This window comes from Amycolatopsis coloradensis, assembly GCF_001953865.1.
GTDB lineage: Bacteria > Actinomycetota > Actinomycetes > Mycobacteriales > Pseudonocardiaceae > Amycolatopsis > Amycolatopsis coloradensis.
Genome location: NZ_MQUQ01000006.1, coordinates 57,269 through 114,939, shown reverse-complemented (window position 1 = coordinate 114,939; position 57,671 = coordinate 57,269). Strand labels below are relative to the sequence as shown.

52 protein-coding genes and 1 pseudogene (2 of these 53 running past the window's edge) are annotated in these 57,671 nt (G+C 67.4%); 37 read left to right on the top strand and 16 right to left on the bottom strand.

What is annotated here, in order from left to right:
• Together mpaM and BS329_RS14080 are read left to right on the top strand one after the other, a co-directional pair.
• On the top strand, positions 1-17 hold the 3' end of the coding sequence (gene mpaM, locus BS329_RS14085; protein ID WP_076160553.1) for a daptide-type RiPP biosynthesis methyltransferase. 802 nt of this gene lie to the left of the window's left edge; the window shows 17 of its 819 coding nt (coding positions 803-819); its start codon lies beyond the left edge, outside the window; the stop codon is at positions 15-17.
• Positions 14-820, top strand: a complete 807-nt coding sequence (locus BS329_RS14080; protein WP_244197146.1) for a PIG-L deacetylase family protein — start codon at positions 14-16, stop codon at positions 818-820. Before mpaM ends, BS329_RS14080 begins: the two co-directional genes overlap by 4 nt.
• Before the next feature lie 48 nt (positions 821-868).
• Here the strand turns inward: BS329_RS14080 and BS329_RS14075 are convergent, their stop codons facing one another.
• Positions 869-2,155, bottom strand: coding sequence for an aminotransferase-like domain-containing protein (locus tag BS329_RS14075; protein WP_076160547.1), 1,287 nt, complete (start codon positions 2,153-2,155; stop codon positions 869-871).
• A gap of 219 nt (positions 2,156-2,374) precedes the next feature.
• Here BS329_RS14075 and BS329_RS14070 point away from each other — a divergent pair, with 219 nt between their 5' ends.
• The 15 genes from BS329_RS14070 (at position 2,375) to BS329_RS14000 (ending at position 19,691) form a co-directional block, all read left to right on the top strand.
• A complete protein-coding gene (locus BS329_RS14070) occupies positions 2,375-3,205 on the top strand; it encodes an alpha/beta fold hydrolase (RefSeq protein ID WP_076160545.1) in 831 nt (276 codons plus the stop codon).
• Positions 3,202-4,938 (top strand): amino acid adenylation domain-containing protein, encoded by a 1,737-nt coding sequence (locus BS329_RS14065; protein WP_076160542.1) that lies wholly within the window; start codon positions 3,202-3,204, stop codon positions 4,936-4,938. Before BS329_RS14070 ends, BS329_RS14065 begins: the two co-directional genes overlap by 4 nt.
• A 15-nt stretch (positions 4,939-4,953) precedes the next feature.
• The gene (locus tag BS329_RS14060; RefSeq protein WP_076160539.1) at positions 4,954-6,144 is read left to right on the top strand and encodes a cytochrome P450; all 1,191 of its coding nucleotides are present in this window, start codon (positions 4,954-4,956) and stop codon (positions 6,142-6,144) included.
• Positions 6,145-6,252: 108 nt separating this feature from the next.
• Positions 6,253-7,314 (top strand): 4-hydroxyphenylpyruvate dioxygenase, encoded by a 1,062-nt coding sequence (hppD, locus tag BS329_RS14055; RefSeq protein WP_076160537.1) that lies wholly within the window; start codon positions 6,253-6,255, stop codon positions 7,312-7,314.
• Positions 7,311-8,390, top strand: a complete 1,080-nt coding sequence (locus BS329_RS14050; protein ID WP_076160535.1) for an alpha-hydroxy acid oxidase — start codon at positions 7,311-7,313, stop codon at positions 8,388-8,390. The genes hppD and BS329_RS14050 overlap by 4 nt, the downstream gene beginning before the upstream one ends.
• A 189-nt stretch (positions 8,391-8,579) precedes the next feature.
• Positions 8,580-9,929: a cation:proton antiporter gene (locus tag BS329_RS14045; protein WP_076160532.1), complete on the top strand. Its 1,350-nt coding sequence runs from the start codon at positions 8,580-8,582 to the stop codon at positions 9,927-9,929.
• A 474-nt stretch (positions 9,930-10,403) separates the two neighbouring features.
• Complete coding sequence (locus tag BS329_RS14040; protein WP_425266366.1) at positions 10,404-11,714, top strand: NDP-hexose 2,3-dehydratase family protein; 1,311 nt, start codon at positions 10,404-10,406, stop codon at positions 11,712-11,714.
• 1 nt (position 11,715) lies between these two features.
• On the top strand, positions 11,716-12,693 hold the full coding sequence (locus BS329_RS14035) for an NAD-dependent epimerase/dehydratase family protein (protein WP_076160529.1): 978 nt from the start codon (positions 11,716-11,718) through the stop codon (positions 12,691-12,693).
• The gene (locus BS329_RS14030; protein ID WP_076160526.1) at positions 12,690-13,799 is read left to right on the top strand and encodes a DegT/DnrJ/EryC1/StrS family aminotransferase; all 1,110 of its coding nucleotides are present in this window, start codon (positions 12,690-12,692) and stop codon (positions 13,797-13,799) included. The genes BS329_RS14035 and BS329_RS14030 overlap by 4 nt, the downstream gene beginning before the upstream one ends.
• 23 nt (positions 13,800-13,822) lie before the next feature.
• Positions 13,823-14,440: a dTDP-4-dehydrorhamnose 3,5-epimerase family protein gene (locus tag BS329_RS14025; RefSeq protein WP_076160524.1), complete on the top strand. Its 618-nt coding sequence runs from the start codon at positions 13,823-13,825 to the stop codon at positions 14,438-14,440.
• A 213-nt stretch (positions 14,441-14,653) separates the two neighbouring features.
• The gene (gene dpgA, locus BS329_RS14020; RefSeq protein WP_076160522.1) at positions 14,654-15,754 is read left to right on the top strand and encodes a 3,5-dihydroxyphenylacetyl-CoA synthase DpgA; all 1,101 of its coding nucleotides are present in this window, start codon (positions 14,654-14,656) and stop codon (positions 15,752-15,754) included.
• Positions 15,755-15,765: 11 nt separating this feature from the next.
• On the top strand, positions 15,766-16,410 hold the full coding sequence (gene dpgB, locus BS329_RS14015) for an enoyl-CoA-hydratase DpgB (protein WP_244197145.1): 645 nt from the start codon (positions 15,766-15,768) through the stop codon (positions 16,408-16,410).
• Positions 16,407-17,705: a (3,5-dihydroxyphenyl)acetyl-CoA 1,2-dioxygenase DpgC gene (gene dpgC / locus BS329_RS14010; protein ID WP_076160519.1), complete on the top strand. Its 1,299-nt coding sequence runs from the start codon at positions 16,407-16,409 to the stop codon at positions 17,703-17,705. The genes dpgB and dpgC overlap by 4 nt, the downstream gene beginning before the upstream one ends.
• The gene (gene dpgD, locus BS329_RS14005) at positions 17,702-18,499 is read left to right on the top strand and encodes an enoyl-CoA-hydratase DpgD (protein WP_076160517.1); all 798 of its coding nucleotides are present in this window, start codon (positions 17,702-17,704) and stop codon (positions 18,497-18,499) included. The genes dpgC and dpgD overlap by 4 nt, the downstream gene beginning before the upstream one ends.
• 25 nt (positions 18,500-18,524) lie before the next feature.
• Entirely contained in the window at positions 18,525-19,691 is a 1,167-nt protein-coding gene (locus BS329_RS14000) for a glycosyltransferase (protein WP_076160516.1), read from the top strand.
• A gap of 4 nt (positions 19,692-19,695) precedes the next feature.
• Here BS329_RS14000 and BS329_RS44525 read toward each other — a convergent pair whose 3' ends face one another.
• The 4 genes from BS329_RS44525 to BS329_RS13980 all read right to left on the bottom strand — a co-directional run bounded on the left by BS329_RS44525 (position 19,696) and on the right by BS329_RS13980 (position 21,707).
• Positions 19,696-19,986 (bottom strand): winged helix-turn-helix transcriptional regulator, encoded by a 291-nt coding sequence (locus tag BS329_RS44525; RefSeq protein WP_244197144.1) that lies wholly within the window; start codon positions 19,984-19,986, stop codon positions 19,696-19,698.
• A 47-nt stretch (positions 19,987-20,033) separates the two neighbouring features.
• Complete coding sequence (locus tag BS329_RS13990) at positions 20,034-20,270, bottom strand: hypothetical protein (RefSeq protein WP_244197143.1); 237 nt, start codon at positions 20,268-20,270, stop codon at positions 20,034-20,036.
• A 202-nt stretch (positions 20,271-20,472) separates the two neighbouring features.
• The gene (locus tag BS329_RS13985; RefSeq protein ID WP_076160512.1) at positions 20,473-21,015 is read right to left on the bottom strand and encodes a GNAT family N-acetyltransferase; all 543 of its coding nucleotides are present in this window, start codon (positions 21,013-21,015) and stop codon (positions 20,473-20,475) included.
• A gap of 119 nt (positions 21,016-21,134) precedes the next feature.
• Positions 21,135-21,707, bottom strand: a complete 573-nt coding sequence (locus BS329_RS13980; protein WP_076160511.1) for a peptide deformylase — start codon at positions 21,705-21,707, stop codon at positions 21,135-21,137.
• Between the two features lie 45 nt (positions 21,708-21,752).
• Between BS329_RS13980 and BS329_RS13975 the strand changes: the two genes are divergently transcribed.
• A complete protein-coding gene (locus BS329_RS13975; protein WP_076160510.1) occupies positions 21,753-22,304 on the top strand; it encodes a PadR family transcriptional regulator in 552 nt (183 codons plus the stop codon).
• 608 nt (positions 22,305-22,912) lie between these two features.
• Here the strand turns inward: BS329_RS13975 and BS329_RS13970 are convergent.
• On the bottom strand, positions 22,913-23,527 hold the full coding sequence (locus BS329_RS13970; RefSeq protein ID WP_076160508.1) for a C39 family peptidase: 615 nt from the start codon (positions 23,525-23,527) through the stop codon (positions 22,913-22,915).
• Positions 23,528-23,952: 425 nt separating this feature from the next.
• Here BS329_RS13970 and BS329_RS13965 point away from each other — a divergent pair, with 425 nt between their 5' ends.
• Positions 23,953-24,903, top strand: a complete 951-nt coding sequence (locus BS329_RS13965; protein ID WP_158075782.1) for a phytanoyl-CoA dioxygenase family protein — start codon at positions 23,953-23,955, stop codon at positions 24,901-24,903.
• A gap of 10 nt (positions 24,904-24,913) precedes the next feature.
• Positions 24,914-25,852 (top strand): DMT family transporter, encoded by a 939-nt coding sequence (locus BS329_RS13960; protein WP_076160503.1) that lies wholly within the window; start codon positions 24,914-24,916, stop codon positions 25,850-25,852.
• A 34-nt stretch (positions 25,853-25,886) separates the two neighbouring features.
• On the opposite strand, the pseudogene BS329_RS13955 reads toward BS329_RS13960, so the two are convergent.
• Positions 25,887-26,156, bottom strand: a pseudogene (locus BS329_RS13955) (DUF7927 domain-containing protein); the annotation flags it as partial.
• A 57-nt stretch (positions 26,157-26,213) separates the two neighbouring features.
• The gene (locus tag BS329_RS13950) at positions 26,214-26,720 is read right to left on the bottom strand and encodes a hypothetical protein (RefSeq protein ID WP_076160500.1); all 507 of its coding nucleotides are present in this window, start codon (positions 26,718-26,720) and stop codon (positions 26,214-26,216) included.
• A gap of 521 nt (positions 26,721-27,241) precedes the next feature.
• On the opposite strand from BS329_RS13950, the gene BS329_RS13945 reads away from it, so the two are divergent.
• The 11 genes from BS329_RS13945 (at position 27,242) to BS329_RS13895 (ending at position 38,778) form a co-directional block, all read left to right on the top strand.
• Positions 27,242-27,832: a cysteine hydrolase family protein gene (locus BS329_RS13945; protein ID WP_076160497.1), complete on the top strand. Its 591-nt coding sequence runs from the start codon at positions 27,242-27,244 to the stop codon at positions 27,830-27,832.
• 51 nt (positions 27,833-27,883) lie between these two features.
• Positions 27,884-28,909 carry a hydrogenase expression/formation protein HypE gene (hypE, locus tag BS329_RS13940; protein WP_076160494.1) on the top strand — a complete coding sequence of 342 codons (1,026 nt, stop codon included), beginning with the start codon at positions 27,884-27,886 and terminating at the stop codon, positions 28,907-28,909.
• Between the two features lie 55 nt (positions 28,910-28,964).
• Positions 28,965-31,250, top strand: a complete 2,286-nt coding sequence (hypF, locus tag BS329_RS13935) for a carbamoyltransferase HypF (RefSeq protein WP_244197142.1) — start codon at positions 28,965-28,967, stop codon at positions 31,248-31,250.
• Positions 31,247-32,236, top strand: a complete 990-nt coding sequence (locus BS329_RS13930) for an NAD-dependent epimerase/dehydratase family protein (protein ID WP_076160488.1) — start codon at positions 31,247-31,249, stop codon at positions 32,234-32,236. The genes hypF and BS329_RS13930 overlap by 4 nt, the downstream gene beginning before the upstream one ends.
• Positions 32,237-32,267: 31 nt before the next feature.
• Entirely contained in the window at positions 32,268-33,404 is a 1,137-nt protein-coding gene (locus BS329_RS13925) for a DegT/DnrJ/EryC1/StrS family aminotransferase (protein ID WP_076160485.1), read from the top strand.
• Between the two features lie 20 nt (positions 33,405-33,424).
• Positions 33,425-33,883: an NUDIX hydrolase gene (locus BS329_RS13920; protein WP_076160482.1), complete on the top strand. Its 459-nt coding sequence runs from the start codon at positions 33,425-33,427 to the stop codon at positions 33,881-33,883.
• Positions 33,880-34,686 carry an inositol monophosphatase family protein gene (locus tag BS329_RS13915; protein ID WP_076160479.1) on the top strand — a complete coding sequence of 269 codons (807 nt, stop codon included), beginning with the start codon at positions 33,880-33,882 and terminating at the stop codon, positions 34,684-34,686. Before BS329_RS13920 ends, BS329_RS13915 begins: the two co-directional genes overlap by 4 nt.
• A gap of 23 nt (positions 34,687-34,709) precedes the next feature.
• Positions 34,710-35,969 (top strand): MFS transporter, encoded by a 1,260-nt coding sequence (locus BS329_RS13910; protein WP_158075781.1) that lies wholly within the window; start codon positions 34,710-34,712, stop codon positions 35,967-35,969.
• A complete protein-coding gene (locus tag BS329_RS13905) occupies positions 35,953-37,602 on the top strand; it encodes a carbamoyl phosphate synthase preATP-grasp domain-containing protein (RefSeq protein ID WP_076160474.1) in 1,650 nt (549 codons plus the stop codon). The genes BS329_RS13910 and BS329_RS13905 overlap by 17 nt, the downstream gene beginning before the upstream one ends.
• Positions 37,603-37,717: 115 nt before the next feature.
• Complete coding sequence (locus BS329_RS13900) at positions 37,718-38,128, top strand: hypothetical protein (protein WP_076160471.1); 411 nt, start codon at positions 37,718-37,720, stop codon at positions 38,126-38,128.
• 461 nt (positions 38,129-38,589) lie between these two features.
• Positions 38,590-38,778: an MDR/zinc-dependent alcohol dehydrogenase-like family protein gene (locus tag BS329_RS13895; protein WP_076160468.1), complete on the top strand. Its 189-nt coding sequence runs from the start codon at positions 38,590-38,592 to the stop codon at positions 38,776-38,778.
• On the opposite strand, the gene BS329_RS13890 is transcribed toward BS329_RS13895, so the two are convergent.
• Positions 38,768-39,772 (bottom strand): phage baseplate protein, encoded by a 1,005-nt coding sequence (locus BS329_RS13890; RefSeq protein ID WP_076160465.1) that lies wholly within the window; start codon positions 39,770-39,772, stop codon positions 38,768-38,770. The genes BS329_RS13895 and BS329_RS13890 overlap by 11 nt on opposite strands.
• A gap of 130 nt (positions 39,773-39,902) precedes the next feature.
• Here BS329_RS13890 and BS329_RS13885 point away from each other — a divergent pair, with 130 nt between their 5' ends.
• The 3 genes from BS329_RS13885 (at position 39,903) to BS329_RS13875 (ending at position 47,004) form a co-directional block, all read left to right on the top strand.
• The gene (locus BS329_RS13885) at positions 39,903-40,511 is read left to right on the top strand and encodes an acyl-CoA-like ligand-binding transcription factor (RefSeq protein ID WP_076160462.1); all 609 of its coding nucleotides are present in this window, start codon (positions 39,903-39,905) and stop codon (positions 40,509-40,511) included.
• Between the two features lie 26 nt (positions 40,512-40,537).
• On the top strand, positions 40,538-42,043 hold the full coding sequence (locus BS329_RS13880; RefSeq protein ID WP_076160459.1) for an FAD-dependent monooxygenase: 1,506 nt from the start codon (positions 40,538-40,540) through the stop codon (positions 42,041-42,043).
• A 155-nt stretch (positions 42,044-42,198) separates the two neighbouring features.
• The gene (locus BS329_RS13875; RefSeq protein WP_143253023.1) at positions 42,199-47,004 is read left to right on the top strand and encodes a DUF6531 domain-containing protein; all 4,806 of its coding nucleotides are present in this window, start codon (positions 42,199-42,201) and stop codon (positions 47,002-47,004) included.
• A 246-nt stretch (positions 47,005-47,250) separates the two neighbouring features.
• On the opposite strand, the gene BS329_RS13870 is transcribed toward BS329_RS13875, so the two are convergent.
• Entirely contained in the window at positions 47,251-47,568 is a 318-nt protein-coding gene (locus tag BS329_RS13870) for a hypothetical protein (RefSeq protein ID WP_076160453.1), read from the bottom strand.
• A 430-nt stretch (positions 47,569-47,998) separates the two neighbouring features.
• Here BS329_RS13870 and BS329_RS13865 point away from each other — a divergent pair, with 430 nt between their 5' ends.
• Positions 47,999-49,147, top strand: coding sequence for an oxygenase MpaB family protein (locus BS329_RS13865; protein ID WP_244197141.1), 1,149 nt, complete (start codon positions 47,999-48,001; stop codon positions 49,145-49,147).
• A 434-nt stretch (positions 49,148-49,581) separates the two neighbouring features.
• Positions 49,582-50,346 carry a dioxygenase family protein gene (locus BS329_RS13860; RefSeq protein WP_076160447.1) on the top strand — a complete coding sequence of 255 codons (765 nt, stop codon included), beginning with the start codon at positions 49,582-49,584 and terminating at the stop codon, positions 50,344-50,346.
• A gap of 238 nt (positions 50,347-50,584) precedes the next feature.
• Here the strand turns inward: BS329_RS13860 and BS329_RS13855 are convergent, their stop codons facing one another.
• On the bottom strand, positions 50,585-51,859 hold the full coding sequence (locus tag BS329_RS13855) for an amidase family protein (RefSeq protein ID WP_076160444.1): 1,275 nt from the start codon (positions 51,857-51,859) through the stop codon (positions 50,585-50,587).
• Between the two features lie 220 nt (positions 51,860-52,079).
• Here BS329_RS13855 and BS329_RS13850 point away from each other — a divergent pair, with 220 nt between their 5' ends.
• A complete protein-coding gene (locus BS329_RS13850; protein ID WP_076160441.1) occupies positions 52,080-52,376 on the top strand; it encodes a DUF1330 domain-containing protein in 297 nt (98 codons plus the stop codon).
• 85 nt (positions 52,377-52,461) lie between these two features.
• On the opposite strand, the gene BS329_RS13845 is transcribed toward BS329_RS13850, so the two are convergent.
• The 5 genes from BS329_RS13845 to BS329_RS13825 all read right to left on the bottom strand — a co-directional run.
• Positions 52,462-53,733, bottom strand: coding sequence for a cation:proton antiporter (locus tag BS329_RS13845; protein ID WP_143253022.1), 1,272 nt, complete (start codon positions 53,731-53,733; stop codon positions 52,462-52,464).
• Between the two features lie 97 nt (positions 53,734-53,830).
• Entirely contained in the window at positions 53,831-55,171 is a 1,341-nt protein-coding gene (locus BS329_RS13840; RefSeq protein ID WP_076160438.1) for an NAD(P)/FAD-dependent oxidoreductase, read from the bottom strand.
• A gap of 47 nt (positions 55,172-55,218) precedes the next feature.
• Positions 55,219-56,328: a beta-ketoacyl synthase N-terminal-like domain-containing protein gene (locus BS329_RS13835; protein WP_076160435.1), complete on the bottom strand. Its 1,110-nt coding sequence runs from the start codon at positions 56,326-56,328 to the stop codon at positions 55,219-55,221.
• Entirely contained in the window at positions 56,325-57,548 is a 1,224-nt protein-coding gene (locus tag BS329_RS13830) for a beta-ketoacyl-[acyl-carrier-protein] synthase family protein (RefSeq protein ID WP_076160433.1), read from the bottom strand. The genes BS329_RS13835 and BS329_RS13830 overlap by 4 nt, the downstream gene beginning before the upstream one ends.
• A protein-coding gene (locus tag BS329_RS13825; RefSeq protein WP_158075780.1) for an acyl carrier protein crosses the window boundary here: on the bottom strand, positions 57,541-57,671 show its end. It continues 145 nt past the right edge of the window; 131 of the gene's 276 nt are visible here — the last part of the coding sequence; its start codon lies beyond the right edge, outside the window; it ends in the stop codon at positions 57,541-57,543. Before BS329_RS13825 ends, BS329_RS13830 begins: the two co-directional genes overlap by 8 nt.

The window sequence follows — 57,671 nt, the reverse complement described above, 5'->3', positions numbered from 1 at the left end:
TGGAGGCATCGTTGTGACCCGGATTCTGGCGATCTCCCCTCATTTGGACGACGCTGTCCTGTCCTTCGGGGCAGGCTTGGCGCAGGCGGCGCAAAACGGCGCGAAGGTGACCGTCTACACGGTGTTCGCCGGTGTCGCGCGGCCTCCTTATTCGCCGGCGGCGGAGCGGATGCATTCGATCTGGGGAATTTCCCCGGACGAAGACGCGGTACTGCATCGCCAGAAGGAGGACATCGCCGCGCTCGGCCACCTGGGAGCGGAGCATGTGCACGGCGAGTTCCTCGACTCCATCTACCGCAAGGCGCCGGACGGCCGGTGGCTGACCGACCATGTGGAAGGCCGCCAGAAACTGAAGATCGAAAAGCAGGCGCCGGAGAGCAATCTCGCTCTCTTCAGCGAGGTCAAGGCCGCCATCGGATCGGTGGTCGGGGAATTCGCGCCGACGCTGATCGTCACGTGCGCGGCGCTCAGTGCTCACATCGACAACGAGATCACGCGGGACGCTTCACTGGCCGTCGCAAGCGAGCGAGGCATTCCGATCCGGCTGTGGGAAGACATCCCGCACGCGACCTTCGGATCGGGGAAGATCGAACTTCCGCGGGGCTTCCGGCTCGGAGACCCCGCTTTCGGCTCCGTCGAGTCCGAAGCGCGGACCCGGAAATTCCAAGCGCTGGAACTGTATCCGTCCCAGCTGGTGATGTTCGACGGGCCCGAAAAGAACTTCTTCGGTGCTCTTGACGAGCACGCCGGGAAGAATTCGCCGGACGGCGGATACGGTGAAGTCTCCTGGCCGGTCATTGTCCCCGAAAGCGACAGCTGAGAACGTGCCCGAGCGCCACGCCGAGGAAGGCGTGGCGCTCGCACGCGTTCAGGGCAGCCGCGAGGTGATCAGGTCGGCGAGCCGCGACACGCCCTCCTCGATCAGTTCCGGGGTGAGCAGGCTGATCGACAGCCGGAGCTGGTTGAACCCGCCCTTGCCGCCGTAGAAGTGATGCATCGGGGTGAACAACACGCCGTGGTCGCGCGCGGCGTGCGCCAGCAGTTCGTCGTCGACGACGAAAGGCACCGTGACGGTGACGAAGAATCCACCCGTCGGGGTGTTCCAGCCGACGCCATCGCACGCGCCGAGCCTGCGATCGAGTTCGCCGAGGGTGAGGCGAAGGTTGCGCTGGTAGATGCCGATCTCCCGCGCGTTGGCCTTGACCAGGCTGAAGCCGTTGAGAAGGAGCTTCCCGGCGATCACCGCCTGCGCGATGGGGGAGGTGTTCACCGTGAGCATGCCCTTGAGCTTCGAAAGCTGGTCGGCGAACAGGCCGCCGTCCGCCATCCGCTGATCCGCCACCGCGTAGCCGACCCGGGCGCCGGGCATGCCGGTCTTGGCGAAGGAACCGAGATAGACCACGGTGCCCGACCGATCGAGAGACTTCAGCGTGGGGAGCCGCTCGGCGCCGAAGAGCCCGTACGCGTTGTCCTCCAAGAGAAGGATGCCGTGCGCCTCGGCCACTTCGAGGAGGCGGCGGCGGGACGGCAGATCCATGCTGGTACCGGTGGGGTTGGCGAAGTTCGGTGTCACGTAACAGGCCCGGACCCGTTTGCCCTGTTCGTCGGCACGCTTCAACTGGATCACGAGGTCTTCGGGGTCGATGCCGTTTTCGGTGGACCGGACCGGCCAGACGGGGGTGTCGGTGAGCAGTGCCGCGCCGGTCAGGCCGACGTAGGTGGGGGCGGGCGCGAGCAGCACGTCCCGGTCGCTCGCCCGCAGCGTGCGGAGAACCAGGAACATGGCCTCCTGTGCGCCGACGGTGACGACGACGGACTCGGGGGCGACGTCGATTTCCTCGTCTTCGGCGAGATTCCGCGCGATGAGATCGGCGATGACACCCTTCGTGGTGCCGTATTGGAAGATGGTGCGGGTGACTCCCGCCTCGTCCATTTTCCGATCGGTGCGGAGATGGTCGCAATAGGCGTCGATGTACTCGTGAACGAGACGGATGTCGAAGAACTCTTCGTACGGCCGTCCTGCCGCCATGGAAATGGCCACAGGGTATTCGTCGATCAACTCGTTGAGCAGGTTCATCGACGAGATGGCCGGATCGGTGAGCGATCCGTGCAGCGTTTCCACGTTCAGCTGGGTGGACAGACCGTTTGAATCCATGAATACTAGAATTTCCATCGGCCGTTGAGGTGTCAAGAACGGACCGTGGACGTCCGGGACGATTTCCCCGGCGCGCTCCGGGGCGTCCATCGCCGAATACTCCGGACACTCGATCTCTGCAGGTACGGTCAGCTCCGTGCCGCAGCATCTGGGGAGAACAGAACCGTTGAGGGGAAACACTTTCGCGCTGCGCCCGAACCGCACTCCCGGAGGAGCCTCATGCTGATGACGACCGAGAACGGGATCCGGTTGTCCTACACCGACTGTGGCGACGGCCCACCGGTACTGCTGTTGACCGGCACCGGGGCGCCGAGTTCGGTGTGGGACCTGCACCAGGTACCCGCGCTCCGCGCCGCCGGATTCCGGGTGATCACCATGGACAATCGAGGAATCCCGCCGAGCGACGGCGGTGCCGGCGGATTCACCGTCGACGACCTCGTCGCGGACGTGGCCGCCCTGCTCGACTACCTCGACGCGACGCCGTGCCGGGTGATCGGCACGTCGATGGGCTCGTACATCGCGCAGGAACTGGCACTCGCCCATCCGGAGCTGCTGGATTCGGTCGTGTTGATGGCGGCCTGCGGCAAGAGCAGTCTCGTGCAGCGGGAACTCGCGGAGGGTGAGGCGAAGCTCATCGAGCAGGGCATCGAGCTGCCACCGGGTTTCCTCGCCGCCGTCCGCGCCATGCACAACCTGGGGCCCGCGACGCTCGCCGACGACGACCTCGCCGGTGACTGGCTCGACCTGTTCGCGGCGACGGGTTCCCGGGGGCCGGGTGTCCGGGCGCAGTTGCTGCTGAGCGCGTTGCCCGACCGGCTCGACGCGTACCGCGCGATCAAGGTGCCCAGCCACGTCGTCTCGTTCGAGCACGACCTCGTGGCGCCACCGGCGGCCGGAGAAGAACTGGCCGCCGCGATTCCCGGCGCGACGCACCGCACGATTCCCGGGTGCGGACATTTCGGCTACCTGGAGAACCCGGAACCGGTGAACCGCGAGCTGATCCGGTTCCTCCGCACCGAATCCCGCGAGACACTGGGGGAAACCGCATGACCGTCCTTCCGGCGGCCACGACACCTGCCCTGTTCGAAGCGACCGCGGCCGTGCTGCCGGATCGGCCCGCGGTGGCGATGGACACCACCACGCTCACCTACGCCGAGCTGAACGGTGAAGCCAACCGGCTCGCGCGAAGGCTCGTCGCGCACGGGGTCGGCCCGGAGCGGCTGGTCGCGCTGGCGATGCCGAGGTCGATCGAGTTCGTCATCGCGATCCTGGCCGTGCACAAGGCGGGCGCCGCGTACGTGCCCGTCGACCCGGACTATCCGGAGGAACGCAAGCGGCACATGCTGGACGACACGGCGGCGCACTGCCTGCTGTGCCTGCCGGGTCAGGACGTGGACGGCGCTTCCCTCGTCGTGAGGGTGGAACGGGAGCCGGGCCTTGCCGAGCCGGACCTGGCCGACCGGGACCGGATCGGCCCGCTGCTTCCCGACCATCCCGCGTACGTCATCTACACCTCGGGCTCGACAGGGAAGCCGAAGGGCGTGCTGGTCACGCACCGCGGGATCCCGAATCTGGCCGACGACTACGTGCGCCGCCAGAAACTGGGGCCGGAGAGCAGGTTGCTGGCCTTCGCGTCGCCCAGTTTCGACGCCGCGGTCGCCGAGTTCTGGCCGATCTGGCAGGCCGGTGGGTGCCTCGTGCTGGCTTCCGCGCCGGATCTGGTCCCCGGCGAGCCGCTCGGCAGGCTGGTGCGCGACCAGGGCATCACCCATGTCACGCTGCCGCCGTCCGCGCTGGCACCGCTGGAGGAGTCCGGCGGCCTGCCCCCGGGGCTGACCCTCCTGGTCGCGGGCGAGGCGTGCCCCGCACCGGTCGCGAAACGCTGGGCCATGGACCGCGTGATGATCAACGCGTACGGCCCCACCGAAGTCACTGTCGCGGTGACCGCGAGCGAGCCGCTGACCGGTGAGGACACCCCGCCGATCGGCAGGCCGATCACCGGTGTCCGCACCTACGTCCTGGACGAGCGGCTGCGGCCGGTCCCGGACGGCGACGTCGGCGAGCTGTACACGGTCGGCCCCGGCCTCGCCCGCGGTTACCTCCGAAGAGCGGCCGCGACCGCGGAGCGTTTCCTGCCGAATCCGTTCGGGGAGCCGGGTGGCCGCATGTACCGCACCGGTGACCGGGTGCGGACGCGTCCGGACGGCCAGTACGTCTTCGTCGGCCGCGCCGACGATCAGCTGAAAGTGCGTGGCCACCGGATCGAGCCGGGTGAGGTCGAGGCCGCGCTGCTCGCGGTGGACGGGGTGGCCCAGGCCGTGGTGACCATGCACGACAACCGCCTCGTCGCCTATGTGGTCGGCGCCGCGGGCGGGCGGGTGGCGGCCGAAGACCTCCTCCCGCCCTTGCGGGAACGGATGCCGTCGTACCTGGTACCCGACGTGGTCGTCGGCCTGCCGCGGCTGCCGACCTCGCCGAACGGCAAGGTCGACCGGACCGCCCTGCCCGATCCCGACGGGGAGAGCGCCGGACGGGTGGCCTCGGGACGGGCACCGGGCACACCGACGGAGATCCTGCTCGCGGAGCTGTTCGCCGAAGTGCTCGGCGTCGGCAGCGTCGGCGTCGACGACAGCTTCTTCGAGATCGGCGGCCATTCGCTGCTCGCGACCCGGCTGGTGAGCCGGATCCGTGAACGACTGAAGATCCGGCTGAGGGTGCAGGCCTTCTTCGACGCGCCGACCGTGGCCCGGCTCGCCAAGGTGCTCGACGGCGCCCTCACCTGATCTGGAGACCCTGTCATGCGGACGACGAACGCCGTCGATCTCGGCGACCCTGATCTGTACACGACCTTGGAGCGCCACGCCCGCTGGCGCCAGCTCGCGCTGGAAGACGCGATGGTGTGGAGCGAGCCGGGCAGTTCACCCACCGGTTTCTGGTCCGTGTTCTCGCACCAGGCGTGCGCCGCGGTCCTCGCGCCCTCCGCGCCGTTCACCTCCGAGTACGGGATGATGATCGGCTTCGACCGCGACAACCCGGACAAGTCGGGTGGCCGGATGATGGTGGTCTCCGAACAGGAGCAGCACCGCAAATTGCGCAAGCTGGTCGGCCCGCTGCTTTCGAGGGCGGCCGCGCGGAGACTCTCGGAGCGGGTGCGGACCGAGGTGCGCGGCGTGCTCGACCGAGTGCTCGACGGTGAGGTGTGCGACGTCGCCGCGGCGATCGGCCCGCGTATCCCCGCCGCCGTCGTCTGCGAAATCCTCGGTGTGCCCGCCGAGGACGAGGACATGCTCATCGACCTGACCAACCACGCGTTCGGCGGTGAGGACGAGCTGTTCGACGGGATGACGCCGCGGCAGGCGCACACCGAGATCCTCGTCTACTTCGACGAGCTGATCTCCGCGCGCCGCGCGAGCCCCGGCGACGATCTCGTCAGCACGCTCCTGACCGACGACGAGCTCACCGTCGACGACGTGGTGCTCAACTGCGACAACGTGCTGATCGGCGGCAACGAGACCACGCGGCACGCGATCACCGGTGCGGTGCACGCGTTCGCCACGGTGCCCGGCCTGCTCGAACACGTCCGGGAGGGGAGTGCCGACGTCGACACCGTCGTGGACGAGGTGCTGCGCTGGACCTCGCCCGCGATGCACGTGCTCCGCGTGTCGACCGGCGAGGTCACGGTCAACGGCCGTGACCTGCCGCCCGGCACGCCGGTGGTGGCGTGGCTGCCGGCCGCGAACCGGGATCCCGCCGTGTTCGACGACCCCGACACCTTCCGCCCAGGGCGGAAACCCAATCGGCACATCACCTTCGGGCACGGGATGCACCACTGCCTCGGGTCCGCGCTCGCGCGGATCGAGCTGGCCGTTGTGCTGCGAGAGGTGGCGGAGCGGGTGTCGAAGGTGGAACTGGTGAAGGAACCGGCCTGGTTGCGCGCGGTCGTCGTCCAGGGCTACCGGGAACTTCAGGTGCGGTTCACCCGCCGCTGACCTGTCTGTCCGATGTGGACGCCAACTGTCAACCGGACAACGTTGATGCGATATGGGGTTCGCGTCATCCTGTGAATGAGGATTACATCTATTCCACGGAGGAATGTCTTGTCTTCTCAAGAAACCACGCAGAATTTCGAGATCGACTATGTGGAAATGTATGTGGCCGACCTCGAGGTGGCCGCGTCCGGCTGGATGGACAAGTACGGCTTCTCCGTCGCCTCCACCGACCGCTCGGCCGACCACCGGAGCGTGACGCTGCGGCAGGGGCCGATCGCACTGGTCCTCACCGAACCGACGTCGGACCGCCACCCAGGGGCGACCTACCTGCAGACACACGGCGAAGGGGTGGCCGACATCGCGCTGCGCACCCCGGACGTGGCCGCCGCTTTCGCCGCCGCGGTGGCGGGGGGCGCCCAGCCCATCCTTGAGCCGGCCGAGCGCGCGGAGGCGGTCGTCACGGCCACCGTCAGCGGTTTCGGCGATGTCGTGCACACCCTGATCCAGCGCGACGGCGCGGGTGAAGCGCCGGAAGCCTTCCGCGGCAAGGGAGACCTGGCGCTGCTCGCGATCGATCACTTCGCGGTCTGCCTGAACGCGGGGGATCTCGGCCCCACGGTGGCGTTCTACGAACGCGCCCTCGGCTTCAAGCAGATCTTCGAGGAGCACATCGTCGTCGGTGCCCAGGCGATGAACTCCACCGTCGTGCAGAGCGCGTCGGGCGAGGTCACCCTCACCCTGATCGAGCCCGACAAGAACGCCGACCCCGGCCAGATCGACGACTTCATCAAGGAACACCACGGTGCGGGCGTCCAGCACATCGCCTTCACCAGCCCGGACGCGGTCCGTGCGGTCAAGGAGCTTTCCGCGCGCGGGGTGGAATTCCTGAAGACCCCGGACGCCTACTACGACCTGCTCGGCGAGCGGATCGAGCTGGAGACGCATTCGCTGGACGACCTGCGCGAGACGAAGCTGCTCGCCGACGAGGACCACGGCGGCCAGCTGTTCCAGATCTTCACCGCTTCCACGCATCCGCGTAAGACCATCTTCTTCGAGATCATCGAGAGGCAGGGCGCGGGTACTTTCGGCAGCTCCAACATCAAGGCCCTGTACGAGGCCGTGGAGCTGGAACGGACCGGGCAGAGCAAGCTCGGCCCCGCCCGTCGATGACACACCTCTGCCTCGACGACCTCGAACGTGCCGCACGGGACGTTCTCCCCGGCGAGATCTGGGACTTTCTCGCCGGGGGCAGCGGCACGGAGGCCTCTCTGGAGGCCAACCGCGCCGCGCTCGAGCGGATCTTCCTGGTACCGCGGATGCTGCGTGACCTGACCGGCGGCACCGTCGAGGCCGAGGTGCTCGGACGGCCCGCCGCACTGCCGATGGCGGTCGCACCGGTGGCGTACCAACGGTTGTTCCACCCCGACGGTGAACTCGCCGCGGCACGCGCGGCCAGGGACGCCGGCGTGCCGTACACCATCTGCACGCTGAGCAGTGTTCCGCTGGAGGAGATCGCGGCCGTCGGTGGACGGCCGTGGTTCCAGCTGTACTGGCTGCGTGACGAGAAGCGATCGCTGGAACTCGTGCGCCGCGCGGAAGACGCCGGCTGCGAGGCGATCGTGTTCACCGTCGACGTGCCGTGGATGGGGCGGCGGTTGCGGGACATGCGGAACGGCTTCGCGCTGCCGGAGCAGGTCACGGCGGCCAACTTCGACGCCGGAGCGGCCGCGCACCGTCGCACCCGGGGACACTCGGCGGTGGCGGACCACACCGCGCGTGAGTTCGCCCCGGCCACCTGGGAAGCCGTGGAAGCGGTCCGTGCGCATACGGACCTTCCGGTGGTGCTCAAGGGGATCCTCGCGGTCGAGGACGCGAGCCGTGCCGTCGACGCGGGTGTCGCCGGAATCGTGGTGTCCAACCACGGAGGCCGTCAGTTGGACACCGCCGTACCGGGAATCGAGATGCTGGGCGAGATCGCCGGGGTAGTCTCCGGAGGCTGCGAAGTGCTGCTGGACGGAGGGATCCGGAGCGGTGGCGACATTCTCAAGGCGCTCGCGCTGGGGGCGTCGGCCGTCCTGGTCGGGCGGCCCGTGATGTGGGGGCTCGCCGCGGGCGGCGAGGACGGCGCCCGGCAGCTGTTCGACCTGCTCGCCGTCGAATTCCGGAACGCGCTGGGTCTCGCGGGCTGTGACTCGGTGAGCGCGGCCCGGCGGCTGAGCACGAGAGTCCCTCACTACGGGTCTTGAGTGACAAGGAGGGTTATCGATGGGTGAGCCAAATGGGGCGTGACCTAGTCCCTCCGGGGTGCCCGTTCCCGCGCGGCCTGGCCCCGTGTGCATGTCGCGAAAGCCACTTTCGCGACGTCTGATGTCCCGAAAGTGGCTTTCGCGACACACCACAGTCGCTCTGCCCCTCGAAAACCCCGAAGGAGGAAAGTGCTTCTCTCGCTTCCCGCGCCGGTCGCCCCGATCGCCGCCCACAGTCTTCTGATCTTCTTGCTCCAGGCCGGTCTGCTGCTCCTGCTCGCCGTCGTCTTCGGACGGCTGACCGCCCGGTTCGGGATGCCCTCGGTGGTCGGCGAGCTGTTCGTCGGGGTGCTGCTCGGCCCGTCGTTACTGGCGTGGGCGGTACCGGGACTGCACGGCTGGCTGTTCCCCGCCTCCGCCGAGCAGTACCACCTTCTCGACGGCGTCGGTCAGATCGGGGTCCTGCTGCTGGTCGGCCTCACCGGTATGCAGATGGACATGCGCATGGTCCGGCGTCGCTTCGGCGCCGCCGCGGGAGTCGGCTTCGGTGGCCTCGTCCTCCCTCTCGGCCTCGGTATCGGCGCGGGCTTCGTCCTGCCGAAGATGCTGATCCCCGAAGGCACCGAAGTCACCGTCTTCGCGTTGTTCCTCGGCGTGGCGATGTGCGTCAGCGCCATCCCGGTCATCGCCAAAACCCTCATCGACATGAACCTGTTGCACCGCAACGTCGGACAGCTCACGCTCGCCGCGGGCATGATCGACGACGTGTTCGGCTGGCTGTTGCTGTCCGTCGTCAGCGCGATGGCGGTCAACGCCGTGACCTCCGGCACCGTGATCCTTTCCCTCGCCTACCTGATCGCCATCGTCGCCTTCGCGTTCACACTCGGCAGGCCGCTGGTGCGGGGCGCGCTGCGCGTCGCGGGCAAGTCCGACGGTCCCGGCGCCACCGTCGGCGTCGTCGTCGCCCTGCTTCTCCTCGCCTCGGCCGGTACCCACGCCCTCGGCCTGGAAGCCCTCTTCGGGGCTTTCGTCTGCGGCATCCTGATCGGCACCGCGGGCAAGGTGGACCCGGCCAAGCTCGCCCCTCTGCGCACGGTCGTCTTGGCCGTCTTCGCGCCGCTTTTCTTCGCCACGGCGGGGTTGCGCATGGATCTCACCGCACTGATCCGGCCTCAGGTCCTGCTCACCGGCCTGGCGGTGCTCGCCTTGGCCATCATCGGCAAGTTCGTCGGCGTGTACGCCGGCGCGCGGTTCAGTGGCCTGAACAAATGGGAAGGGCTGGCGCTCGGCGCCGGGCTGAACGCGCGAGGGGTCATCGGGATCATGGTGGCCACCGTCGGCCTGCGGCTGGGCATTCTCGGCGTGGAGATCTACACGATCGTCATCCTCGTCGCCATCGTCACTCCGTTGATGGCCCCGCCGATCCTGCGGTTCGCGGTGAAGAGGATCGAGCTGACCGCCGAGGAAGAAGTACGCGAGAACGAGCATCGGGCGTGGACGTCGCAACCGGCGGCGAACCAGCAGGAGCGGATTCTCTAGCGTCGCGGGTCAGGGTGTCGTGAGTGGCGATTCGGATTCTTTTGAGAGGCGGGTGCCGGTGACCGGACCGCGACCCTCACACCCCCTCAGCCGACGCCGCATGTAGGCACGACTTCCCACTTACGACCTATGCCTCACCCCTCAAAAGAACGGCGACCCGGATTTCGTCCGGTAGGGGAATTGGACGATCTGGACCGGTGAGATCGGCCGAAGCTACCTTTCACGGTGTTCTCCACTGCGCCCCGTGAAAGGTGGACACAAGGGAAGTTTTCAGTGCCGGCCAATGCCCACTCAACGACCTGGAGCAGTGCGATGACCACCTACGTCCGGGATCAGCTCGGCGAGTACGACGAGGAACGACAACGCGTCCTCGAGGGCGTCGGCGGCCTGCCCATTCCCGCGGTGCGTCCTCGCGACGACCGCGGCCACGCGGAGCGCATCGCCTTGTCGGCCGCGACGACCGACGGGGTGCACATGCGCACCGAGGACGTCCGCGCCTGGATCGCCGAACGCCGTGAGGCCAACGTCTTCCACGTCGAACGCATTCCCTTCGCGGATCTGGACCAGTGGGGATTCGAGGAGGCGACCGGCAATCTCGTGCACCGGAGCGGACGGTTCTTCACCATCGAGGGCCTGCACGTGGTCGAGGCCGACGGCCCCCACGGCGACGGCCCCTACCGCGAGTGGCAGCAACCGGTCATCAAACAGCCCGAAGTGGGCATCCTCGGCATCCTGGGCAAGGAGTTCGACGGGGTCCTGCACTTCCTGATGCAGGCCAAAATGGAACCGGGAAACCCCAACCTGGTGCAGTTGTCGCCGACCGTGCAGGCCACCCGCAGCAACTACACAAAGGCGCACGGCGGGACGAACGTCAAGCTGATCGAGTACTTCGCCCCACCCGATCCCGAACGGGTCATCGTCGACGTTCTCCAGGCGGAGCAAGGGTCGTGGTTCTTCCACAAGTCCAATCGCAACATGATCGTCGAGACCGTCGACGAAGTGCCGATGTGGGACGACTTCTGCTGGCTCACGCTCGGCCAGATCGCGGAACTGATGCACGAGGACGAGACGATCAACATGAACGCCAGGAGCGTGTTGTCGTGTCTTCCGTACCAGGACCTGGCTCCCGGCGCGCTGTTCTCCGACGTCCAGCTCCTCTCGTGGTTCACGAACGAGCGTTCGCGCCACGACGTGCGTGCCCGCCGCATCCCGCTCACGGACGTCCGCGGCTGGAAGCAGAACGTCGAAGTGATCGAGCACGAGGACGGCCGTTACTTCAAGGTCCTCGCGGTCGCCGTGAAAGGCAGTAACCGCGAGAAGATCAGCTGGACCCAGCCGTTGCTCGAATCCGTCGGTCTCGGCGTCGTCGCGTTCCTCGTCCGCGAGATCGACGGGGTGCCCCACGTTCTGGTGCACGCCCGCGCCGACGGCGGCTTCCTGGACACGGTCGAGTTGGCGCCGACCGTCCAGTGCACTCCCCACAACTACGCGCACCTGCCGCCGGAGAACCGGCCGCCCTTCCTCGACGCGGTCCTGGACGCTCCGCGGTCGAGGATCCGTTACGAGGCGATACATTCCGAAGAAGGCGGCCGTTTCCTCAACGTCAGGGCCCGCTATCTCGCGGTCGACGCGGACGAAACCGTCGATCCGCCGCCCGGCTACGCCTGGGTCACCCCGGCCCAGCTGACCGCGCTCACCCGGCACGGGCATTACGTCAACGTCGAGGCCCGCACGCTTCTCGCCTGCATCAACGCCGCGACCGCACAGCCTCAAGGAAGTGCATGAAATGAAGCAGATCACCGTCCTCGGCGCGTCGGGTTTCGTCGGCTCGGCTGTCACCCGCGCGCTGGCGCGGCAGCCGATCCGGCTGCGAGCGGTGGCGCGACGGCGCCTCACGCCCGCGCCCGGCCAAGCCGAAGTCACCGTCGTCGCCGCCGATCTCACCGACCGTGCCGCGCTCGCCGACGCGGTCGCGGGATCGGACGCGGTCGTGTATCTGCTCCTGGCGGACGGCGGCTGGCGCGCGGCCGAGACCGAGGAGGCCGAACGCGTCAACCTGGGGGTGATGCGGGACCTCGTCGACGTCATCGGCGGCACCGGTGCCACGCCGCCGCTGGTGGTGTACGGCGGTGCCGCTTCGCAGGTCGGTGTGCCGCCTCGGGAGCCGATCGACGGGAGCGAGCCCGACCACCCGGCGACTCCCTACGACAGACAGAAGCTGACCGCGGAGCGGCTTCTCAAGGACGCCACGGCCGACGGCCGGGTGCGCGGCATCAGCCTGCGGCTGCCCACGGTGTTCGGCGAGACCGCGGCACCGGACGCGAACCACGACCGCGGAGTCGTGTCCGCCATGGCGCGGCGAGCGCTCGAAGGCCAGGCACTCACCATCTGGGGTGATGGCACGGTGCGGCGCGACCTGGTCCACGTCGAGGACATCGCGGCGGCGTTCACGGCGGCACTGGCCACCCCGGATCCCCTGGTGGGCGGCCATTGGCTGCTCGGCGCCGGCCGGGGCGATCAGCTGGGCGAGGTGTTCCGGCTCGTGGCGAGGGAATTGTCCGAGCGCACCGGACGGGACCAGGTGGACGTGACCTGTGTGGAGCCACCGTCGCACGCGCCCGAGACGGATCTCCGGAGCGTCACCATCGATTCCACGCCGTTCCGGGCGATCACCGGATGGCGCCCGGAGATCTCGCTGTCCGAAGGAGTGCGTCGCACCGTCGCCGCATTGACGCCATCAGTTCAGGGAAAGGTTCGCACATGACCACGCGTGTTTGGGACTACCTGGTCGAATACGAGGCCGAGCGGCTCGACCTGCTGGACGCGGTCGAGACGGTCTTCAATTCGGGACAGCTCGTGCTCGGCGCGAGCCTGCGCGGCTTCGAGTCGGAATTCGCCGCGTACCACGGGATCGAGCATTGCGTCGGCGTCGACAACGGGACGAACGCGATCAAACTCGGTCTGCAAGCGCTGGGCATCGGGCCGGGCGACGAGGTGATCACGGTGTCGAACACCGCCGCCCCGACCGTGGTCGCCATCGACGGCACGGGTGCCACCCCGGTCTTCGTCGACGTCCGCGAGGACGACTTCCTGATGGACACCGGCCAGGTCGAGGCCGCGATCACCGAGCGCACCAAATGCCTGCTTCCCGTGCACCTGTACGGCCAGTGCGTGGACATGGCCCCGCTCAAAGAACTCGCCGCGAAGCACGGACTGTCCATTTTGGAGGATTGCGCGCAGGCGCACGGGGCCAGGCAGAACGGGAAGGTCGCGGGTTCGACCGGCGATGCGGCCGCGTTCTCGTTCTACCCCACCAAGGTGCTCGGCGCCTACGGCGACGGCGGCGCGGTCATCACCTCCGCCGAATCCGTGGACCGCCGGCTGCGGAGGCTGCGTTACTACGGCATGGACGAGCGTTACTACACGCTGGAAACGCCCGCCCACAACAGCAGACTGGACGAGGTCCAGGCCGAGATCCTGCGGCGCAAGCTCAAGCGGCTCGACACCTACACCGCCGGCCGCCGGGCCGTCGCCCAGCGCTATGTGGACGGTCTCGGCGACACCGGCCTGAAACTCCCGCGGACCGTCCCCGGCAACGAGCACGTGTACTACGTGTACGTCGTGCGGCACCCGCGGCGCGACGAGATCCTCGAGCGCCTCAAGGCGTACGACATCCAATTGAACATCAGCTATCCGTGGCCCGTGCACACCATGACCGGTTTCGCCCACCTCGGCTACGAGACCGGCTCGCTCCCGGTCACCGAGAAGCTGGCCACCGAGATCTTCTCGCTGCCGATGTATCCCGCGCTCACCGCGGACCTTCAGGACAAGGTCGTCCACGCGGTCCGCGAAGTGCTGTCCGCCCTCTGACCAGTCCGACCTCAGGAGCAGCTGTGCAAGCACGTAAACTCGCCGTCGAAGGCGCGATCGAGTTCACCCCTCGCGTCTTTCCCGACGACCGGGGCCTGTTCGTCTCGCCGTTCCAGGAAGAGGCCTTCGTCGCGGCCCACGGCGGCCCGCTTTTCCCGGTGGCGCAGACGAACCACAGCATGTCCAAACGCGGCGTGGTGCGGGGCATCCACTACACCGTGACGCCACCGGGTATCGCGAAGTACGTCTACTGCGCACGCGGCAAGGCCCTGGACATCGTGGTCGACATCCGGGTCGGGTCGCCGACGTTCGGCAAGTGGGACGCGGTCCTGATGGACCAGCAGGACTACCGGACGATGTACTTCCCGGTCGGCGTCGGCCACGCCTTCGTGGCACTCGAGGACGACACCGTCATGTCGTACATGCTGTCCGCGGGTTATGTGGCGCAGAACGAACTCGCCCTCTCGGCCCTGGATCCCGCACTGGGCCTGCCCATCGACGCCGGCGTCGAACCGATCCTGTCCGACCGGGACGGGGTGGCCATCACGCTCGCCGAGGCGGAACGGCAGGGCCTGCTGCCGGACTACGCCACCAGCCTGGAGCTGGAGCGGCGGCTGTCCGGAATTCCTCTGTCCGCCTGACGTACTCGCCCGGGTGCCGATCGGAGTGTCGCGAAAGCCACTTTCGGGACGTCTGATGTCCCGAAAGTGGCTTTCGCGACATGCCCGGTGCACACCTTTGTCTTACCTCTCGAGAGAAACGTCACTAGCGACCGGAAAGGTGAGATCAATGCCCGCTGCGAAGTTCAAGCAGCTGCTCCGAAGCAAGCTCAGAACATGGGGGTGGATGTATCGATGACTACCGTGGCCGAACCCGCTGAGGACCTTTCCGTCCTCACCGGACTCACCGAGATCACCAGGTTCGCCGGCGTCGGAACCGCGGTTTCCGAAACGTCCTACTCGCAATCCGAACTCCTCGAACTCCTCGACGTCGAGGATCCCAAGATCCGGTCGGTCTTCCTCAACAGCGCGATCGACCGGCGTTTCCTCACCCTGCCGCCGGAGGGTCCCGGCGGCGGACGCGTGGCGGAACCGCAGGGCGATCTCCTCGACAAACACAAGAAGATCGCCGTCGACATGGGATGCCGGGCCCTCGAAGCCTGCCTGAAGTCGGCGGGAGCGACGCTTTCGGACCTGCGGCACCTGTGCTGCGTCACCTCGACCGGTTTCCTGACCCCCGGCCTGAGCGCGCTGATCATCCGTGAACTGGGGATCGACCCGCATTGCAGCCGGTCGGACATCGTGGGCATGGGCTGCAACGCCGGCCTGAACGCGCTCAACGTGGTCTCGGGCTGGTCCGCGGCGCATCCGGGTGAACTCGGCGTCGTCCTGTGCAGCGAGGCCTGCTCCGCCGCTTACGCGCTGGACGGCACGATGCGGACAGCGGTGGTCAACAGTCTTTTCGGCGACGGCTCCGCCGCCCTCGCCGTCATCTCCGGCGACGGGCGGGTGCCCGGCCCCCGGGTCTTGAAATTCGCGAGCTACATCATCACCGACGCGGTCGACGCGATGCGCTACGACTGGGACCGTGACCAGGACCGGTTCAGTTTCTTCCTCGACCCGCAGATCCCTTACGTGGTGGGCGCGCACGCCGAGATCGTCATCGACCGGCTGCTGTCCGGGACGGGGCTGCGCCGCAGCGACATCGGCCATTGGCTGGTGCACTCCGGGGGCAAGAAGGTGGTCGACGCGGTCGTCGTCAACCTCGGCCTGAGCCGGTACGACGTCCGCCACACCACCGGTGTGCTCCGCGACTACGGGAACCTCTCCAGCGGCTCCTTCCTCTTCTCCTACGAGCGACTCGTCGACGAGGACGTCGCCCGGCCGGGGGAGTACGGCGTGCTCATGACCATGGGGCCCGGCTCCACAATCGAAATGGCGCTTGTCCAATGGTGAGGAAGAACGAAGTGAACGGCGGACTGGTGCTGCGGATCGACGGCTCGCGCCCGCTTTCGGCCGCGTCGGTCGAGGAGATCGACGGCCTCTGCGATCGCGCCGAGGATGATCGGGGAGCGGGCCCGGTCACCGTCCACGTGACGGGTGTCCCGGCCGACGACTGGGCGCGGGGGCTGACCGTCGGCCTGGTGTCCAAATGGGAACGAGCGGTGCGCCGGTTCGAACGGCTGGGCAGGCTCACGGTCGCGGTGGCGTCGGGTGACTGCGCCGGAACGGCCTTGGACCTCCTGCTCGCCGCTGATCTCCGGATCATCGATCCGGGGACCCGGTTGCTGCTCGCTTCGGCGGGCGGCGGTTCCTGGCCGGGGATGACCCTGTACCGGCTCACCCAGCAGGCCGGTTCGGCGGGGATCCGGCGGGCCGTCCTGCTCGGAACCCCGATCGACGCCGACCGCGCGTTCGCGCTCAACTTGGTCGATGAGGTGTCCGAGGATCCGGCGAAAACACTTGCCGGGCTCGCCGATGTCACCGACGGTGCCGAGACGGCGATCCGGCGGCAGCTGATCTTCGAAGCGGGTTCGACCACCTTCGAGGAAGCGCTCGGTTCCCATCTGGCCGCGGCGGACCGGGCCCTGCGACGGGAAGCCAAGCCGTGACAACGGATTCCACGACTCTCTCGCCAGGGCTCGACCTTCGAGCCCTGGCGGGGGCGGCCCGCCGAGCCGACGACCTGCTCGCCGGACTGCCGTCACCTCCCGCCCGCGACGCCGAACAGCGCGCGGCCGCGTCCTCGGCGCTGGACGGGATCCGGACGATGCGCGCGGCCTTCATGGAGGCGCACGCGGAGGAGATCTACGACGAACTCACCGACGGCCGGACCCGGCACCCGCGTATCGGCGAACTCGTCCGTGCCGCCGCTCTCGCCCATCCCGGCCTGGTGCCGTCGGAAGAGCAGATGGCGGCCGAGCTTTCGTTGCCACAGGCGGAAAAGGAAGGGCGCGAGATCGACCAGGGCATCTTCCTGCGCGGGATCCTGCGTGCCCCGGAAGCCGGACCGCACCTGCTCGACGCCATGCTCCGGCCCACCGAAAGGGCGTTGCGGCTGCTCCCCGAGTTCGTGGAGACCGGCGTCATGCGGATGGAGGCCGTCCGGCTGGAGCGTCGTGACGGCGTCGCGCAGCTGACCCTGTGCCGGGACGACTGCCTGAACGCCGAAGACGCCCAGCAGGTCGATGACATGGAGACCGCGGTCGATCTGGTGCTGCTCGATCCGTCCGTCCGGGTGGCACTGCTGCGCGGTGGCGTGATGAGCCATCGGCGGTATCAGGGGCGCCGGGTGTTCTGCGCGGGGATCAACCTCAAGAAGCTGAGCTCCGGCGACATCCCTCTCGTCGATTTCCTGTTGCGGCGCGAACTGGGCTATATCCACAAAATCGTGCGCGGCCTGCGCACGGACGGTTCGTGGCATTCGCGATTTGTCGACAAGCCGTGGATGGCGGCCGTCGATTCCTTCGCCATCGGCGGAGGAGCCCAGCTCCTGCTGGTCTTCGATCACGTCCTGGCGGCGTCCGACTCCTACCTCAGCCTGCCCGCGGCCACCGAGGGGATCATCCCCGGCGCGGCGAACTTCCGGCTTTCCCGGATCACCGGGCCGAGGCTGGCCCGGCAGGTGATCCTGGGCGGTCGCCGGATCCAGGCGGACGAGCCCGCCGCGCGACTGATCGTCGACGAGGTCGTCCCGCCGGAAGAGATGGACGCGGCGATCGACGCCGCGCTGGCCAGGCTCGACGGGGACGCCGTGCTGGCCAACCGGCGCATGATGAACCTCGCCGAGGAACCACCGGAGGAGTTTCGCCGGTACATGGCGGAGTTCGCGTTACAACAGGCTTTGCGCATCTACGGTGCGGACGTGCTCGGCAAGGTCGGCGGGTTCGCGGTGGGAGCGCGATGAGCGAAAGCCGGGTGCGGTACGAAAAGAAGGATCACGTCGCCCACGTGACGATGGACCGGCCCGGAGTGCTGAACGCGATGGACCGGCGGATGCACACGGAGCTCGCCGCCGTCTGGGACGACGTCGAGGCCGACGACGACATCAGGGCGGTGGTCCTGACCGGCGCGGGAGACCGTGCCTTCTCCGTCGGCCAGGACCTCAAGGAACGCGCGCGGCTGACCGAAACCGGGGTGGAGGCCTCGACGTTCGGCAGCGCGGGGCAGCCGGGTCATCCCCGGCTGACCGACCGGTTCACCTTGTCCAAACCGGTGGTCGCCAGGGTGCACGGCTACGCGCTGGGCGGCGGTTTCGAGCTGGTGCTCGCCTGTGACATCGTCATCGCTTCCGAGGAGGCGGTGTTCGCCCTTCCGGAGGTCCAGCTCGGCCTGATCGCGGGGGCCGGAGGTGTGTTCCGGCTGCCGCGGCAGCTGCCGCAGAAGGTGGCGATGGGCTACCTGCTGACCGGACGCCGGATGGACGCGGCGACCGCGCTGCGTCACGGACTGGTGAACGAGGTCGTTCCGGCGGCCGAGCTGGATCACTGCGTCGCCGGATGGACCGACAGCCTCGTACGCGCCGCTCCGCTTTCGGTTCGCGCGATCAAGGAGGCCGCACTTCGGTCGCTCGACCTCCCGCTCGAAGAAGCGTTCAAGGCTTCGTATCACTGGGAAGAGTGCCGTCGCCGGAGCACGGACGCGAATGAGGGTCCCCGTGCCTTCGCCGAGAAACGGGCTCCGATCTGGACAGGGCATTAGTACATTTCCCGGATATTGTTGAGGTATGCGGATCATTTTCACGGCCCTCGGGGGCTACGGACACGCTTTTCCGCTCATCCCGCTCGCCGTCGCCGCACGCGACGCCGGGCACGATGTCAGTTTCGCGACCGCCGCGTCCTTCCTGCCGAACATCGAAAGAGCGGGTATCACCGGCCTCCGGGCCGGAATCACCCCGCAGGAAGCGTTCATGGAGGAGCTGAACCAGGTCGAAGGGGACCCGAGAGGGCTTCCGCCGGACGCGCTGCACCAGATCACCGGGCGGGTGTTCGGCGAGATCCTGCCACGGGCCGTCGTCGCCGACCTCGAGCAGGTCTTGGCCGGGCGACCGGATCTGGTGATCTACGAGATGATGAACGCCGGTGGCGCGTTCGCGGCCAAGCTCGCCGGGATCCCGTCCGCCGGCCACAACTTCGGCCGGGTGGCGGAGTACGACGCGGGCAAAGAGATCCGCGAGCGGGTTCGGGCGACTGCCGCCGAGTTCGGGGTCGAGGGCGAACTGGAGACCGCGTTCGGTGCCCCAGTCTTCGACATCTGCCCGGAGTCGGTGCAGTCGCGGGAATTCCTCGCCACGGCGAAGCGGATCCCGCTGAGGCCGACCGGCTGGAGCACCCCGGGTGACCTGCCCGTCGGAATCGCCGGACGCGACCGGAGCCGTCCGCTCGCGTACCTGACCCTGGGCACCCAATACGGGAACACCACCGTGCTGACCGAGGCGATCACCGGCCTGGCCGCGCTCGACCTCGACGTACTGGTCGCCACCGGCCCGACCGTCGAGGTCGAGTTGCTGGGCGACGTGCCGGACAACGTGCGGCTCGAGAGATGGGTGCCGCAGAGCGAACTGCTGCCGCATCTGGACCTCGTCGTGCACCACGGCGGGAGCGGGACGACGATGGGCGCGTTCGGCGCCGGGCTGCCGCAGCTGTTCCTGCCGCAGGGAGCCGACCAGCTCGCCAACGCCGAGGCGTCGGTCAAAGCAGGCGTCGCCGCTCAACTCGTCGATGACGAGCTGACGGCCGAAGCCGTCACGGAGAAAGCCCGCGCCCTGCTCACGGACACGGCGGTCCGCGACGCCACTCGCGCCCTCGCCAAGGAGGTCGCCGCCATGCCGATGCCCGCGGAGGTCGTCACCACCCTGCCCGGCTACTTCCAGCAGGGATCAAGAGTCCGTTGAGGACTTACCCGATCGCGTCGGCGCAGCCCATCGTCGAGTCCGGCGCGGTCTCACCGGGAGTGCGCCGGTAGATGACGCGCGCCGGGACCGGACCGGTCACCACCCGTTCGGCGAGTTCGTCGGCCTCGAGTTCGCGCGGTTGTTCGGTCGGCACCTTGGGCGTGACCGGCGTGCCGTTGGCGAGCCAGTACGGTTTCTCATTTTCTGCCAGGGTTCGGACGAGGCGCGCTTCGAGCAGGCGTTCTCGGCCGACGGCGGAAAGGCCTGGGAAACGAACTGGGTCGCGGTGGAACACCGGATTCGCCGCTGAAAAGGTCTTTCGTCCACCGTGGACGCGCCGGGTCACCGGGACGAATCGGGGGAGTCTTCCCTGGTTTCGACGACCTCGGTCGCGCCTCGTTTGCTGAAAGCCGCCCAGAGGTTGAAGCCGATGATGCCGACCCCGGCCGCCACCCAAAGCCAGAGAAAACCATTGTTCCGGCCGATTCCGCTGAAGATGCCGAAAAGAAGAAGCGCCACACCGAATACGGCACCGAAAATCGCGACAGGCTTCGATGGCTTCACGTTGTAAGAGGACACTCGCTGAATCTCCGATCGCATCGAACCCGAACGAGAGCGAAATGCCCGCGAAGTTGTCACCGTAAACGCGGACCGCGGTCCTGACAGCCATATTGCGCCGAGTGTCGCAACAGGGCATAGGCCAAATGGCCTAACGAATGAACGGCGAGGCTCGGTCAATGAGCCTTTTCCGACCTCACTGTGAACAGGTTGGGAGGAGCGCTCATGGCGTTCCGGGACAATGCTCTGAGCGGAGCAGCCCGTAGACGAGCACATCGACATACTCGCCGTGTTGGAAGGACCTGCCGCGCATGACCCCTTCCCGGCGGAACCCCAGGCGTTCGAGGGCTTTCTGCTCGCCGAGGTTACCGCCATTGGTGAGGGCCTCGATCCTGTTCGCCGTCGTGCGGCCGAACAGGTAGTCCACGAGCAGCCTCTGTGCCACCGTGCCCACCCCCTGGCTGCGATGCTCGGGTAGCACCCCCACGCCGATCTCGTAGGTGACACCCGAGGGGAAGCCGCGGGGCTTCCAGCTGGTGATGCCGTTAACCGTGTCGTCGGCCCGCGCGATCGCCACCGCGGCGGACTCGGCGGAGACATACCCGTCGATCTCCCATCGCTTGCGGCGCGCCCTCGGATCACCGAATCCGGGCCACTCGAACTCGCCGAGCGCATCCGGATCCGTGCAGAGACGGTCGAGAAAGGCGAGGTCGGCCTCGGTGAACGCCCTCAAGTGGACTTTGTCTGGGCGGTTCGCTGGAGTCATAAAGGCCAGTATCGCGCCCGGAACATCACCTGTCAGGCAGTGGGCACTTCCCAACCTTGTTGCGACAGGCAGGAGTTGCCGGTCCCCAGGTGCTGAATGTGGCGAAGCTCCGGTAGGGCTCAATGGCCGAACGGGTCGGGGACGTCACCGGGCAGCCAGGTGTGTCCAGGTCCAGTCCAGCCTTTCCTCTTGAGCATGCGCTTCGCACCCCGGGCGTGCCTGCCGACGAGGCGCTCCAGGTAGAGCTTCCCGGCCAGGTGGTCCGTCTCGTGCTGAAGGCAGCGTGCGAAGTATCCGGTGCCCTCGACGGTAATCGGCCGTCCGTGTCCATCGAAGCCGTCGATGGCCGCCCATCGCGCGCGGCCGGTGGGGAAGACCTCACCGGGGACCGAAAGGCAACCCTCGAGATCGTCGTCCGGGTCGGGCATGGTCTCGGGGATTTCGGACGTCCGCAGGACCGGATTGACGATGTGGCCACGGTAGCGGGTCCCGGTGTCGTCCGGACAGTCGTAGACGAAGACGCTCCGGCCGTCCCCGATCTGGTTGGCCGCCAGACCGGCCCCGTTGGCGGCGGTGTTGGTCTCGTGGAGATCCGCGATGAGCCGGCGGAGGTCGTCGTCGAACTCGATGACGGGGACCGCCACCCTGGCCAGCGCCGGCTCGCCGCGGATGAGGATGGGGCGAATGGTCATGCGACGAGAGTACTCAAAAGCGAGTACTCGTGTTGTACTAGGGAGGTGAACCCGACAAGACTGTTCATCCTCGGCGCACTGGCCAAACGCGGCCCGATGCACGGCCACCAGCTCCGCCGCGAGGCGCGGATGGACCGCACCGAGCTGTGGTCGCAGGTCAAACCGGGTTCGCTCTACGGCGCGTTGCACCGGCTCGAAGGCGAGAAACTGATCGAACCCGTCCGGACCGAGCAGCTCGGCGCGCTGCCCGCGCGAACCGTCTACTCCATCACCGGCGAAGGCCACCGCGAGCTTCGCGCGTTGCGAGACGAGGCCTTCGCGGAAGTGGGCCTCAAGCCCGACCCCGTCGACCTCGCGCTGGTCGTCAGCGGAGATCTCGATCGCGAGATGGTGCGGGGCTACCTCGAAGACCGACTCGCCGCGCTCACCGCCCAGGCGACCCAGTTCGGCCACCTTGGCGAGCGCCGGTGGCCCGATCAGTCCGTCGCCGACGACCTGGTCCTGGAACACGCACGCCTGAGGATCGAAGCCGAGCTGAAGTGGCACGAGCTGGTGCTCGCCCGACTGGACAAACTGTCCGAAATGGACAAACCCTGACCCCCGTGCTCCCGTCTTACGCCCCCAATCACGCGTGTTCGCTCCCCAATCACGCGTGTCCGCCCTCCAGTCACGGGTGATCGCCTTGCAATCACGGGTGTCCGCTCCCTAGTCACGGGTGTCCGCTCTCCAATCTCGGGTGTTCGCTCCCCAGTCACGGGTGTTTGCCCTCTAGTCACGGGTGTTCGCCGCGCAATCACGGGTGTTCGCTCCCCGGTCACGGGTGTTCGCCCTCCAAGCACGCGAGATCGGCTTCCGACGCCGGAGTCTTCGGCCTCGGCGCGCGCACCACCGGCGCCGGTTGCCGAGTCCCGCTTCCAAGTGGCGAACTCGGCTTGGTCTGATGCGGCGAGACAGTACCGAATCCGTGGTTTTCGGCACCGATGAACCGTTCAAGTTCGCCAAGGAACCCTGATTCGCTGGTGTTTCCGGATTTTGAAGACCCGCTTTGTCGACACTTCGACATAGTCGGCGCGCTGCTCCCCTGAAGAATGGCTGGTGAAGGCTGCCGCGGGCTGTGGCAGAAGTTTTCGGGGCTTTTCGTGCTGCCCGAAACCGCCGTGCTCCTCGGCGGCAATCACCGCACAATGGCGGTTCGCCCGGCAAGCTCAGTCGGTGCGGTCGAAGACCATGGCGCGCATGGCGTAGAACCGCTCGAAATCCTCGTCCTCCACGCGGGCGCCGAGCTGGCTGCCGGAGCTTAACCCCGACGGATTGTCGAGGTACAGCCCCGATTCGTCCACGGCGGTGACCAGGACCAGATGTCCGCCCCTGGTCGGCGGGCTGCTCTCCGGCTCCCTGATCGTTTGATGCACCGACGCGATCACCGGGTGCCCCTGCGCGACAAGGTCCCGTAGCGCGGGTACGCCGAAATCGACCCGCACCTCACCGGTGAGCCCGAACCGGTCCGCGACCCAGCTCAGAAAGGGCGCGTAGATCAGCCCGTGCACACCGTTCTCATGCCGCACGTACCCACCGAAGCGTTCGCACTCCTTGGCCAGCTCGACACTCGGTGGCACCACCTGCCCCCGGTGGGCCAGCAACATGCGAAGGCACGCCATCCCGCAGCTCCGCCACGACCAGAACTCGTACTCCTGCGCGGAAACGGCCCCGGACTCGGGCCATCGCGGATCGTCGGCGGCGGACATCGCACCGGTGACGATCGCTTTGACCAGGTCGGGGGATTCCCATTGAGAGAAATACGGAACGGGCGGCGCGGACATGAGCGCAGTATTCCACACGAAGATCCACGGCCGAGAGTGTCGCCGAGGGGCCGGGTGACCTGCCGCGCGCCGGGGTAGGCACGCGTTTCACCTGCGCGGCGCGTTTCGTACGTGATCGGTCGCGCGAATACGAAAGGTGTCGCGATAATGCTGATCGACACCGAATGTTTTAGCGACAGCGCCGGGTGGGTAAATCGCGGCACCCGCTTAACGTCGCCGCGAAGCATGAATAAACATTCGAGAACAACCTTCGATACAGCGACGTGCTGTCACTCATCCGGCGGATGGTGCTGCGCAATCGTCCACGACACCCTGGGTGCCAGACGAGACTGGGGATTCAATCGGCATGGAGCAGATCGGCGCATGCCGTCGTCGATTCAAGGGAATTCATGGAAATGGCGCGATCCGAAAGAGTGTCCGACCCGGTGAGAACTGACTGGGCGGGGGATGACCAGCAGTGGTGGGACTGGTACATGACGCTGGCATCCCAGACTCCGGTCGAGTCCGCGGATGTGGTATCGGACCCTGAGCGTTCCGTCGAAATCGAGGCACCCGAATACGAGGTGCATGCCAGCCTGACCGCGCCGTACGCGCTGGCCGAGGAAAGCGTCTCCTTTTTCCGGCGGAATGGTTATGTGAGACTCCGGAACATGGTGCCTCCCTCGGTGGTCGCGGCGCTGTCCCGGCGAGTCGACGAACTTCTGGACGCGATGCACGGGACCGGGAATGACGGCCGGTTCCTGGCGGTGGAGCAGGTCTGGCTGACCGACCCGTTGGTGCGTGGCGTGACCTTGTCGCGCCGGCTCGGCGACGTCGCCGCGCAGCTCATGGGCGTCGACGGCGTGCGTCTGTATCACGACAACATCCTCTCGAAAGAGCCTGGCTGTGGCCGGACGCCGTGGCACCGCGACAACGACCACTATCCGCTGGCTTCTCCCGCGGTCTGTACGTCGTGGTTTCCCCTCCAGCGCATCCCCGCGGCCATGGGCACCTTGACCTGCCTTCCGCGCACCTCGGTCCCCGGATCGGTGCTGAAGATCCCGGTCTCCGTGGAAAACAGCTCCTACGACGAGCGAGTGGAAGCCGAACTGCGGGCGAGTGGGGTGGTCCCAGATTCGAGTCCGTTCGAGCTGGGCGAAGTCTCCTTCCATGCCGCGGATTGCTTCCACACGGCAGGGCCCAACCGGACCGGCGTCCCTCGCCGCGTCCTGTCGTCCACCTATTACGCCGATGGGACCAACGTCATCGACAGCCCCACTGTGCTGAGCGGTAAATGGAGAGACTTCCTGCCGGGCGTCGCGCCGGGGACCCCGGCCGTATCCAGCTTGAATCCCTTGGTCGGCTCGACGGCCGCCTTGACCTCCGTCCGCCGATAGCGCGCGGGTCATGGCAAGCGCGGCAAGAATCGGACTGCTCGCCCTACTGTGGGGATCGACCTTCCTGTGGATCAAGATCTCGCTGAGAGGCTTCACCGCCGTCCAGGTCACCTTCCTGAGGATGATCATCGGCGCCGCCTTCCTGCTGGTGGTGCTGTGGATCCTCCGCCGACGGCGGATGGCGCCGAGGTCCTTTCCCTGGAGACATATCCTGGTGTCCGCCGCACTGGCGAACGCGATTCCGTATCTGCTGTTCACCATGGCGGAAAAGGAGATCGGCTCCTCATCGGCGGGAGTCATCAACGCCTCGACCCCCATGTGGACTTTCCTCGCCGCGTGGGCCTTCGACCGAGGGCAGCGCGATCACCACGTTCGGCAGACGCCTGGTCTGGTTGTCGGATTCCTGGGCTGCGTGCTCATCTTCAGCCCGTGGAAAGAAGATTCCGACTTGATGAGCTGGGGCGGGCTCGAGTGCTTGATCGGGGCCATGTTCCTCGGAGTCAGCTACGTTTACATGTCGCGCTTCCTGACGAACAGGGGAATTTCGCCATTGATCCTGTCGGCCGGACAGCTCTCGGCCGCAAGCGTGCTGCTCGCGCCCGCTCTCGCCGTCGAAGGGGCACCTATCCTCGAACCGCGAGCAGATGCCTTGGTCGCCTTGGCGATTCTCGGTCTCTTCGGTACCGGAGCGGCGTACATTCTCAATTACCGCATCATCTCCGATGACGGCACCGTGAAGGCCTCGGCGGTGACGTACCTGCTCCCGGTCGTCTCCATAATCCTGGGCGCGGCGGTGCTCGACGAGCAGCCCACCCCGACGATGCTGATGGGTGTGGTGACCGTCCTCGCCGGCGTGGCGCTGACCCGCCGGAAAGGTGACAGGACCGGTCGGCACCTCGGAAAAGAAGTCGGTTCCGCCGAGATGGCTCTGCGACGTCCGGGAAAGTGACCTGTTCGGGCCCGAGGGCAGGGCCCCTGCCGGATCAGGTGCGGATGATCCTCCGTGCATACGTGATCGTCACCGCCGAGCGGGGCGCGATGTCACCTGTCCAGGTCAATCGCTCGCTGTCCGCCGCATACCGGGGTGCCGCCGGCTCGGCACCGCCGGAACCGGCGTTCGCGTCGTCGTTGTAGGCAGCGTCGTCGGCCGCACCGGACAGATCGTCGGTGACGACTGTGTCCGGCGACGGCGCCGTTCCTTCATGGGCGACGGTGACGGTGTAGGTGACCTTGGCACCCGGCTTGGCGCTGGTCTTGTCGGCCTTCTGGACGGCGAGGGGTCACCGTCGTCGCCACGACCGCTGGTGGTCTCACCGCCGGGAGATCATCGCCTCCAGTACGCCGGGCCGGGTGTTGTGCGAGGTTCCCGCCGTGACGTAGACGGTTTGTCGTGCGGTAGTCCGTCGAAGACGGCCGGGCAGTTTCCGTCGGCGGGCAGGACCCCCTCCGGGCGCACCGGCAGCCGGGCGGGGGTGGTCCCACGTGACCCCTCGCGGCCGTAACGCCTCCGACCAGATGTTCAGGTACGGGACGGTGCCGTGATCGGGAAACGGGTCGAGGCCGAAGCGCCGCACGATCGGGTCGAGCGCTCGCCAGCCGCCCACCATGATCGCGTCCGGCATCTCGTCCACCCTCGGTCCGGGGCCGGTTTCGGCCATCACGGTGACCACATACGCCCGCTTTTCGTCCGGCGACATCGCGGCGAGTACCGGGAGGCGGGCGAGTAGTTCTCCAAGCCTGACGGGCGCGGCCTCGGCCAAGGGCAGCAGCGGAACGACATGGCTGTAACCCGCACCGGCGGAGAAGAACAGACGCATCGCCGAAGGTTGCCGACGTTCGCGGCAGGGCGTCCTCCAGGGACAAAAGTAGTGAGCCATTTGTTGTAAGAAACCGATTTCCGGGGTGGGCGAAGTGACCCGATGACTGATGGCGCAGGTATCTCGACGGGCTTGATCCTTTTATCGCACTACGGATTTCGCAGCTTCTGCGGGCCCGGCATGGCCGCCTTCGGCGCGGGTATCCGTATCTGACGGAACCGGATCCTGTGGAATTCACAGAAGGCGGGATAATTGATCTTTCGAGGGCGAATCCGGGTCTTGACACGGTGACATTCGCTGGGTAGACAAAGGTGTGTCAGTGGTCTCGACCATTAGACGGCTGGGGCGATTATCTGAAAATAAAGGGGGACGGGGGAGCACGTCTTTCCGACGGGATTCGTTTTGCGGCCGTAGGTCGTCTCCGGCGACTTCTTTGCTCGATCCTGCTGGATCATTTCCGTTGCTTTCCGTGTCTCATGAGTGTTTTCGCTATCCGTCATTCCTCTTGACAAGGAGCTGTCATGGGCAAAATCGCCGTCATCACCAATGATCTTCAGGGTGACGTGGTCTATCTGACCCCCGAGCGCACAGCGGTGATGACCGACGCGCAGCCCCACTACATCGGCTTCCTCGACGAGATGCGGCGCCGGGGCCACACGGTCTACCACCTGCAGCTGATCAACCTTCCCGACGACCCGAACGCCAACCGCAGGGCGGACGGAACCCTGCCGTTGCAACGCGAAACCGAGGGCGCGGCGATTCTTCCCGCGTTCCTCGGCGAGGGTGACGTCGTCGTGGAGAAGAACAAGGACAGCGGTTTCTACGAGACGAAATTGCATGATCTGCTTCAGGCGGAGGGTGTCGAGACCGTCGTGGTCACCGGATTGCAGACCCAGATCTGTGTCCAGACCACCGCCGCCGACGCGTTCTTCCGCGGCTACAACGTCTGGGTGCCCGCCGAATGCGTCGTTTCCGACAAGACGGAAGATCGCGATCGCTCTCTCGCCTGGCTGGCCGGGTACTGCGCCACGGTCGCGAGTTCGAAAGAGATCTTGGAAACCCTCGACGTCAAGGGTGAACTGCCCCGAATGGTCGTCAAGACCCTTCCTTGAGCCCGTCCGAAAGGGCTTTCGGCCCTCGCTCGAAGAAAGGTAGGACGCCCGATGGCGAACTCGGTGACCGGCCTCGACGAGGTCGTCCTCGATCACGGAAGTGGAGCCAAGCTCAGCGGTGAGTTGATCTCCTTCGTCGTCGAGACGCTCGGGGAGGTGTACATCGGCGAGATGGAGGACAGCGCGATGCTCTCCATTCCCGCCGGGAAGATCGCGATGACCACGGATTCGTTCGTGGCCGATCCGCCGTTCTTCGGCAATGGGGACATCGGCAAGATCTCGGTCTGTGGCACGGTGAACGACCTCGCCGTTGTCGGTGCGCGGCCGCTCTACCTGACCCTCGGGATGATCCTGGAGACGGGGTTGCCGATGGCCCGCCTCCATCAGGTGTGCACCTCGATCCGGGAGACGGCGCTCGAAGCAGGCGTCCAGATCGTCTGCGGTGACACCAAAGTGGTCCGTAAGGGCGAGGTCGACCAGATCTACCTCAACACCGCGGGCATCGGTGTCTTCGAGCGCGCGCCGCTGCGGATGCGTGACGTCCGGCCCGGCGACCGGGTGATCCTCAGTGGACCGATCGGCAATCACACGGTGCATCTGCTGTCGATCCGCGAGGGCCTCGGGTTCGAGCAGCGGGTGCTGAGTGATTGCGCGCCGCTCAACGGGCTCATGGACGCGCTGCTGACGACGGTCGGCGAGGGCGCGGTGCGTTCGGTCCGGGACGTCACGCGCGGCGGGCTGGCCGCCGTCCTGCACGAGTACGCCAGGGCGTCCGGGCACGCCGTCCGGTTCGAGCAGGATCGGCTGCCCATTCAGTTCGAGACCGTGATGGCCGCGGACATGTTGGGAATCAACGCGATCCACGCCGCGAACGAGGGTTGTCTGTGCCTGTTCGTCGATCCCGCGGCGGAGCAGGACGTGCTGGCCGTGCTCCGTTCGCACAAGTACGGCGCCGAGGCGACGACGATCGGCGAGGTGACCGGGGACGCGGATCCGATCGTGCTGAGGCGCGACGCGGACGGGCGGGATTCCGTGGTCGAGGAACTTCAGGGTGCCGAGCTGCCGCGTCTGTGCTGAGCGGAGAGGTGACGAGATGCCGAGTAGCGATTCGAGTGTCCGGCGAAGTATTCGCGTGGCAGGCGTGGTCCAGGGCGTGGGGTACCGGCCCTTCGTCTACAAGCTCGCGTTGAACTGCGACCTGACCGGCTGGGTGCTCAACGACCCGGAGGGGGTGCTGATCGAGGTCACCGGCAGGCCTGAGGAGGTGGACCGTTTCACCGACGGCCTCAGCACGCAGGCGCCGCCCCAGGCCCGGGTCACGGGGGTTCAGGTGAACGACCTGCCCGAGGCCGGGGAGCGGCCGGAAGGGTTCACCATCCGGGAAAGCAGGCACACCGGCCGCCGGACCACGGTCGTGCCCACCGATTCCTACGTCTGCGCCGACTGCCGTGCCGAGCTGCGTGATCCGGCCGACCGCCGGTACCGGTATCCGTTCATCAACTGCACCAACTGCGGCCCGCGGTATTCGATCATCCGCGAGCTGCCCTACGACCGGGCCGTCACCACGATGGCGGGCTTCACCATGTGCCATCCGTGTGCCACCGAGTACGGGGACCCGCTGGACCGTCGCTATCACGCCCAGCCCAACGCCTGCCCCGACTGCGGTCCCCGGCTGTTGCTGGCGGGTTCCGGTGGCGAGACGGCTTCGGGGGAGGAAGCGCTGGCCGCGGCCACGGCGGCGCTCACCGGAGGCGGGATCGTCGCGGTCAAGAGTGTCGGCGGGTTCCATCTCGCGGTCGACGCCCGTGACGGCGAGGCGGTCGCCCGGCTCCGGACCCGCAAACGGCGCGATTCCAAGCCGTTCGCGGTGATGGCGCGCGATCTGGGCACGGTCGAGGGGTTCGCCGAGGTCCGTCCGGCCGAGGCCGAACTGCTGCTCTCGCCCGCCCGGCCGATCGTGTTGCTGCGTAAGCGATCCCCGGGCTTGCCGGGGCAGATCGCCCCGCGCAATCCCAATCTCGGCGTCATGCTCCCGTCCGCGCCGGTGCACCACCTCCTGCTCGACCACGCCGGACTGGACACCCTGGTCATGACCAGCGGCAACATTTCCGGCTACCCGATCGTGCACCGCGATGAGGACGCGCTGGCGCAGCTCTTCGCCGTCGCCGACCTGATCCTTTACAACGACCGTGCCATCGAGGTCCGGGTCGACGACTCGATCGTCCGTTACTCCGAGCATCCCGGACTCGGCGAGCCACTGGTCGGGTTCATCCGCCGGTCCCGCGGCTACGCGCCGTATCCCGTGGAGGTCGGCAGGCAGCTGGCGCCGCTGGTGGCCTACGGCGCCGAGCTGAAGACGACCGTCGCGTTGAGCAGTGGTTCCCGTGTCCATGTCAGCCAGCACATCGGTGACATCAAGAACGACGAGACGTTCGGGGCGCATCGCGAGGCGGTCCGGCATCTCGCCGATCTCCACGAGCTGCGCCCGCGGCACGCCGCCGTGGACCTGCATCCGCAGTTCCGCGCGACCCGGTACGCCTTTCAAGAGCAGGGCGAAACCTTCGAGCAGGTCGTCCCGGTCCAGCACCATCACGCGCATATGGCTTCCTGTATGGCGGAGAACCGGCTCGGCGGCGAGACCATCGGTGTCATCTTCGACGGCACCGGATACGGCGACGACGGCACCATCTGGGGTGGCGAATTCCTCGTCGGCGGCTATCGCGACGCCCGCCGCGTCGCGCATCTGCGGACCGTGCCGCTCTTGGGCGGCGACAAGGCGGTCACCGAACCGATCAGGACGGGTTTCGCGCTGGCGCTGGACGCTTTCGGCGAGACTTCCGCCGCGGTCAGCGCCTTCCCGGTGCTGGAGAGCCTCGACGAACAGCAGCGGCACGTCTTCGCCACCATGGCGCGGCGCGGGATCAACGCTCCACCCGCGTCCAGTATGGGCCGGTTGTTCGACGGCGTCGCCGCGTTGCTGGCCATCACCATGCACGCCGAATACGAGGCGCAGGGCCCGATCGAGCTGGAGGGCCTGCTCGAACGCGACTTCACCATGGCCGAGCGGTACCGATTCGGTGTGAACGACCGGGAGATCGACCCCCGGCCGGTGATCCGGGCGCTCGCCGCGGACCGGGCGGCGGGGCTGGACTCCGCCACGTTGAGCCGTCGTTTCCATTCGGCCGTGGTCGACATGGTCGTCGACCGATGCCAGGCGCTGAGTGAGTCCGGAACGCGCCGGGTGGTGCTCTCCGGCGGGGTCTTCCTGAACGAGTTCCTGCTGGTCAACTGCATGGTGGAGCTGCGGAAGGCGGGATTCGACCCGTACTGCCACCAGCAGGTGCCGACCAACGACGGCGGCATTTCGCTCGGTCAGATCGTGGTGGCCGACGCCAGGCTGGGAGACGACGCGCGATGAAGAAGTACCTGATCACCGGCGGACGGGGCTATATCGGATCGGTGCTGACCAGGAGACTCCGCCAAGCCGGGGCGGAGGTCGTGGTCGTCGACAACGGCCTGGTCGGCGGTCCGGAACTCGAACTGCCCGGGGTCACCTACATCGACGGCGACGTCCTCGACACGGGTTCCTGGGGCAAGGCCCTCGACGGCGTCGACGCGGTGGTGCACCTGGCGGCGATCGTGGGCGACCCGGCCTGTGGTGTCGACACGGACACCGCGTGGGACGTCAACTATCTCGGCACCATCCGGGTCGCCGAGGCGTGCCGGCGGGCCGGGATCCGGTCGCTGGTCTTCGCTTCCACGTGCAGCAACTACGGCTTCACCGCGGACGCGGAGGTGGGCGTCCTGTCACCCATGTCGCCCCAGTCGGTCTATGCCGAATCCAAGGTGCTGTCCGAGCACTATCTGCTCTCCCTGCCCCGTGACGAACTTTCCCCTCGTCTGCTGCGGTTCGCCACCATCCACGGCCTGTCCCCGCGGATGCGGTTCGATCTCGCCGTCAACATCATGACGGCGAACGCCGTGGAACACGGCAGGGTCACCGTGCACGGCGGGACCCAGTGGCGGCCCTTCCTGCACGTCGAGGACGCGGCCGCGGCGGTACACCTGGTCCTGCGGGACGACCGGCGTGCCGCCCCGAGCATCTACAACTGCGGCTTCGGCGAAGAGAACTACCGCATGGACTCCATCGGCAAGCTGATCGCCGAGGAGATCGACGGCGTCCGTATGGAGATCCTCGAAGAGCACACCGATCCACGGAACTACCGGGTGAACTTCGACCCCATCCGGCGGGAGCTGGGCTTCACCCCGAGCCGCCGGGTCGTCGACACGGCGCGGGAAATCCGGGACGCCATGCGCGAAGGGAAGTACCCGGACTTCGCTTCCGCTCGCTACAGCAACTACCTGACCGCGGTGGCCCAGCGCGTGGACCCGGTCTCGGCGTGAGTTTCCGTCCTCCACCCTCAGGAGCCCGACCATGACCGACCTCAGCCCGAGACGTTTCCCCGAACTCGTTCCCATGGCCCGCCCGACCGTGGAGGCCGATGCCGAGATGGAGCTGGCCGTCAAGGAGATCCTCCAGTCGGGGATGCTCACCAACGGGCGGTACGTAAGGGAATTCGAGGAAGCCGCGGGCGCGTACCTGGACGTCGGCCACGTGGTCGCGGTCAGCAGCTGCACCACCGGGTTGATGCTCGTGCTCCGCTGCCTGGAGCTGACCGGTGACGTCATCGTCCCGAGCTTCACCTTCATGGCTTCCGGCCACGCCATCGACTGGGCGGGGCACGGGATCCGGTTCGCCGACTCGAATCCCCGCACCTGGACCCTCGACCCCGACGCCGTGGCCCCGCTCCTGCCGGGCGCGGCCGCCGTGCTGGGGGTGCACACGTTCGGGGTCCCGTGCGACACCGGCCCGCTGCGTGAATTGTGCGATTCCCACGGGATTCCGCTGATCTTCGACGCCGCGCACGGCTTCGGCAGCCGTTATCGCGACGGGACCATGGTCGGCGGCAAAGGGGTGGCCGAGGTGTTCAGCCTCAGCCCGACCAAAACCCTCAGCACCGGTGAGGGCGGGCTGATCACGACGAACGACGCCGCCCTCGCCGCCAAGCTGAGGATGGCGCGCGAATACGGCAACCCCGGCGACTACGACAGCCGCTTCGCCGGGCTCAACGGCCGGATGACCGAGGTCTCCGGGTTCATGGGCGTGCACGCGCTCAAACGGTTCTCCCACTGGATCGGCGTCCGGCGTTCACTGGCGGACCGCTATCGCTCCGGATTGGACGGACTGCCCGGCCTGGAATTCCAGGCGATTCCGGCGGGAGCCGCGAGTTCGTACAAGGATCTGGGGATCCGTGTCGACGCCGCCCACTTCGGGATGAGCCGCGACGCGCTGGCCGAGCGGCTGGGGCGGGAGAACGTCAGCACTCGCAAATACTTCAGCCCGGCCATGCACCAGCAAACCGCCTACCGGGACGTTCCCGCCGTCGCGGAGCTGCCCGTGACCGAGGAACTGGCATCGAGCATGATCACGCTGCCGCTCTACTCTCATATGCCCGCGCGGGTCGTCGGCGAGATCTGCGACCTCATCCGCGAAATACACGCGACAGCATAGAAAGCAGGCGGTAGAGCATCGTGAACGACTACGTGGCGGAACTGCGGAAACTGGTCGGGACCCGGCCGCTGATCCTTCCAGGGACCTCGGTCGTGATCACCGATCCGGCCGACCGCGTCCTGCTGCTGGAGCGGGTCGACACCGGCGGCTGGGGGCTGCCGGGCGGCTTGATGGAGCCGGGGGAGTCGTTCGAGGAGACCGGGAGGCGGGAGGTCAAGGAGGAGATCGGGCTGGACATCGGCGAGCTGAACCTGCTGGGGCTCTTTTCCGGGGCGGGGTACTACTACCGCTATCCGAACGGCGACGAGATCCACAACATCACCGCCGCGTATGTGGCCCGCCTGCCGGAAGACGCCACCATCGTCCTGGACACCGCGGAGAACAGCACGTGGCGGTTCTTCGGGCTGGACGAGATCCCGGACACCGTGATCACCCCGGAGCAGCCCATCATCGCGGAATACGCCAAGGTCGCGTCATGACCGGTTTCGCGGAGTTCATCGAGACCTGTCTTCGCGAAGCGTCCAAAGTGGCCGTGGGAATGCGGGGCACCGGCGAAGCGACGGTCAAACCGTCGGACGTGAACCAGATCGTGACCGACACGGACCTCGCCGTCGGCGCGCTGCTGACCGGTCGGATCAGGGAACGGTACCCGCGGCACGCGATCCTGGAAGAGGAGAGCGGGGCGACGCCCGGCGACGACGAGGTCACCTGGATCGTGGACCCGTTGGACGGCACGAGCAATTACGCCGCGGGCAGCCCGCTCTACGGCGTGATGATGGCTGCGGTCGGCGCCGGGGGAGTCCTCGCGGGCGGACTCGCGCTGCCGGCGTTCGACACCGTTTACGCCGCCGAATCCGGCAAAGGGGCCACGCGCGACGGCCGTCCGCTCAGGCCGCTCCCGGCCACCGGCCCGGAGAAGTCGTTGGTGGCTTTCGGAATGGACAAGGGTCCGCCCGCCATGATGGCCGCCGAAGGCAGGATCGCCGCGGCACTCGGGACCGCGTGTCTCGGCGTCCGCATGAGCAACAGCGTCTTCGACATCTGCATGGTGGCCGACGGCGCCTACGGGGCGTTCGTGCATCGCGGCTGCCGGATCTGGGACGTGGCGGCCGCGCTGTGCGTACTGGGGGAGTGCGGCGGGGTGTGCACCGATCTCGACGGGCGGCCACTGGATCTCACCGATCCGCTGACGAAGGCGGATCAGGTCTTCGAAGTCTGCTTGGCCTCGGCCAGCGTGCATCCCGCCGTGATGACCGCGCTGAAAGCGGCGGGCCCCGCGTGAGGGGCCGTACGCCGGACACCAAGGTGAGTGTCTTCGCCCTGATCCTGGGGTTGACCTGCGGATACGACGCCACCGCGATGGCGGGCGCGCTGCTGCTGGTCACCGACCATTTCGAACTCACGACGACCCAGCAGGGTTCGCTGTACGCCGCCACGGCCGCGGGCTGGATCGCCGGCGCCCTCCTGGGCAGCAGGCTCGTCAACGCACTCGGCCGTCGCAAGACCCTGCTCGGCTTGACATTCCTGTACCTGGTGGCCACCGGTCTCGCCGTCACGGCGGCGGATCCGCTGTGGCTGGGCGTGGGCCGGTTCGGGCAGGGCACCGCGATCGGCATCGCCATCGTGACGACCCCGATCTTCATCGCCGAATCGGCGACGACGCGTGCTCGCGGCCGCATCGCGGTCCTCTACCAGGTGGCGACCTCCGTCGGGATCTCGATGGGCTACTTCGGCGGCTACTTCCTCGCGGACAGCGGGCAGTGGCGGCTGATGCTCGCCATTCCCGGTGTCCTCGCCCTCGCCACCGCGTTGTGGCTGCTGGGGCTGCCCGAGACCGAACACTGGCGGCAGTTCCGGCAGGAGGGGGCCGCACGTCAGGTGGGCGTCGTGCGCGCGATCTTCGGGCCCCGCTACCGGAAGCTCACGCTTTTCGTCGTCACACTCGGCTTTTTCGTCCAGGCGACGGGTATCAACGCGATGGTCTTCTTCAGCCCGCGGATCTTCCAGCACATCGGCTACACCGACGACTTCGGCCTGCTCGTCCTGCCCGGTTTCGTCCAGCTCGCCGGTGCGGCCGCGGCGCTCGTCTGCGCACTGACGATCGACCGGTTCGGCAGACGGCCGGTGCTGCTCACCGGCACCACCCTGATGGGGCTGGGCCACGCGCTGCTGGTGATCGGCTTCGCCGCCGATTCCCCCGGTGTGATCGGCTTTCTCGGGCTCATCGCTTTCATCGTCGGCTTCAATTCGGGCTTCGGGGCACTGGTGTGGGTCTTCGCGGCCGAAGGCTTCCCGGATCACCTCCGGGGCGCCGGGGCGTCGGTGATGCTTCTGACGAACCTCACGACGAACCTGTTCGTGGCCCAGTTCTTCCTCGACGTGCTCAACGCCATCGGCGGTCTGCTGACCTTCCTCGTCCTCTTCGCCATCACGGCGGTGGCCTGGATCTTCGTGTTCTTCCTCGCTCCGGAGACGAAGGGCCGGTCGCTGGACGAGGTCCAGTCCTATTGGGAAGCGGGCAGGCGCTGGCCCGTTTCCGGCGACACCCATGCCGCGGCGTCCTGAGCGGCGGTCGGTGCTGGTGATCGGCTCCGGTCCGATCGCGCTCCGCGACACCGCCGCGGCGTGCCGGGTGCTCAAGGCGGCGGGCTTGCGGGTCACGATGGTCGACAGTGACCTGACGACGATGACGACCGACCCCGAGTTCGCCGATTCCACCTACCTGGAGCCGATCGACCCCGGCACGGTCGAGCAGGTCATCGCCAGGGAACGGCCGGACGCCCTGCTCCCCACCGTCGGCGGGCAGGCCGCGCTCGACACCACGATCGCCCTGTACGAGTCCGGCGTGTTGACCCGGTACGGCATCGAGCTGATCGGCACCGGCATCGACGCGATCCTGGCGGGTGAGAATCCCGAGGAGTTCGCGCGGATCGTCGGGCGAGCAGGTGCCGAGATGGTGCCGGAAGCGTCCGTGCCCGGCTGGCCGAAGTTCGAGTTCGAACTCGTGCAGGACCACGAGGACAAGGTGGCCGTCGCCTGTTCGACGGGAGAATCCGGCTCACTGACCGACCGGGGGTATCGGCGGATGTGCGACCTCGCCGTCGCGGTGACCCGGGCGGCCGGCGTGGGCCCCGGTGGCTGCACCGTCCGGTTCGCGGCCGACCCGTCCGGCGGCCGCGTGGTCGTGACCGGGTTCGACGCCCGGGCGCCCGGGTCCAGTGCGCTCGCCGTGCAACTGGCCGTCGGGCACACCCTGGACGACCTCGGTTTCGTGACGGCGGCGCGGCGACCGTCAGCTACGGGTGACGTGCTCGAGATCGACGTCGACGCCCTCTACGACGGTCACGAGTTGTATCTCGGCGGAATCATGGAGCGCTTCGAAGCCCCCGGCGACCCGGCCTGCGTGCTGCCGCCGATCACCCTCGGCCGCGCCGATCTCGCCAGGATCCGTGAGTCCACCCGTGTCCTGGCCGAGAGCACCGGACTGCGGGGGCCGCTGAACGTCCGATACGCGCTCACGCCGGGTGCTTTGTCCGTCCTGGAGGCGAATCCGCGGGAAGACCGCACCGTCCCGTTCGTGTCGAGGGCCACCGGCGTGCCGCTGGCCAAGGCCGCCGCACGGGTGCTGCTCGGCGCCCGCATCGCCGACCTGCGTGCCGAGGGTCTCCTGCCGCCGACAGGGGACGGCGGCATGCTCCCGCCGGACGCCGCCGTCGCGGTCAAACAGGGTGAGGTGATGGCGATCGACTCGGATTTCGGCACCGCGTATGCCAAGGCGCTGGCCGCCGCGTCCGGTCCGTTGCCCACCAAGGGCCGGGTCTTCGCCGCGTTCGCCGCCCGTGACAACCGGGCGATGATCTTTCCGGTGAAAGCGCTGGCGGACAACGGTTTCGAAATCCTGGCCGCCGAAGGAACGGGCGCCATCCTCCAGTACCTCGGCGTACCGGTCACGATCGCCCGCGAACACTCCATTGTGGACCTCGTGATGGCAGGCGAGATCGTCTTGGTCGTCGACACCCTGCCCGGGACACCACGAGACGAGATCCGCGCCGCCGCGGCAACCCGCGGAATCCCGTACCTCACGTCGATCCAGGGACTGACCGCCGCGGTGCAAGGCATCGAAGCCGTCAACCGTGGCCATTCGAGTGTCGTCTCGCTTCAGGAGCACATCGACACTCTGTGGCCGATCCGTTCCTGAGGCCCGTTTTCCGGAACCGGCACCGGCTTCCGAACGTCGAATCACCGACAGGTCGGCAGACCGCTCGACCTGTCGGATCCGGCGCCTCGCGCCGTGAGAAAGGGAGGACGTGTCGATGCGCGAAAGCATCAGCAAGATCGGCCTGGCCAAGGGAGCGATGGTCGTGATCGGAGCGTTCACCGTCGCGAGCCTCGCGATGCCCGCCACCGCGAACGCCGCACCCGCCGCCGGGTGCTCGGCGTTCATGAACTCCCCGGTCACCGGCGGCTACAAAGCCACCCTCGCTTGCAACGGCATCGGCCTTTCCTTCGTCGACGGGCTCGGCACCACCCTCACCGATGCCAGTAAGGAGGCACGTGCCCTGGCACAGATCGCGCTCGGCGGTGGTGACACTTGCAGCGCCTTCATGCACGCCACGACTCCTGGCGGCTACAAGGTCACCCTCACCTGCGTCGACACCGGGCTGGTATCCGGTGTGGGCACCACGTTGACCGATGCCTCACGGGCAGCCCGCGCTTCCCTCTAGTGGGGTGGTCGGCTGCCTCGCCTGCTGCTGAGCTGTCCTGAAGGCCGCCGTTGCATCGGTGGCCTTCAGGACACAGGGGACAGCGGCCCTCGTTTCGATGCCGGACCGCGTCCCCCGCCGTGTGGAAATAGGGACGCTCAACCTCACGTCGCCGTTGTCGTTGGGTCGGTGAGGTGTCGTCGGTCGTTCCGTTAGTGGGGCCGCTGTTGCGGGTTTGGTGAGGTGCGGGTGGTCTTCCTCTTGTTCTGACTCTATTGCCGGAAATTGGACACGTGTTCTTCGTGGTCGCGCGCGGCTGTCGGTCGTTCCACGAGCGGACCCGTTGTCGCTGGAGCGGCGACGCACGATCGTTTTTCTGTCACCGCTCTGAGTCCGTTGCCGAAATTCGGCTACGCGTCCACCGCCGGAACCGTTGTCGCTGGATCGGCGCTCACCGTCCCGTTCCGCACCCGACGTCACCTTTGCCCTTCCCCTCGACAAGCCACCGCGATCCGCACGGCGAGGAACAGGTCGACCAGGGCGAACTCCGGCTGGTGATCGGCGCCGTGCTGCCGCTGGCCGACATCGCGCGGGCGCACACCCTGGTGGAAGGTGGCTCGGCCGGTGGGCGCCCGCGTGGCAAGATCGCCGTCGCCGAACTCAGTCGATGAGGACGTTCTTGTAGAAGAGGTTCGCGTAGCGGTTGGCATTCTCCATGCTGCTGCGCGACCCGAAACCCAGGTACAACCGGGTTTCCCCGGCCAGGCTCCGGTAGATCCCCAGACCCTCCGGCTCGCGGTACACCAGCGACTGCCCCGCCTTGGTCAGCGCGCGGCTCCTCACCTTGCCGGTGTTCATGTCGATGCACGTGACGTAGGAGTTGATGTCGGCCGGGTTCGCGTGGCCCGTACCGTCCAATGTGTACAGATACTGGCCGTAGATGGTGTATCCCTGGAACACCACCGAGGTTTCGGCCAGCGCGGGCTGCGCGAAATGTGCCAGCGGCGCGCTGAAGTCGCCGGCGGCGGCGGACGCGAGCGGGTAGACGCTGATGAACATCTTGCCGCCTTCCTTGCGGCGTACCGCCATCCGCTTGTGGATCGGATCGGTGGCACAGGTGATCGTGTCACTGCCGGTGAGGAACTTCTTCACCGACGGCGTGCCACCGTTGACGAACTTGAACCTGGCCAGCGCCGTCCCGCGACCGTCGCCGGTGGGTCCGTTCGAGTCGCATTCCATCCAGATGTAGGAGTCGGTGCCCACCGGTTCGACGCCGATCGACACCCCGTGCCCGGCGTTGTTCAGATGCATCGAACCCTGGATCTCACCGGAGAAGTTGACCTGGGTGACGCATAGATCGTCCCCGGTCCCGCCATTGCGGGCGTTCACGATGAAGATGCGCACGTTCTGGTTGTCGAAGGCGAAGCCCTGCATCACGTGGTGCGACTCGTGCAGGATCTTGCTCCGGAACTCGTCATAGGACGGCTCGGTGAGGTCGAACCGCTTGGACGCCGGGACCGCAGTGATCGCCGCCGAAGCCGGTCCGGCGAACATCGCGCCGGAACCGAGCAGTGCCGTCGTCGCGGCGAGACCACCGCCGGTGCGCAGCAGCGAACGTCGGGAGAACGTGGATCGGAGGAGATCCTGGGGCACTTGCTCGGACATGAGCGCTCGCCTTCGTCGGGTTTCGCGGTTCGAGCGAAACTTCTGCAGGCCCGTACAAGATTCGTACAAGCCGAGAAGTTTTCCAAGGTGGAAATCTTTCCAAGCCGGAAAGTTTGCTAGGGTGGGTGCCATGACAGCGGAAGAAGGCGGGCTGCGCGAACGCAAGAAGCGTGAAACCCGGCTCGCGTTGAGCCAGGCGACCATCCGGCTCGCCCTGGAGCGCGGGCTGGACGCGGTTTCGGTGGAGGACATCGCGGCGGAGGCGAACGTCTCCGATCGCACCTTCCGCAACTACTTCGCCAGTAAGGCCGAGGCCGTCGTCGCCGCACACGTCGAGCGGAGCAGGCGCATCGGTGAGGTACTGCAGGGACTTCCGGCGAGCGAACCGCTCTGGGACGCGCTCGTCCACGCGGTCGTCCAGCAGTTCGAGCCGTCGCCGGACGCGGCCGCGCGGCCACCGGACCACGGAACGGCACTCCGGGAACTGCTCGCCGAACCCGCCGTCCAGTACGAGGTCTTCCGCGCCAACGCCGCCGCGCAGGACGAACTGACCGCCGCCATCGCCGACCGCGCGGGGACCGGCGCGGACGACCTGTACCCGCAGATCGTGGCCGCGGTGGTCACCGCCGGACTCGGCACGGCGCTGGCCACTTGGACACGCGACCCCGGCCGGTCGCTCGTCGCACTGCTGCATGAGGTCTTCGCCGGGATCCGTGCCGGATTGCCCGAACCTCGCTGACATTCGCTCCCGGAGGAGGACCGGCCATGGACGTGGTCATCGTCGGCGGTGGACCCAACGGTCTGCTGCTCGCCTGCGAACTCGCGCTCGGTGGTGTCCGGCCGATCGTGCTGGAACGGCTCACCGAGCCCAGCCGAGTGCCCAGGTCGAACGGCCTGGTCGGGCAGATCGTCCGGCTGCTGGACCGCAGGGGCCTGTGGGAACGACTCAGTGGCAAGGCAGGCCCGCCGCGGCCCAACAAGGGCTACTTCATGTTCGCGGCGATGCCGCTCGATCTGAGCCTTCTCGAGGACAGCCCTGTCCACAACCTTCCGGTGCCCGAGGTGAAAACCGTGGAGGTACTGGAAGAACGCGCGACCGAACTCGGCGCCGACCTCCGCCGCGGACACGAGTTCCTTGGCCTCACCCAGGACGTCGACGGCGTCACACTCACCGTCGACGGGCCTGAAGGCACCTACGAGTTGCGCACCCGGTACGTGGTCGGCGCCGACGGCGCGCACAGTCCCGTCCGGAAGGCCGCCGGCATCGGCTTTCCCGGTGTCACCCACGACAGGTCGACCAACCGGACCGCGCAGGTGACCATCCCTTCGGACTGGATCGACCCCGCGACCGGCGCGTTGACCGTGCCCGGGCACGGCCCGATCCTGCCGTTCCTGCCCCTCCGCAGCGCCGACGGCGGCTTCTCCTATGCGCCGCTGCCCGGCCACCCACCGCTGGTCTCGACCGTCGAGTGGGACGAACCCGCGACCACCGAACCCATGACGCTCGACGAAATGCGGGCCAGCGTCGAACGCGTTCTGGGTGCCGCCGTCCCGATCGGCCCTCCGTCCGGCGACGGCCCGCACGTGCTGCGCAGGATCAACGGCGGCAACACCCGCGTCGCGGACCGGTACCGGGACGGCAGGGTGTTCCTCGTCGGTGACGCGGCGCACGTCTTCGCCGCCGGTGGCACCGGCCTCAACGTCGGCATGCAGGACGCGTTCAACCTCGGCTGGAAACTCGCGGCCGCGATCGACGGCCGCGCCGACGTCCTCGACACCTACGACACCGAACGCCGACCCGTCGCGGACCGGACGATCACCTACTCCCGGGCGCAGGCCGCGTTGCTCTCACCCGGCGAAGACGTCACCGGCCTGCGCGGGCTGTTCGGCGAGCTGCTGACCCAGCCAGATGTGGTGCGGGTGCTCGCCGACCTCGTCGCGGGCGCGGACATCCGCTACCCGGTCGGCGACGGCGCCCATCCGCTCGCCGGACGGCTCGCGCCGGATCTGGACCTGCGCACTTCCGACGGCACGATCCGCCTCGCCGAGCTGGCCCGCGGCGCGAAACCGCTGCTGATCGACCTCACCGAGGACGGCGGCCTGCACGTCGAAGGCGTCGAGATCGTCCGCGCCTCGGCGGACACCGACGTCCGCGCGCTCCTGCTCCGCCCGGACTCCTACGTCGTGTGGGCTTCGTCCGACCCGCGCCCCGGCCAGGCCGGACTACGGGACACCGTCGAGCACTGGTTCGGCGTCCCGGTCAACGCTTGAACGTTCGGGCAACCCGGCGGAACCGTTCGGGCAGGTTCGGGAGACGGTGCGTCCGGCGTCGTAGTGGATCACTATCCTGTTTTTGATCTTCTGCAAGGGTTTCTCGGTCTGAATGTCGGGGTTGGTCGGTTTTGGGTAATCCATTGGTCGCACCGGTGCAGGATTCGACGAAGGCGTACTCGGGTGTGCCGCTGGTCGAGAGTGCCATGGACCTCAAGTCCGCGATCGAGAGCGGTGACTGGGCGTCGGTCGCGATGGGCGCGGTCGGCACCGCGCTGGACGCGCTGACGACGGCGATGGACCCCTTCGGCGCGGTGTTCGCCGCGGGGGTCGGCTGGCTGATCGAACACGTCGGCCCGTTGAAAGAGGCCTTGAACGCCCTGACCGGCGACGCGGACGCGATCGCGGCGCAGGCGCAGACTTGGACCAATATCGCCAAAGAGCTCGGAGACGTCGCGGTCGAGCTGACCGACCTGGTCGAAAAAGACCTTCAGGAATGGAAAGGCGACGCCGCCGACGCCTACCGCAAACGCGCCGAAGACGTCTCCGGCCTGCTGACCGCGGCACAAAAGGGTTCCGAAGGCGCCGGGAGCGGCGTGAAAACCGCCGGTGAGGTGGTCGCCGCGGTCCGCACCCTGGTCCGCGACATCATCGCCGAACTGGTCGGCCACCTCATCTCCTGGGCGTTGCAGGTCGTGTTCACCCTCGGCATCGGCCTGACCTGGGTCGTCCCCCAGGTCATCGCCGCGGTGGCCAAGACCGCTTCGAAGATCGCCGGCCTCACCACCAAACTGGTCAAGGCCCTCAAAGCCTTGATGCCCCTGTTGAAACGCGCCGACTCGCTGTTCGACGACGTGGGCAAGGCCTTGAAGGGACTCAAAGGCGGCAGCCCCAAGCCTCCCGGCAAACCCAAGGACATCAAGGACACCCCCAAATCCGGCCCCAAGGACAAAGACGGCGAGACCACCGCGTCGGGTGATCACTCCGGTCCGCCGAAGAACGACAACGAGCGCACCAACCCCTCCGGAGACCACAAGCCGCCACCGAAGAACGAGACGGATCCGCCGGGCGGCGCACCGAGGAGCGGTCCCTCCAACGAGGGGGGCGGTTCGCCCGGCGGCGGTGACCGGAACGGGAACACCGGCCAGAAGTCGAACAACCCCGGCAACCCTCGTGACACGTCGAAATGCACCCGCGTCGGCGACCCTGTCGACATAGCCACCGGCGACGTCATCGTGGAAGAACGCGATCTCGCGTTGCCCGGCACCCTCGGCCTGGTGTTCGACCGCACGCACACCTCGTCCTACCGGGCGGGGAAGTGGTTCGGCCGGAGCTGGGCCTCCACCATCGACCAGCGGCTGGAACTCGACGGCGACCGGGTCTGTTACTACGCGCCGGACAGCATGGTCCTGGTCTATCCGCACGCCAACACCGGGGTGCCGGTGCCGCCGGTGGACGGGCCAGGCCTGCTGCTGACCCTCGACGGGACCACCGGCTACACCCTGACCGATCCGGTGCGGGATCAGGAACTGCACTTCGGCCCGCCTGCCGGAGAGGGCCACACCGAACTCGTGCTGCGAGCGATCACCGGGGCGGGCGGCGAACGTATCGACATCGACTACGACCCGCTCGGGGCGCCCCGGTTGCTGCGGCATTCGGCCGGTTACCAGGTGGCGCTGGAGACCGACACCGGCCGGATCACGGCGATCCGGGTGCTCGATCCCGCACAGCGTTTCGACGTACAGGCCCGGCGTTTCGGTTACGACGAGCAGGGCCGCTTGACCCAGGTGGTCAATTCCTCCGGAACACCGCATCTGTACAGCTACGACGCCGACGGCCGGATCACCGGCTGGCGGGACCGGAACGGGACCTGGTATCGCTACGTCTACGACGCCGACGGACGTTGCGTACGCAGCACCGGTGATCAGGGCTTCTACGACAGTGCCTTCGCCTACGACCGCGAGCGGCGGGTCAACAGCCACACCGATTCCCTCGGTCACACCAGCGAATACCACTTGAACGAGGACGGCCAGGTCGTCCGCGAGATCGACCCGCTCGGCAATGTCACGGCGTCCACTTGGGACCGGTACGACCAGCTGCTTTCCCGCACCGACCCACTCGGGCACACGACGTCGTTCGCCTACGACGAGCGGGGCGTGCTCGAATCCGTGACCCGGCCCGACGGCTCGGTCCTGCGTGTCACGGAGGACGCCGACGGGCTGACGATCGAGACCGGCACGGACGAGGGCATCGTGCTTTCCCGCTTCTATCCGCGAGACGAGAAACCGGATCCCTTCACCGAAACACTCGGCGTCGCGAAGCCGCTGACGTCCGAGCAGGCCGCCTGGACGCGCGGTGAGGAGGATCCGGTGCCGGTGGACCGGGACATGTTCGGGCGGCCCCGATCGGTGCTCAACCGGTCCCAGCAGAACGTCGTGCTCGGCTGGACCGTCGACGGGCACGAACGGCTGCGGGTGCGGCCCTCCGGGGTGCGCGAAACCCGCGGCTACGACGCGGAGGGCAACGAGGTCGAGCGCGTCAACGGCGCGGGGCTGACCGAGCGAACCGAGTACGGCCCGTTCCACGTGGTCACCGCGACGATCGACCCGTCCGGGGCCAGGACGAGTCACACCTATGACACCGAACTGCGCCCTCTCACGGTCACCAACCCGCTCGGGCAGAGCTGGACCTACCGCTACGACCCGTCCGGGCGGCTGATCGAGGAAACGGACTTCGACGGTCGCACACTTCGCTTCGGTTACGACCGGGCGGGCAGGCTCGTCCGGTCGTCCAACGGGGCGGGCGAAAGGACCGAGTACGGCTACGACGTACTCGGCAATGTCGTGGAACGTCGTTCCCCCACCGGAACGACCCGGTTCACCTACGACGTGGTCGGCAGGATGACCGCCGCGGTCATGGCCGACGTCGAGCTCCGCGTCACCTATGACGGCGAGGGCAACGTCCTCAGCGAGTCCGTGGACGGCAGGACATTGACCTGCGCCTACGAGGCCGACGGCACCGTGCGGCGGCGCACACCGTCCGGAGTGGACAGTGTGTGGAGCTTCGACGGGAACGGGCGGCCCGTGTCCCTTGTCATCGCCGGACACACCGTGCGCTTCGAACACGACGCGGGCGGCCGAGAGATCTCTCGCACCGTCGACGGCGGTGTCGTGCTCACGCAGGCCTTCGACATCGACGACAACCTGGCGGGCCAGTCAGTGCAGGCCGCGGGAGCATCGCCGCGGCACCGCCGGTTCAGCTACCGGCAGGACGGGCTGCTCACCGGGATCGACGACGACGTGGCCGGGCAGACCCGGCTCGTGCTCGACGCCACCGGGCGGGTGGTCGAGGCGCACAGCGCGACCGGCACCGAGGCCTATCGTTACGACGCGGGCGGAAACGTGCTGGAGACCCGTGAACCCGGCTATGTGCCGAGCGCGGGGGTGCGCCGGTACGTCGGCAACCGGCTGGTGTCCGCGGGCGCCGTCTCCTTCGATCACGACGCCCAGGGCCGGGTGACCGCCCGGAACGAGGGCGGCCGGATCTGGAAGTACCTGTGGGACGGCGAGGACCGGTTGCTCGCGGTCTTGACCCCCGAAGGCGACCAGTGGTGGTACCGGTACGACCCGATCGGCCGCCGGATCGCCAAGCAGCGCATCGTCACCTCGGCGGCCGGCGCGCGCGTGGCCGCCGAGTCCTACGAGTTCACCTGGAGCGGTCCGCTGCTGGTGGAGCAGGTCCACGTGGACCCGGCGCGGACCCGGCACGTCACCGCGTGGGCGTACCACCCCGACGACGACCGGCCGGTCGTCCAGGTCGAGCGCTCGGCGACCCTGCGGGAACGGTTCTTCGCGATCGTCACCGACCTGATCGGCAGGCCGACCGACCTCGTCGACGCGGCGGGATCGCTGATGTGGCACGGGAATGCGGGACTGTGGGGCCGGGAGTCCGGTGCGGCGGCCACTCCACTCCGTTTCCCCGGGCAGTACGCCGACGCCGAATCGGGGCTGCACTACAACGTCTTCCGCTACTACGACCCGTCGATCGGCCGGTACCTGAGTCAGGACCCGCTCGGACTCGGCCCCGCCGCCAACCCGGCCACCTACGTCGGCAATCCACTGGCGGACCGCGACCTGCTCGGCCTCGCCGACTGCACGAAGGGTGGTGGCGGCAAGAAAAAGAAGAAGAACGATCAGCCGGGCGGCGGCAACAACGCGGGCAACCTACCCGGCGGCAAGAACGACAAAACGCAGAGCAGCGGTGCGGGCAAGGGCGACACCCACTCGTTCGGCAAGAACGATGGCATCGAGGTGCAGGTCGACAGTCACCAGGGCAAGCACCAGGAAGGCAACACCAGCTTCGGCATGAAGTACACCGGCGGTTCGGGGACGAAGTTCCCCGGGAACGTCAACGACAAGTGGCACAAGGAGTACTTCTCCAAGGAAGCCGCCAAGTACAGCAAGGACCCTCAGTACGCGAAACACGGCACGGAGGGCAAGAACCCCGGCTCGATCGACCAGAACGTCAAGACGAAGAAGGACGATTTCGACTCGCGACAGGAAAAGGTCGACGAACTCGAGCAAGAACTCAAGGCGAAGACGGCGGCCTACAAGCACGCCCCGGAGCACGAGAAGCCGGGACTCATGGAAGAGGGCAGGAACCTCAAACAGGAGTACAACCAGGCCAAAGCCGACCGGGACCAGGCGCAAGCCGACTACGACGCGGCCAAAGCGGACCGCGAAAGCTATGACGGCAACAGGAAATCAGTCCAGTACGACAAGGAAGCGAAACCCGACGGCGTCCAGTACGACATGACCTCCTATTGGAAACCGGACGGAAGAGGAGACGGTCACTGGGTCACCACCTACCACTGCAACCCGGACGTTCCGAAGGGCGGGCACCCGGTTAAGGACTGGTATAACCCGCACGGCAAGGACATCGAGAAGAAGCACGGGCTCTGACTTGGCGGCACTGAATTTGTCCGGAGCGTGCAGTCCTGATCGGTGCGGTTCGTCGTCGGGCGCAGCCGGGCGACGGCAACCCGGCTTCAGGCGACAAAGCGTGGTCCGCGGCAGCGCGCGATCACCGGGGCCGGCCACAACGCGATCCGCGCAGCCGTGTCTTTCGTGGGCGCTGCTTTGACCGCCTCGTCGAGACGGTCCGGTTCGGCGACCGTCTCGGAGCTGTTGTCCCCGGTCGTGTGCCGGTCAGCAGGCCTTGACGATGACCGAGTGCGCTTTCCCGCCGAGGTCGAGGATCTTCACGGTCCGGTTCCCGGCGGGAACGCGAACCTGATAGGTGCCGGGGTCGACCGGGTAGCCGAAGTAGCTGCCCGCCGGGGCGGCCCCGGTGCCCGCGATCATCGAGCCGTTGGTGCGGTGGATCGTGGTGGGGACCGCTCGGCCGCAGTTGTTGGAGATGTAGATCTTGCCCTTGGTCGCGGCCGACGCGGAACCCGCGCCGAGGACCGAGATGACCAGACCTGCGGTGGCCAGTACGGCGAGAACACGCCGGACGGTCGTCATGATGCTCCCTGAGGATGTCGTGGAGGGTCCGCCACAAGATATCCGCAAACGCGTCCGTGTCCTGTCAGTCGAACGAACCACACCACCATGAAACGGCCGGTGACGTGGGTCTCGTCTCCGCCTGCTCCGAACAAGGCGTTTGCCTGCCATTTCTTCGGCGCCACTAGGCTTGATTCTGGAGGCGATCACCTTCGCCACCGGTGGCGCCTTGCTGACCAGTGCGGTGGAGTCACCGCTGTCGCGGGACGGGCCGGTGCCCACACCGGACCGTGGCGGACGCCGCCGTTCGCCGTCGTCGCCGGTTCCCGGCAACGGCACCCGCGCATCGTCACGGACAGCGATCACGGCTGCCATCAGATCGAGTCCGGATTTTCCCCGGTCGGCGCTAGCGTGGCATTTCGGTTCGGATGAAGCTGATTCAATGTCGGAAATGCTCGTTCCGCCGGGGCTCTCGGCCACGGAAAAGCTGAAGTACCAAGGTGATCCGCTCGCGGACGCCGTCGTCGCCGATGTGGTGGCCGATGAGCGGACGGGTGCGGTGAACGAGGTGCTGGCGCACTTCAGGGACAACGACCAGCCCATTCCGGACAATTTACCGGACTCGGTGCGCCGGTACCTGGTCGAGACCGACGTTCCGCCGGATTGGGCGGATCTCGACCGGGTCGCCGCCGCGTATGAATTCTTCGTCGACGACGGTATGCACGTCGCTTCGGTGCTGTCGTTCGGGGCGATGGTGAACTGCTATGCCCAACCGCGGCCTTCCCGTGTCCTGTCGCTGACCCATCGGCTCAACCAGCCCCATCGACGGCTGTCGGAGACCTCTCAGTTCGTGCTGAACCTCATGGGCCCCGACCCGTTCGGTTCCGGTGGCAACTTCGTACCCACGATCCAGAAGACCCGGCTGATCCACGCGGCCGTCCGGTATTTCATCGGCCGGTCCGGTGAATGGGATGCCGAGGCGGACGGCGTCCCGCTGTGCCAGCAGGACATGCTCGGAGCGCTGCTGATCTTCTCGGTGCAGGTCATCGACGGGATGCGCCGGATGGGCATCACGGTGACCGACCGCGAGGCCGAGGACTACTACTACGTCTGGCGGGTGACGGGCGCGATGCTCGGCATCCCCGCCGAAGCGATGCCTGAAACACTGCGGGAGGCCCGAGAACTGAACGCCGAACTCGTAGAGGCGAGCTTCGGTCCTTCAGCCGAAGGCATCGAGCTGACCCGTAACCTCCTGAGCCTGTACGAGAACATGGTGCCCGGCACGGCATTCGACGGTGTGGTCGCCGCGATGGTCCGTCAAGTCGTCACCGAAGACGTCGCCGACTGGCTCGAGGTGCCACGCTCACGCGGCTGGGGCCGCGCCGTGGGCGCGGGCGTCCGGGCCATGCGGCTGTTGGAACGATCGGAAGACCGCAGCCGGGTGGCCACGACGGTGCTCGACAAGGCAGGCGATCTCCTGCTCGGCGGCAGCGTCCGCACTCTCACGAACGGACAATCCACCGCTTTGACCATCCCCGCCGACCTCCGGGAGAAATGGCTCGCCGCGGGTGTCTGCCCCGTCGCACCGCCGCGGAACTGATACCCCTTCGCTCCACGACAGCACGGCCCGGCCTGCGACCTCGCCGGCGGTGCTCGTGGTGTCAGAGCTGTCGGAGCAGGTCCTATGCCGGGTGGAGCGGGCGCGGGCAACGCCGGGACGCATTCCTCAGCACCGCGTTGAACCGACTCGACGCCGACGGTCACTGGCGAAGAACCGGTGACCGGCCGCCCAGTGGTTTCGGCGGCATTCGCCCCGTGGCGCGGAAATTCGCCGGCACGATAGGCGAAATGCCGTAGTGGTGACTCGATTATTTGGCCCATCAAGTGATGCTGTTCGACTCGAAGTATGATGCGTGAGAGTGAAATTTCTCGACAGCATGCGGGTCCTGTTGGACAATAGGATACGCGCGGCACCCTGCAAGGCTTTTGTTGCGCTCAGTTCCCTGTTCCCATCATTTGGCGAAAAGGAAACCCATGCATGACGATGATGAGCCAGTAGGCCGGGTGCTCGGCAGGCGGCAGGCGTTGATTCTGCTCGGCGCCGCCGGTGCGACACTCGCCGTCGCCGGATCCACCACGGCGAACGCCACCACTACCGCAGGAACACCCGAGGTCTGCGCGCTGGATTGTGTGGTCAAACCAGAGCAAATGGAGGGTCCGTACTTCGTCGACGAACGGCTCAACCGCTCCGATATCCGCAGTGAGCCGAGCACCGGGCAACTGGTTCCCGGCACCGCGCTGGTAATCAATTTCACCGTTCAGCAAATTCGTCAGCAGCAGTGCACGCCACTACCGGGGGCGATGATCGACCTCTGGCAGTGCGACGCGTCCGGCGTGTACTCCGACATCCCGTCCCAGGGCAGTTCCGGCCGCCGGTTCCTGCGTGGTTACCAGAACGCCGACCAAGCGGGAACGGCCCGGTTCACCACCATTCTGCCGGGCTGGTATTCGGGGCGCACACTGCACATCCACATCAAGATCCGCACCGTCGGAACCAACGGCAGGCCGTACGAGTTCACCTCGCAGCTCTACTTCACGCCCGAGTTCGGCGCGGCCTATCTGCGGACCGAACCGTACCGGCGGAGGGGTCCGGCGGACACGACCAACAGCCGCGACTCGATCTACCGCAACGGCGGTGCCCAGATGCTGCTGCGTCCGCAGCAGGCCGGAACCGGCTACACGGCGGACTTCGCGATCGGTCTCGACCTGTCGAACACCCAAGTCGGCAGGCCGGACTAGGCCAGGCCCGCCAGTCGCTTGTCACGCCACATCGCCGGGTCTGCCTATCGCAGGGTTCGCCTATCGCGGAGTGGCATCGCTGATCGCCCCGGGCAGTCGGGCCGGTGACCTGGATCAGGTCGCCGGCCCGACTGGCGAGCAGCCGGTTCTCTCGAAGGTTCGACGGTGGTGGCGGACCGGCTGACCAGAAGTTTCAGTTTTTCTTGGTGCGAGGAGCAACACCGCCGGACAGGGCAGGCTAGGCCGTCAAAACCCGTTCGACGAAAGCCCCGACCGCCAACAGCTTCCGGTCGCCGCCGGTGGGACCGTCGAGAGCCAGCCCCGCGGGCAGGCCACCGCGGCCGTGTCCCATCGGGACGGTCAAGCCGGGAACGCCCGCGATGCTGCCGGGCTGGCAGTTTCGGATGAAGGTCGGGAAGGTCGGGACCACGCGTCCCCGGTGGAGGAACTTTTCGACGGCGGAGAAGTCTCGGGCTGTCGCCGGTGTGGTGGGGAATGCCAGTGCGTCGATGCCGGTTTCGCCGAAGATCTTCGCGTAGGCGCGGCGTAGGGTCGAGCGGTTGGCGAGGGCGGCCTCGTAGACGGCCTGCTCGACACCCGGCACGACCGAGTCGGCGAAGATCGCCCGGACGTCGGCCGCGGCGACCTCGTCGACGAGGCGCTCGAACGAAACCTCGGGCACATACTCGGCGAGGTAGGCCCGTAGCCCGACGCCGGCTTCGTGGATCACCAGCGGCATGCCCTGATCACTGACGAGTTCGGCGAGTGGCGCGTCGTCGACCGGCACCAGAGTGACCCCGGCCGCGCGCAGGCGGATCAGCGCGGCCGCCCACAGCTCTTCGACGTCGTCGGCCAGGTCGCCGGTCAGGAAGCCGTGCGGCACGCCCAGCCGGATCGGCGGGACTTCGCGCAAGGGTTCCGGTTCCTCCGCCGCGAGGGCGGCGTCGAGGAACGCGAGCTCGGTGACCGTGCGGGCGATCGGGCCCACCGTGTCCCGGGTGCTGCTCAAGGGCGTGATGCCGTCGGTGGGATAGCGGCCCGTGGTGGGCCGGAAACCGCAGACCCCGTTGAGCGCGGCGGGCACGCGCACCGAACCCCCGGTGTCGGTGCCCAGGCCTGCCGGGACGATGCCCGCCGCGACGGCCACCGCGGTTCCGCCGCTGCTGCCCCCGGCGAAGCGGGCGGGGTCGCGGGCGTTGCGCACCGGACCCAGTGGAGTCGTGTCGCAGGTGATGCCGAACGCGAGTTCGTGCATGGCCGCCTTGCCGACGACGGTGGCGCCCGCGTCGAGCAGGCGGCGGACCACGCCCGCGTGCTCACGCGGAACGTGGTGCGCCAGTGCCGGGGTGCCCGCGGTGTTCGGCATGCCCGCGACGTGGATGTTGTCCTTGACGACCACCGGAAAGCCGGTCGACGGCCCGATCGGCTCCGGCGGGAGGTGGCTGATCGCGTGGAGGTCCTGAACCTCTTCCGCCCGCTTGCGGCATTCGGCGGCACTTCGAGTTCCCTGCACCGGCAACTCCTCCAGGTCGCGGACGGCAAGCTTAGCGTGGCAAAGGCCGCGGCGACCGATGGTGGCCGTGCGGATGGCCGTGCCGGCACGGCTGCGAGCGGACGTGCTGCCCTTGGATACTCTCGCCACGGTTCGGTCCTTGTCGCGCGATCCGCCCGCCGCCGCTCGCCCGAGACCACCCCGCGAGTCAGACGCACTCATCCCGACACCGGAGGTTTCCATGCCCAAGGGCTACTGGGTCAGCGTTTACCCCACCATCACCGAGCCTGAGAGGCTTGAGGTCTACAACGGACTGGCCGGTCTGGCCGTCAAGGCCGCGGGCGGGCGGACGCTCGCCCGCGGCGGCGGCCGGGTCGTCGCACACGAAGCCGGAATCGCCGAGCGCGTCGTCCTGATCGAGTTCGACAGCTTCGAACAGGCGGTCGCCGCCTACGAGAGTGCGGCCTACCGGAAGGCGCTGGCCGCACTTCCCGACGGCTTCGAGCGCGACTTCCGCATCATCGAAGGCCTCGACTGACGATCGAGGCCGCGTCGGCGACGAACACCACACCGACCCGCCGTCCGAAACGGTCGGCATGACCCGGAATCGCCGAACGCGCCGGTCAACGTGAGTGAGGCAGCGGCTGAGGCAGGTACGTCGAGTCGGGATCCGGCGGGAGTGCCCCGACAGCCCGGTCCCCACGGTTCAGCACGTTCAGCAGCGGTCCTGCCATGGCCGTGGTCAGTAGCGCCATGAGCACCATCAGTGAGAACAACCCGTGGTCGAGGACGCCGAGCTGAAGGCCCACGGTGAGCACGATCAATTCGGTCAGGCCGCGGGTGTTCATCAGTGTCGCGAGTATGGTCGCCTGCCGCCACGGGATCCGGTGCAGGCGGGCGCCCGCGATGGTCCCGGCGTACTTCCCGCCCACTGACAGCAGCACGATCAACCCGAGTTCAACCAAGTTGGCCACCGCTATCGTGGACAGATCCACGTTCAATCCCGCGACGACGAAGTACACGGGCAGCAGCAGCACTCCGCTGATTCTCTGCACGCCCTCCCAGCCGTCGCCGGGGATGCGTCCGTGCTCGCCTCGCGGCATCACCAGGCCGAAGAGAAACGCGCCGAAGATGAAGTGCAGCCCGATCCACTCGGTGGCCGCCCCGGACAAAAGGAGCCCGGGGATCGCCACCACGAGCAAGCGGCCGCGAGATTGGTCGGTTCGCATGGCCCTGCCCACTCTGCCCAGCAGCGGTCGCACCACGAAGAACATGATGGCGCCGAACGGAACGGCGAGCGCGATCCGCCAGCTCTGCTCCTGAGCACCACCCACCAGCGTCGCGATGAGCGCGAGGACGGACCATGCGACGAGATCCGCCACCGCCGCGGCGGACAGGGCCAGCGCGCCAGTCGGGGTACGGCTCAATCCCCGGTCGGTGAGTATGCGCGCGAGCACCGGAAACGCGGTCACCGACATGGCCGTGCCGACGAACAACACGAACGCCAGGCCGTTGGTGGTCGGATGACGGAGGACAAGATACGTGGCCAGCGCACAACCGAACGCGAACGGCACCACGACGGAGCTTATCGACACCGTGACCGCGGCGAGCCGGTTTCCGCGTAACAACCGACGATCCACCTCTGTTCCCACCGCGAACATGAACAACGCGATGCCGATGTTCGCCAGGGTGCTGAGCAGTGGCCGGATTTCTTCGGGGAACAGGGAATCGGAAAGTGCCCCGTCGAACAGTGTGGGTCCCAGCAGTATGCCGGCCGCGATCTCGCCGATCACCGCGGGTTGGTTCATCCGCCTCGCTATGGCGCCGAATATCTGGGCGGCCGCGACAATGACGGCGAGTGCGAACAGAACGTGGAGCATCAAATCGGGTTTCACGATCTCAAATCCCCTGTTCCGCGGTGCTCATGGCGATGCCCTCCGGATGGCGGCCGGGAAGTGCCCGAGCGGCTCGGGCACTTCCCGGCATCGTGGCCTAGGGTGCGGCCGGGGCGCCGGATGCTCGAAGGCTGCCGAGGTAGGGATGCCATACGTGGCCCGGGTCCTGCTCGACCTCGGTCACGACCTCGCGCATCGCGGCCAACGCCTTGGGGTTCTCTTCGTACATGTCACCCTGTAGCAATTGCAGGACGTCGAGCCGATAGCGGGGATCCTGGACGAACGCGCCGAACAGAATGTTCAACCGGTAGTAGATCGAGATGAATTCGTACCAGTTGCGGGTCCCCAGCTTCTGCAGGCGCTCATACTCGCCGAACTGAGCGCGATCGAACTTGTCCGCCTTGAAAGCGGCCGAAATCTCCTGGCAGGCCAGCCGGGCGGTGTTCATGGCGATACTGACCCCACTGGAGAAGATGGGATCGACGAAGCGGGCCGCGTCCCCGATCATCACGTAGCGGTCGCCGGCGACCTGTTTCATCGAATAACTGTAGTCGCCCTCCGCCTTGAAGGGGCGAACTTGCTCGGCCTTTTTCAGTTCTGTGGCCAGATCGGGCCGGGTCTTGATGAATTTCCAGAAGAACTTCTCCCGGTCCACATTCGCATCGGCGAACTGCTTCTTCTGGGTCACCACACCCACGCTGGTGATGGTGTCCGTGATGGGAATCTGCCAGACCCAGGTGTCCGTGATCGGCAGGAAGTGGATGAGGATGTTGTCGACTTCTTTCGGGCTGGCGGCCAGCGCGCGCCGGTCCAGGTTCTCGAACCAGCTGTGGATCGCGTACTGGTTGAAGACCGAGTCGGGGACCTTGGTCTTCAGCTGACGGCCCATCAGTGTCTGCCGCCCCGACGCGTCGACGAGCATACGGGCGCTGAACTCGACCGACCGGCGGCCCATCTTGGTGTGGACCACGACGTGGTCGGGGTCGTCCAGATCCGCCCGCTGCACGTGCACTCCCTGGAACACCTTCGCACCAACGGTTTCCGCGTGCTTGAGCAGGATGAGATCGAACTTCGCGCGGTCCACGTGGTAGGTGTAGGGACGGTCGACGCCCTCCTGGTCCCGTTCACCGAACTGCACCTCGGCGTGGCCGTCGAAGTCGAAGGTCAACGCGGGGTTGTTCAGCTGGGAGTGCAGGCCGGGAGTCGTCCACGACGCACCGTACTTCTTCGGGAAGCCTGCCTGGTCGATCTCCGCCATCACACCGGTCTCCAGCATGACCCGCGTGGTGGCTGGCACGAGAGACTCGCCGACATGCTGCCGGGGAAAGGTCTCGCTCTCGAAGACCGCGACGGACAGGCCGTCCATCGCGAGGTACGCGGCGGCGGTCGATCCCGCGGGCCCGCCACCCACGATGATCACATCGAAATCCGTGGACATTTCTGGTTACTCCTCTGGTGAGGTTCGGTCAGATACGGGTGGCGTGTTCAGCAGGCTCTGCGCAGCAGGAGACATCCGACGCTGCCGTCGCGCCCGAGCGAGGTGACCAGGCCCAGCTGCTCGGCCGGATGTTCCGCACCGGACCAGCGGGCAAGCAGTGCGGCCGCCTGCAGGGCCCCACTGGCGCTGAAGCACTCACCCAGCGCGTCGGACACCCGGACCGTCGTGGGCAGCGAGCCAAGGGCGAGCCGCACACCCTGTTCCTCGATCCGCCGGGCACCGATCTGCGCACCCGCGCCGAGTGACACGACGTCGATCTCCTCGGCACGCAACTCATGGCGGGCCAGCAGACGGCTGATACACCCGGCGATCCCGGCGGCCAGACTGGTGCGTTTGGTGCGCGCGCCGCAGTAAGCGGTTGCCGCGCCGAGGGCCTCCGCCATGATCGGCCTGCCGTCGGTCACGGCCTTGTCCTCGAGGACGAGGATCGCGCATCCCTCGCCGAGAGCGGCATCCGTCCGCAGCAGTCCGGACTTGTACCAAGCCCACGCCATATGGGGGGTCAGCTCTTCGATGCCGCCCGCAAGCATGCTCGTCGCGTGACCGTTGTGTATCGCGTTCAGCGCGTAGCGCACGGCCGAGGTGCTGGAGACGTGGCCCCCCGCCAGTGTGGAGTTGACGCCCTTCAGGGAATTCCAGATCGCCATCTGGCCCGCGCAGGAATTGAGGACGGTGTTGGGAAAGCGGGACGGCTCGATCATGTACGGCTCGTCCTGCAGCAGCGTGTCCGTGGCGATTTCGGCGAGGCTGGCGATGCTGCCGGTGCTCGTTCCCAGCGACACGCCCGTGCGCGGCCGCAATTCGCGCTCCTCGGACCGCCCGGCGCTGTCCAGCGCCGCCTTGGTCGCGATCAGCGCGATGCCGACCATGCGGTCGAGCCTGCGCGTTCCCTTTCTGCCGACATGGTCGCGCAGGGACAGCTCCGGCAAGGCACGCAGAGCGAGTGGTGGATAGGCCTCGGCGTCGGATTCCGGTTCGACATGGGACATCGACGGGGTCCGCATCAGCTCGCCTAACCCGTCCAGGCCAACGCCCGCGGGTGACACCACGCCGCAGCCGGTGATGGCGATCGGCCGGTGGAACCCAGTACTGGTCACGAAATCCTCCCCAAGACGGTGATCGCGTTGTTCCCGCCGAAGGCGAAGCCATGGTTGAGGGCGATCCGCGGATTCGCGGCGCGGGCCACACCGGGCACGACGTCCAGGCCGGGGCCCAGCGCGGGGTCGAGCTGGTTGAGATTCGCCGTGGGCGGCAGGAAACCGTCGTACAGCGCCTTGCAGGTGATCACGGCGCCGAAGCCGCTCGCGGCTCCCATGGTGTGGCCGAGCATGGACTTGATCGAGCTGATCGGCGGGATCCGATCCCCGAACACGGAGCGGACGGCGGCGATCTCGGCCGCGTCGTTGACCGGCGTCCCGGTGCCGTGGGCGGAGACGTAGTCGACGTCTTCCGGGCCGATCGCGGCGGACGCCAAGGCCGCCTCGATGCAGCGTGCGAGGCTCTCCTTGTCGGGGTGCACCATGTGGTTCGCATCGCAGTTCACGCCGTAGCCGAGGACCTCGGCGTAGATACGCGCACCGCGGTCGAGGGCCTGTTCCAGTGGTTCCAGCAGGAGGCTGACCCCTCCCTCGCCGGTGATGATTCCCGCACGACCGACGTCGAAGGGCCGGATGACGTCGTCGGCAAGGGCGCCCAGCCGCAGGAACCCCGCATGGGTGTGCCGGTTGACCGAGTCGGCGCCACCGGCGAACATGAAGTCCGCCTCGCCGGTCCGGATCATGTCGTAGGCGTAGCCGAGGGCGTAGTTGCTCGCCGAGCACGCCGTGGCGATGGTTTGCGCTTCACCGCTGAGTCCGAGTTCGCTGTTCACCGCGCCCGCGACCCGGTTGGCAGGCGCCTGGACGACCAGCCGGGGGTCGATCGTCTTCAGCCCGGAGCCAAGCCACTGTTCCGCCAGGCGCTGCTTGACCGCGGACTCACCGCTGGTGGTACCGATGACCGACCCGGCGGCGCCGTCGCTGAGCACGTCCGGATCGACCTTGGCGTCCCGCGCGGCCAGGCGTGCCGCCGACGCCGCGAACAGGCCGCTGCGTCCCCACCGGGAGGGGTCGATCTGCTCCAGGATCGTCTCGGGCTCGAAATCCTGGACCTCGCCGCCGATGTTCTTGGGAAATCGGGTCGTGTCGAAACTCGTGATGGGCGACATGCCGTTACGGCCTGAACGGATCGACTCGGTGAACTCGCCGACGCCGATCCCGACGCTCGAAACCACCCCCAGGCCGGTGACGGCGACTCGCCGGAATCGCGTGTCAGACAACGGGTGCCGTCCCGCTGAACTCGTTGACGACCTCGAAGACCTTGTCCAGGCTCGTCAGCCTGCCGATGTGATCGGAGGGGATCACGATGCCGAGTTCCCGCTCGAAGCGGGCCACGACCGCGA

What these genes read in the sequence shown, in the direction of transcription:
- BS329_RS13880 (WP_076160459.1), top strand. Translation starts at nt 40,538, where the DNA reads ATGGACGTGGTCATCGTCGGCGGTGGACCCAACGGTCTGCTGCTCGCC.
- BS329_RS13970 (WP_076160508.1), bottom strand. Translation starts at nt 23,527, where the DNA reads ATGTCCGCGCCGCCCGTTCCGTATTTCTCTCAATGGGAATCCCCCGAC.
- BS329_RS13850 (WP_076160441.1), top strand. Translation starts at nt 52,080, where the DNA reads ATGCCCAAGGGCTACTGGGTCAGCGTTTACCCCACCATCACCGAGCCT.
- BS329_RS13890 (WP_076160465.1), bottom strand. Translation starts at nt 39,772, where the DNA reads ATGTCCGAGCAAGTGCCCCAGGATCTCCTCCGATCCACGTTCTCCCGA.
- BS329_RS13870 (WP_076160453.1), bottom strand. Translation starts at nt 47,568, where the DNA reads ATGACGACCGTCCGGCGTGTTCTCGCCGTACTGGCCACCGCAGGTCTG.
- BS329_RS14070 (WP_076160545.1), top strand. Translation starts at nt 2,375, where the DNA reads ATGCTGATGACGACCGAGAACGGGATCCGGTTGTCCTACACCGACTGT.
- BS329_RS14000 (WP_076160516.1), top strand. Translation starts at nt 18,525, where the DNA reads ATGCGGATCATTTTCACGGCCCTCGGGGGCTACGGACACGCTTTTCCG.
- BS329_RS14075 (WP_076160547.1), bottom strand. Translation starts at nt 2,155, where the DNA reads ATGGATTCAAACGGTCTGTCCACCCAGCTGAACGTGGAAACGCTGCAC.
- dpgA (WP_076160522.1), top strand. Translation starts at nt 14,654, where the DNA reads ATGACTACCGTGGCCGAACCCGCTGAGGACCTTTCCGTCCTCACCGGA.
- BS329_RS13985 (WP_076160512.1), bottom strand. Translation starts at nt 21,015, where the DNA reads ATGACTCCAGCGAACCGCCCAGACAAAGTCCACTTGAGGGCGTTCACC.
- BS329_RS13885 (WP_076160462.1), top strand. Translation starts at nt 39,903, where the DNA reads ATGACAGCGGAAGAAGGCGGGCTGCGCGAACGCAAGAAGCGTGAAACC.
- BS329_RS13980 (WP_076160511.1), bottom strand. Translation starts at nt 21,707, where the DNA reads ATGACCATTCGCCCCATCCTCATCCGCGGCGAGCCGGCGCTGGCCAGG.
- BS329_RS14035 (WP_076160529.1), top strand. Translation starts at nt 11,716, where the DNA reads ATGAAGCAGATCACCGTCCTCGGCGCGTCGGGTTTCGTCGGCTCGGCT.
- BS329_RS13900 (WP_076160471.1), top strand. Translation starts at nt 37,718, where the DNA reads ATGCGCGAAAGCATCAGCAAGATCGGCCTGGCCAAGGGAGCGATGGTC.
- BS329_RS13905 (WP_076160474.1), top strand. Translation starts at nt 35,953, where the DNA reads ATGCCGCGGCGTCCTGAGCGGCGGTCGGTGCTGGTGATCGGCTCCGGT.
- BS329_RS13950 (WP_076160500.1), bottom strand. Translation starts at nt 26,720, where the DNA reads ATGCGTCTGTTCTTCTCCGCCGGTGCGGGTTACAGCCATGTCGTTCCG.
- BS329_RS13945 (WP_076160497.1), top strand. Translation starts at nt 27,242, where the DNA reads ATGGGCAAAATCGCCGTCATCACCAATGATCTTCAGGGTGACGTGGTC.
- BS329_RS13930 (WP_076160488.1), top strand. Translation starts at nt 31,247, where the DNA reads ATGAAGAAGTACCTGATCACCGGCGGACGGGGCTATATCGGATCGGTG.
- BS329_RS13925 (WP_076160485.1), top strand. Translation starts at nt 32,268, where the DNA reads ATGACCGACCTCAGCCCGAGACGTTTCCCCGAACTCGTTCCCATGGCC.
- BS329_RS13840 (WP_076160438.1), bottom strand. Translation starts at nt 55,171, where the DNA reads ATGTCCACGGATTTCGATGTGATCATCGTGGGTGGCGGGCCCGCGGGA.
- BS329_RS14060 (WP_076160539.1), top strand. Translation starts at nt 4,954, where the DNA reads ATGCGGACGACGAACGCCGTCGATCTCGGCGACCCTGATCTGTACACG.
- BS329_RS13960 (WP_076160503.1), top strand. Translation starts at nt 24,914, where the DNA reads ATGGCAAGCGCGGCAAGAATCGGACTGCTCGCCCTACTGTGGGGATCG.
- BS329_RS13860 (WP_076160447.1), top strand. Translation starts at nt 49,582, where the DNA reads ATGCATGACGATGATGAGCCAGTAGGCCGGGTGCTCGGCAGGCGGCAG.
- BS329_RS13865 (WP_244197141.1), top strand. Translation starts at nt 47,999, where the DNA reads ATGCTCGTTCCGCCGGGGCTCTCGGCCACGGAAAAGCTGAAGTACCAA.
- BS329_RS13915 (WP_076160479.1), top strand. Translation starts at nt 33,880, where the DNA reads ATGACCGGTTTCGCGGAGTTCATCGAGACCTGTCTTCGCGAAGCGTCC.
- BS329_RS14050 (WP_076160535.1), top strand. Translation starts at nt 7,311, where the DNA reads ATGACACACCTCTGCCTCGACGACCTCGAACGTGCCGCACGGGACGTT.
- BS329_RS14040 (WP_425266366.1), top strand. Translation starts at nt 10,404, where the DNA reads ATGCGCACCGAGGACGTCCGCGCCTGGATCGCCGAACGCCGTGAGGCC.
- hypE (WP_076160494.1), top strand. Translation starts at nt 27,884, where the DNA reads ATGGCGAACTCGGTGACCGGCCTCGACGAGGTCGTCCTCGATCACGGA.
- dpgD (WP_076160517.1), top strand. Translation starts at nt 17,702, where the DNA reads ATGAGCGAAAGCCGGGTGCGGTACGAAAAGAAGGATCACGTCGCCCAC.
- BS329_RS14065 (WP_076160542.1), top strand. Translation starts at nt 3,202, where the DNA reads ATGACCGTCCTTCCGGCGGCCACGACACCTGCCCTGTTCGAAGCGACC.
- BS329_RS14030 (WP_076160526.1), top strand. Translation starts at nt 12,690, where the DNA reads ATGACCACGCGTGTTTGGGACTACCTGGTCGAATACGAGGCCGAGCGG.